At 38.9% G+C, this 57,671-nt stretch carries 52 protein-coding genes, 1 tRNA gene and 2 pseudogenes (2 of these 55 cut by a window edge); 18 read left to right on the plus strand and 37 right to left on the minus strand.

From position 1 onward, the window contains the following. The 3 genes from coaE to QAP06_RS04910 form a co-directional block, all read right to left on the minus strand. A protein-coding gene (gene coaE, locus QAP06_RS04900; protein ID WP_286465111.1) for a dephospho-CoA kinase crosses the window boundary here: on the minus strand, positions 1-568 show its 5' portion. 23 nt of this gene lie to the left of the window's left edge; only the first 568 of its 591 coding nucleotides appear in the window; it begins with the start codon at positions 566-568; its stop codon lies off the left edge, out of view. A 1-nt stretch (position 569) separates the two neighbouring features. After that, positions 570-1,358, minus strand: a complete 789-nt coding sequence (locus QAP06_RS04905; protein WP_286465112.1) for a spermidine synthase — start codon at positions 1,356-1,358, stop codon at positions 570-572. 89 nt (positions 1,359-1,447) lie between these two features. Continuing rightward, a complete protein-coding gene (locus QAP06_RS04910; protein ID WP_286465114.1) occupies positions 1,448-2,329 on the minus strand; it encodes a hypothetical protein in 882 nt (293 codons plus the stop codon). Positions 2,330-2,405: 76 nt separating this feature from the next. Here QAP06_RS04910 and der point away from each other — a divergent pair, with 76 nt between their 5' ends. The 9 genes from der to QAP06_RS04955 all read left to right on the plus strand — a co-directional run bounded on the left by der (position 2,406) and on the right by QAP06_RS04955 (position 10,852). Next, positions 2,406-3,794 carry a ribosome biogenesis GTPase Der gene (gene der, locus QAP06_RS04915; RefSeq protein ID WP_286465115.1) on the plus strand — a complete coding sequence of 463 codons (1,389 nt, stop codon included), beginning with the start codon at positions 2,406-2,408 and terminating at the stop codon, positions 3,792-3,794. Between the two features lie 140 nt (positions 3,795-3,934). Then, entirely contained in the window at positions 3,935-4,219 is a 285-nt protein-coding gene (locus tag QAP06_RS04920; RefSeq protein ID WP_001029095.1) for an HU family DNA-binding protein, read from the plus strand. Positions 4,220-4,276: 57 nt separating this feature from the next. Further along, a tRNA-Arg gene (locus QAP06_RS04925) sits at positions 4,277-4,353 on the plus strand. A 481-nt stretch (positions 4,354-4,834) separates the two neighbouring features. Beyond that, positions 4,835-5,440, plus strand: a complete 606-nt coding sequence (locus QAP06_RS04930; RefSeq protein WP_286465116.1) for an LPP20 family lipoprotein — start codon at positions 4,835-4,837, stop codon at positions 5,438-5,440. An 18-nt stretch (positions 5,441-5,458) separates the two neighbouring features. Further along, positions 5,459-6,076, plus strand: coding sequence for an HP0838 family lipoprotein (locus QAP06_RS04935; RefSeq protein WP_001268698.1), 618 nt, complete (start codon positions 5,459-5,461; stop codon positions 6,074-6,076). Next, on the plus strand, positions 6,073-7,836 hold the full coding sequence (locus QAP06_RS04940; protein ID WP_286465118.1) for an OmpP1/FadL family transporter: 1,764 nt from the start codon (positions 6,073-6,075) through the stop codon (positions 7,834-7,836). The genes QAP06_RS04935 and QAP06_RS04940 overlap by 4 nt, the downstream gene beginning before the upstream one ends. A 21-nt stretch (positions 7,837-7,857) precedes the next feature. Continuing rightward, positions 7,858-8,841, plus strand: coding sequence for a UDP-N-acetylglucosamine 4,6-dehydratase (inverting) (gene pseB / locus QAP06_RS04945; RefSeq protein WP_286467563.1), 984 nt, complete (start codon positions 7,858-7,860; stop codon positions 8,839-8,841). Beyond that, entirely contained in the window at positions 8,838-10,115 is a 1,278-nt protein-coding gene (coaBC, locus tag QAP06_RS04950; protein WP_286465121.1) for a bifunctional phosphopantothenoylcysteine decarboxylase/phosphopantothenate--cysteine ligase CoaBC, read from the plus strand. Before pseB ends, coaBC begins: the two co-directional genes overlap by 4 nt. Continuing rightward, entirely contained in the window at positions 10,115-10,852 is a 738-nt protein-coding gene (locus QAP06_RS04955) for a hypothetical protein (RefSeq protein WP_286465123.1), read from the plus strand. Before coaBC ends, QAP06_RS04955 begins: the two co-directional genes overlap by 1 nt. A 31-nt stretch (positions 10,853-10,883) precedes the next feature. Here the strand turns inward: QAP06_RS04955 and thiE are convergent, their stop codons facing one another. From thiE to QAP06_RS04985, 6 genes and pseudogenes are all read right to left on the minus strand, one after another. Next, on the minus strand, positions 10,884-11,546 hold the full coding sequence (thiE, locus tag QAP06_RS04960) for a thiamine phosphate synthase (RefSeq protein WP_286465124.1): 663 nt from the start codon (positions 11,544-11,546) through the stop codon (positions 10,884-10,886). Next, positions 11,539-12,348, minus strand: coding sequence for a bifunctional hydroxymethylpyrimidine kinase/phosphomethylpyrimidine kinase (thiD, locus tag QAP06_RS04965; RefSeq protein WP_286465126.1), 810 nt, complete (start codon positions 12,346-12,348; stop codon positions 11,539-11,541). The genes thiE and thiD overlap by 8 nt, the downstream gene beginning before the upstream one ends. Next, complete coding sequence (gene thiM, locus QAP06_RS04970) at positions 12,345-13,127, minus strand: hydroxyethylthiazole kinase (protein WP_286465128.1); 783 nt, start codon at positions 13,125-13,127, stop codon at positions 12,345-12,347. Before thiM ends, thiD begins: the two co-directional genes overlap by 4 nt. A gap of 66 nt (positions 13,128-13,193) precedes the next feature. Continuing rightward, a pseudogene (locus tag QAP06_RS04975) lies at positions 13,194-16,192 on the minus strand (HsdR family type I site-specific deoxyribonuclease). 71 nt (positions 16,193-16,263) lie between these two features. Continuing rightward, positions 16,264-17,520, minus strand: coding sequence for a restriction endonuclease subunit S (locus tag QAP06_RS04980; protein ID WP_286465130.1), 1,257 nt, complete (start codon positions 17,518-17,520; stop codon positions 16,264-16,266). A 9-nt stretch (positions 17,521-17,529) separates the two neighbouring features. Beyond that, entirely contained in the window at positions 17,530-19,107 is a 1,578-nt protein-coding gene (locus QAP06_RS04985; RefSeq protein ID WP_286465132.1) for a type I restriction-modification system subunit M, read from the minus strand. A gap of 181 nt (positions 19,108-19,288) precedes the next feature. Between QAP06_RS04985 and QAP06_RS04990 the strand changes: the two genes are divergently transcribed. From QAP06_RS04990 to QAP06_RS05000, 3 genes are all read left to right on the plus strand, one after another. Next, on the plus strand, positions 19,289-20,272 hold the full coding sequence (locus QAP06_RS04990; protein WP_286465135.1) for a DNA cytosine methyltransferase: 984 nt from the start codon (positions 19,289-19,291) through the stop codon (positions 20,270-20,272). Next, positions 20,269-21,222, plus strand: a complete 954-nt coding sequence (locus QAP06_RS04995; protein ID WP_286465138.1) for a HaeIII family restriction endonuclease — start codon at positions 20,269-20,271, stop codon at positions 21,220-21,222. Before QAP06_RS04990 ends, QAP06_RS04995 begins: the two co-directional genes overlap by 4 nt. A 78-nt stretch (positions 21,223-21,300) precedes the next feature. Further along, a complete protein-coding gene (locus QAP06_RS05000; RefSeq protein WP_286465140.1) occupies positions 21,301-21,987 on the plus strand; it encodes a phosphatase PAP2 family protein in 687 nt (228 codons plus the stop codon). Between the two features lie 23 nt (positions 21,988-22,010). Here QAP06_RS05000 and QAP06_RS05005 read toward each other — a convergent pair whose 3' ends face one another. Together QAP06_RS05005 and QAP06_RS05010 are read right to left on the minus strand one after the other, a co-directional pair. Next, positions 22,011-22,952 carry a COG2958 family protein gene (locus tag QAP06_RS05005; RefSeq protein WP_286465142.1) on the minus strand — a complete coding sequence of 314 codons (942 nt, stop codon included), beginning with the start codon at positions 22,950-22,952 and terminating at the stop codon, positions 22,011-22,013. Then, positions 22,949-24,550 (minus strand): ABC-F family ATP-binding cassette domain-containing protein, encoded by a 1,602-nt coding sequence (locus QAP06_RS05010; RefSeq protein WP_286465145.1) that lies wholly within the window; start codon positions 24,548-24,550, stop codon positions 22,949-22,951. Before QAP06_RS05010 ends, QAP06_RS05005 begins: the two co-directional genes overlap by 4 nt. Positions 24,551-24,756: 206 nt before the next feature. On the opposite strand from QAP06_RS05010, the gene guaC reads away from it, so the two are divergent. Then, complete coding sequence (gene guaC, locus QAP06_RS05015; RefSeq protein WP_286465147.1) at positions 24,757-25,734, plus strand: GMP reductase; 978 nt, start codon at positions 24,757-24,759, stop codon at positions 25,732-25,734. Positions 25,735-25,893: 159 nt separating this feature from the next. Here guaC and gmhA read toward each other — a convergent pair whose 3' ends face one another. The 15 genes and pseudogenes from gmhA to cdh form a co-directional block, all read right to left on the minus strand. Continuing rightward, positions 25,894-26,472, minus strand: coding sequence for a D-sedoheptulose 7-phosphate isomerase (gene gmhA, locus QAP06_RS05020; protein WP_286465150.1), 579 nt, complete (start codon positions 26,470-26,472; stop codon positions 25,894-25,896). Further along, positions 26,465-27,850, minus strand: a complete 1,386-nt coding sequence (gene rfaE1 / locus QAP06_RS05025; RefSeq protein ID WP_286465154.1) for a D-glycero-beta-D-manno-heptose-7-phosphate kinase — start codon at positions 27,848-27,850, stop codon at positions 26,465-26,467. The genes gmhA and rfaE1 overlap by 8 nt, the downstream gene beginning before the upstream one ends. Continuing rightward, positions 27,847-28,839 (minus strand): ADP-glyceromanno-heptose 6-epimerase, encoded by a 993-nt coding sequence (rfaD, locus tag QAP06_RS05030; protein ID WP_286465156.1) that lies wholly within the window; start codon positions 28,837-28,839, stop codon positions 27,847-27,849. The genes rfaE1 and rfaD overlap by 4 nt, the downstream gene beginning before the upstream one ends. An 8-nt stretch (positions 28,840-28,847) precedes the next feature. Further along, positions 28,848-29,369, minus strand: a complete 522-nt coding sequence (gmhB, locus tag QAP06_RS05035) for a D-glycero-beta-D-manno-heptose 1,7-bisphosphate 7-phosphatase (RefSeq protein WP_286465159.1) — start codon at positions 29,367-29,369, stop codon at positions 28,848-28,850. Then, entirely contained in the window at positions 29,359-30,099 is a 741-nt protein-coding gene (locus QAP06_RS05040) for a sulfite exporter TauE/SafE family protein (RefSeq protein WP_286465161.1), read from the minus strand. The genes gmhB and QAP06_RS05040 overlap by 11 nt, the downstream gene beginning before the upstream one ends. Beyond that, complete coding sequence (locus QAP06_RS05045) at positions 30,090-30,761, minus strand: type III pantothenate kinase (protein ID WP_286465163.1); 672 nt, start codon at positions 30,759-30,761, stop codon at positions 30,090-30,092. Before QAP06_RS05045 ends, QAP06_RS05040 begins: the two co-directional genes overlap by 10 nt. A 4-nt stretch (positions 30,762-30,765) precedes the next feature. Further along, on the minus strand, positions 30,766-32,391 hold the full coding sequence (gene pgbB, locus QAP06_RS05050; RefSeq protein ID WP_286465165.1) for a plasminogen-binding protein PgbB: 1,626 nt from the start codon (positions 32,389-32,391) through the stop codon (positions 30,766-30,768). A 4-nt stretch (positions 32,392-32,395) separates the two neighbouring features. Continuing rightward, positions 32,396-33,052: a tetratricopeptide repeat protein gene (locus QAP06_RS05055; protein ID WP_000022988.1), complete on the minus strand. Its 657-nt coding sequence runs from the start codon at positions 33,050-33,052 to the stop codon at positions 32,396-32,398. Then, positions 33,049-33,486 (minus strand): dUTP diphosphatase, encoded by a 438-nt coding sequence (gene dut, locus QAP06_RS05060; protein WP_000694164.1) that lies wholly within the window; start codon positions 33,484-33,486, stop codon positions 33,049-33,051. The genes QAP06_RS05055 and dut overlap by 4 nt, the downstream gene beginning before the upstream one ends. Next, on the minus strand, positions 33,476-33,970 hold the full coding sequence (gene greA, locus QAP06_RS05065) for a transcription elongation factor GreA (RefSeq protein ID WP_001031343.1): 495 nt from the start codon (positions 33,968-33,970) through the stop codon (positions 33,476-33,478). Before greA ends, dut begins: the two co-directional genes overlap by 11 nt. Before the next feature lie 40 nt (positions 33,971-34,010). Further along, on the minus strand, positions 34,011-35,093 hold the full coding sequence (gene lpxB, locus QAP06_RS05070; RefSeq protein ID WP_286465167.1) for a lipid-A-disaccharide synthase: 1,083 nt from the start codon (positions 35,091-35,093) through the stop codon (positions 34,011-34,013). Further along, complete coding sequence (mua, locus tag QAP06_RS05075) at positions 35,093-35,554, minus strand: nickel-binding protein Mua (protein WP_286465169.1); 462 nt, start codon at positions 35,552-35,554, stop codon at positions 35,093-35,095. The genes lpxB and mua overlap by 1 nt, the downstream gene beginning before the upstream one ends. Positions 35,555-35,560: 6 nt before the next feature. Beyond that, complete coding sequence (gene hypA / locus QAP06_RS05080) at positions 35,561-35,914, minus strand: hydrogenase/urease nickel incorporation protein HypA (protein ID WP_286465171.1); 354 nt, start codon at positions 35,912-35,914, stop codon at positions 35,561-35,563. Positions 35,915-35,972: 58 nt separating this feature from the next. Next, positions 35,973-38,129 (minus strand): flagellar hook protein FlgE, encoded by a 2,157-nt coding sequence (flgE, locus tag QAP06_RS05085; RefSeq protein ID WP_000946404.1) that lies wholly within the window; start codon positions 38,127-38,129, stop codon positions 35,973-35,975. A gap of 202 nt (positions 38,130-38,331) precedes the next feature. Next, positions 38,332-39,149, minus strand: a pseudogene (gene cdh, locus QAP06_RS05090) (CDP-diacylglycerol diphosphatase). Between the two features lie 268 nt (positions 39,150-39,417). Here cdh and QAP06_RS05095 point away from each other — a divergent pair. Further along, entirely contained in the window at positions 39,418-39,747 is a 330-nt protein-coding gene (locus QAP06_RS05095; RefSeq protein WP_140471426.1) for a zinc ribbon domain-containing protein YjdM, read from the plus strand. Positions 39,748-39,803: 56 nt separating this feature from the next. On the opposite strand, the gene QAP06_RS05100 is transcribed toward QAP06_RS05095, so the two are convergent. The 3 genes from QAP06_RS05100 to QAP06_RS05110 form a co-directional block, all read right to left on the minus strand. Beyond that, on the minus strand, positions 39,804-40,019 hold the full coding sequence (locus QAP06_RS05100; protein ID WP_001206520.1) for a hypothetical protein: 216 nt from the start codon (positions 40,017-40,019) through the stop codon (positions 39,804-39,806). Between the two features lie 84 nt (positions 40,020-40,103). Beyond that, the gene (locus QAP06_RS05105; protein WP_286465175.1) at positions 40,104-40,979 is read right to left on the minus strand and encodes a twin-arginine translocation signal domain-containing protein; all 876 of its coding nucleotides are present in this window, start codon (positions 40,977-40,979) and stop codon (positions 40,104-40,106) included. 144 nt (positions 40,980-41,123) lie between these two features. After that, positions 41,124-42,641 (minus strand): catalase, encoded by a 1,518-nt coding sequence (locus QAP06_RS05110; RefSeq protein ID WP_024421821.1) that lies wholly within the window; start codon positions 42,639-42,641, stop codon positions 41,124-41,126. A gap of 322 nt (positions 42,642-42,963) precedes the next feature. On the opposite strand from QAP06_RS05110, the gene QAP06_RS05115 reads away from it, so the two are divergent. Next, on the plus strand, positions 42,964-45,339 hold the full coding sequence (locus QAP06_RS05115; protein ID WP_286465179.1) for a TonB-dependent receptor: 2,376 nt from the start codon (positions 42,964-42,966) through the stop codon (positions 45,337-45,339). Here QAP06_RS05115 and ruvC read toward each other — a convergent pair whose 3' ends face one another. Continuing rightward, entirely contained in the window at positions 45,340-45,813 is a 474-nt protein-coding gene (gene ruvC, locus QAP06_RS05120; RefSeq protein ID WP_001221153.1) for a crossover junction endodeoxyribonuclease RuvC, read from the minus strand. 131 nt (positions 45,814-45,944) lie between these two features. On the opposite strand from ruvC, the gene QAP06_RS05125 reads away from it, so the two are divergent. Continuing rightward, a complete protein-coding gene (locus QAP06_RS05125; RefSeq protein ID WP_000646762.1) occupies positions 45,945-46,670 on the plus strand; it encodes an NYN domain-containing protein in 726 nt (241 codons plus the stop codon). 341 nt (positions 46,671-47,011) lie between these two features. Here QAP06_RS05125 and QAP06_RS05130 read toward each other — a convergent pair whose 3' ends face one another. The 3 genes from QAP06_RS05130 to QAP06_RS05140 form a co-directional block, all read right to left on the minus strand. Continuing rightward, the gene (locus QAP06_RS05130) at positions 47,012-49,846 is read right to left on the minus strand and encodes a DUF3519 domain-containing protein (RefSeq protein ID WP_434059344.1); all 2,835 of its coding nucleotides are present in this window, start codon (positions 49,844-49,846) and stop codon (positions 47,012-47,014) included. Positions 49,847-50,102: 256 nt separating this feature from the next. Next, positions 50,103-51,500 carry an outer membrane beta-barrel protein HofD gene (gene hofD, locus QAP06_RS05135; RefSeq protein WP_286465183.1) on the minus strand — a complete coding sequence of 466 codons (1,398 nt, stop codon included), beginning with the start codon at positions 51,498-51,500 and terminating at the stop codon, positions 50,103-50,105. A gap of 69 nt (positions 51,501-51,569) precedes the next feature. After that, on the minus strand, positions 51,570-53,156 hold the full coding sequence (locus QAP06_RS05140) for an outer membrane family protein (protein WP_120814563.1): 1,587 nt from the start codon (positions 53,154-53,156) through the stop codon (positions 51,570-51,572). A gap of 283 nt (positions 53,157-53,439) precedes the next feature. On the opposite strand from QAP06_RS05140, the gene QAP06_RS05145 reads away from it, so the two are divergent. Further along, positions 53,440-54,384, plus strand: coding sequence for a catalase family peroxidase (locus tag QAP06_RS05145; protein WP_286465184.1), 945 nt, complete (start codon positions 53,440-53,442; stop codon positions 54,382-54,384). A gap of 31 nt (positions 54,385-54,415) precedes the next feature. Next, complete coding sequence (locus QAP06_RS05150) at positions 54,416-54,598, plus strand: hypothetical protein (RefSeq protein WP_245014067.1); 183 nt, start codon at positions 54,416-54,418, stop codon at positions 54,596-54,598. A 19-nt stretch (positions 54,599-54,617) separates the two neighbouring features. Here the strand turns inward: QAP06_RS05150 and QAP06_RS05155 are convergent, their stop codons facing one another. From QAP06_RS05155 to QAP06_RS05170, 4 genes are all read right to left on the minus strand, one after another. Further along, positions 54,618-55,370, minus strand: a complete 753-nt coding sequence (locus QAP06_RS05155; protein ID WP_286465185.1) for a restriction endonuclease — start codon at positions 55,368-55,370, stop codon at positions 54,618-54,620. Between the two features lies 1 nt (position 55,371). Beyond that, on the minus strand, positions 55,372-56,418 hold the full coding sequence (locus tag QAP06_RS05160; RefSeq protein WP_286465187.1) for a DNA cytosine methyltransferase: 1,047 nt from the start codon (positions 56,416-56,418) through the stop codon (positions 55,372-55,374). An 89-nt stretch (positions 56,419-56,507) separates the two neighbouring features. Continuing rightward, positions 56,508-57,131, minus strand: a complete 624-nt coding sequence (locus QAP06_RS05165; RefSeq protein WP_286465189.1) for a GIY-YIG nuclease family protein — start codon at positions 57,129-57,131, stop codon at positions 56,508-56,510. A 1-nt stretch (position 57,132) separates the two neighbouring features. Next, on the minus strand, positions 57,133-57,671 hold the 3' portion of the coding sequence (locus QAP06_RS05170) for a DNA adenine methylase (RefSeq protein WP_286465190.1). The gene runs 391 nt beyond the window's last position; the window shows 539 of its 930 coding nt (coding positions 392-930); its start codon lies off the right edge, out of view; it ends in the stop codon at positions 57,133-57,135.

Consider the following 57,671-nt stretch of genomic DNA (forward strand, 5'->3'; position numbering starts at 1 on the left):
GTTCAACCTGCTTATTTAAATCTTTCAAACTGGAGCTGTTGTCTATAATGTAATCGCTCATGAGGCGTTTTTGCTCTATATCCATTTGACAAGCTAAGCGCTGCAAAATTTCAGTTTCTTTGAGTTTGTCTCGCTCTAAAAGGCGCTCAATTTGTAAGGCCTTAGGCACATAGATTAAAACCACCATACCCACAGGATAGCATTTTTTACCCCCCACTTCAAAAAACAAAGGGATATCTAAAAAATACGCTTGATGATTCTTTTCCAATTCATAGGCTTTTTGAAGCATGCATTCACGGATTAAGGGGTGTAAAAAACCCTCTAGCCATTTTAACTCATTAGCGTTTTGAAACACGATCGCGCCAAGTTTTTTACGATTCAAAATATCTTTTGCTAAAATCTCTGATCCAAAATGTTGGGCGATTTTAAACCGATGCTCTTGCAATAATTGGTGGGCGATCTTATCCGCATCTAAAATTGGATAACCTTGCGATTCTAATATTTTAATGGTGGTGCTTTTACCGGTGCCTATCCCCCCTGTCAGAGCGATAGCGTTTTTTAAAACCATTTTAAGATTTGATATTGTCTTTAAAGACTTCTTGTAAATTTTTAGGCAAAGCGAATGCGGCCCTATGAATGTCTTCGTTATAGTATCTCACGCTTTTTAGCACTTCTATTTTGGGTGCTATTAAATCTTTTAAGGGGTGGGTTTTAAAAGAAGCGTAAATATAACCCTTATTGCTCAAAATCCTTAAAGGCGCTACAAAAGGCATGGCAACAGAAAAAAACCCGCCCATGTTTTTTAGGGCGTTTTGCATGCTCACATGCTCTAATAACGGGTGTTTGGCTACCGAAATAAACACCCCATCTTCTTTAAGCATTCTTTTTAAACCATCCATTTTATGAATATCTGGCTCTTGCAAGCAAAGAATCAAATCGTATTTTTTAATGTCTAAATCTAAGAGTTGTTTAGCGTGCGTGAAATTCTTGTTGTTTTTCACTTCATGGAAATGGGGGAAAAAACTAATGAAGCTGTCTAAAATCTTTTCGTCCGCTTGCACAAAATCTATATGCGTGTCGTATTGAAAAAGCTGGTGGGCCAATTCCAAATCAAACCCATCCACAATCAAAACTTCTTTAAGCTCTTTCTTGGTGCAACCCCCTATATGAGCGAGCAACTCGCTTTCAATGTGCAAAAAATTCTTGAACAGCAATTGGCAATTCAGCATCGCAATTTCACCAAAATCCTTAGATTTAAAAATCTCTAAGATATTATGTTCGCTTCTGACATCTAATAATTTCGCTTCTATGGTGTATTCTTTACGCAAATACGGCGTGATTTCTTGGGTGATCCACATAAACGCTCCTTAGCTTACTTTTTAACAATATCCATGCCTTTGAAACGCTAACATGCTAGCTAAAAAATTTAAATTATTGTAACAAAAGCCTAGCTTTGGCATTCTAAAAAAAGTTCTATATCGCTCTTAAAGCGTTCTTTTTTAAAATCCAAATCAATACTGATGGCTTTATGCTGGCTGTCTAATTTATCGGTTGAATGCTTTTTTAACACCATTTGACACTTTGAAATCTCAATGGCGTCTAAAGCCTTATCCCCTATCATCGTATAAAGATCATCGCTCTTTTTTTCTAACAAAAAGGATTCATAAAAAGGCCTTAAACTCAAATCGCTGTTATTGGTGGTATAAACATACGAAGAAATTTTGCCCTTAAATTGCGCGATTTGCGTTTTAGTGTCATTAAAAGTGAAAGTTTGGATCTGGCGATCTTTATCGTTTTGATCTTTTAAAAAACGCTTCAAGGCTTTGGATTTGATTTCTATCAACCATTGATCCCCTTCTTTACTCATGATAATATCCCCATCCTTTAGGGGGTAGAAATTTTGTTGGGAATATTCAATGAGTTTTGGATTTTTTGTTTTTCTTTTCGGTTTGTAAAGGAACGGGTTTTTTGCATCGTTATTGGCAGTGTTGTTATGAGACTCATTTTGGTATAAGGGCGGATTTTTTGTATCGTTATCGCTTGGCTCATTCAATAAAACCACAGAAGTTTCAGGGTTAAAAGAATTATCTTCATCTTTAGTCAGTTGGGCGAAAGAATCTTTTTCCTCTATAGGCTGATACACCATGTTTTTTAAAAAAATCGTTTCGCTAAAGACTTCATAATCCGAATCCACATAGCTAGGGCGTTTAGAGCCGTCATTTTCTTGCTCTTGGGCTTTTTTTTGCAATTGGATAAACCTCTCTTGCGAGCAAGCTAAAAAGCATATTAAAATCATTATTACCACGCCTATTTTTTTGACTAAAAACAATACTAGACCCTTATTTAAGCTTTAAATAACTATAATATTGTAATCTAATTTTGATTAAATTGAAGCGATAAAAAAGATGAATACAAGCCCTAAAACTTTAAAAACCATTGCGATTTTAGGCCAGCCTAATGTGGGGAAAAGCTCACTATTTAACCGCCTGGCTAGAGAAAGGATCGCTATCACTTCAGATTTTGCAGGCACTACACGAGACATTAACAAACGAAAAATCGCACTAAATGGCCATGAAGTGGAATTGTTAGATACAGGGGGCATGGCTAAAGACGCTCTTTTGTCTAAAGAAATTAAAGCCCTTAATTTAAAAGCCGCTCAAATGAGCGATTTGATTTTATATGTTGTGGATGGCAAGTCTATCCCTAGCGATGAAGACATCAAGCTTTTTAGAGAGGTTTTTAAAACCAACCCTAACTGCTTTTTAGTGATCAATAAGATTGATAACGACAAAGAAAAAGAGCGAGCTTATGCGTTTTCTTCTTTTGGCATGCCAAAGAGTTTTAATATCTCCGTTTCGCACAATAGGGGCATTAGTGCATTAATTGATGCAATATTGAACGCGCTGAATTTAAACCAAATCATAGAGCAAGATCTGGATGCGGATATTTTAGAAAGCCTAGAAACTCCTAATAACGCTTTAGAAGAAAATAAAGAAGAAGAAATCATTCAAGTAGGCATCATTGGGAGGGTGAATGTGGGCAAAAGCTCGCTTTTAAACGCGCTCACGAAAAAAGAAAGGAGTCTTGTCTCTAGCGTGGCTGGCACGACTATTGACCCCATAGATGAAACCATTCTCATAGGCGATCAAAAAATCTGCTTTGTGGATACCGCTGGCATCAGGCATAGGGGTAAAATCTTAGGCATTGAAAAATACGCCCTAGAACGCACGCAAAAAGCCTTAGAAAAATCCCACATCGCGCTTTTAGTTTTAGATGTGAGCGCTCCTTTTGTGGAATTGGACGAAAAGATCGGCTCCTTAGCGGATAAACACTCTTTAGGCATCATTCTTATTTTAAACAAATGGGACATCCGCTACGCCCCTTATGAAGAGATCATGGCAACCTTAAAAAGGAAATTCCGTTTTTTAGAATACGCCCCCGTGATCACAACCAGCTGCTTAAAAGCGCGTCATATTGATGAAATCAAGCATAAAATCATAGAAGTCTATGAGTGTTTTTCTAAACGCATTCCCACGAGCTTGCTCAATAGCGTGATTTTTCAAGCCACCCAAAAACACCCCTTGCCAAGCGATGGAGGGAAATTAGTGAAAGTGTATTACGCCACGCAATTTGCCACTAAACCCCCTCAAATCTCTCTTATCATGAATCGCCCTAAAGCCTTGCATTTCAGCTACAAACGCTATTTGATCAACACCTTAAGGAAAGAATTTAATTTTTTAGGCACGCCTTTAATCCTTAACGCTAAAGATAAAAAAAGTGCCCAACAAAATTAAATTTTTTATGCATTAAACCCCCTTGAAAAAGCCTTTTTGCTTGATTTATCTTTAGGATTTGATTATAATTACCGCTCAATCAGTCAAGCTAAGCGAACAATCGCTTGGTTTTGGCATCTATTAGGAAAGGGGTTATCCACATGAACAAAGCGGAATTTATTGATTTGGTTAAAGAAGCGGGTAAATACAACAGCAAAAGAGAAGCCGAAGAGGCGATCACAGCCTTTACTCTAGCGGTACAAACAGCTTTGAGCAAGGGTGAAAGCGTGGAATTGGTTGGTTTTGGCAAATTTGAGACCGCAGAGCAAAAAGGCAAAGAAGGTAAAGTGCCAGGAAGCGATAAAACTTATAAAACTGAAGACAAACGAGTGCCTAAATTCAAACCCGGCAAAATCCTTAAACAAAAAGTTGAAGAAGGCAAGTAAATCTGATCCACTCAGCAAGAGGCTTATCAGTAGAAGTTTCTTGCTTTCTTATAAAATGTCCTTGTAGCTCAGCTGGATAGAGCGTATGATTCCTAATCGTAAGGTCGTGGGTTCGAATCCCGCCAAGGACACCACTCGCACTATTTTTACTATCAAACATTTAACCTTATCCTTAAAAAAGCGTTCAAAAAATTTTATTCCTCATCTTAATTTAAAAAATATTCAAAGCATTTTTTACAATTAAAAAGATCTTAAAAAAAAGCAAGCCATAACCTCTTAAAAAAACGCTCTTTAGGGGGTTTTTAGTTTAGGGTTGTAGGGAGTAATTTTTCAAAATACCCCCCTACCCCCTTAAAGAAATGAGTTTAAAAATCAAACTTCAAAAAATGAGTTTTATCATCAAATAAAATCTTAAAACGATAAGCCATTGAAATCCCCTTTTTTAAAAATTGAGTTATCCTTATTAAAAATTTAGGAAAGCCAAAAATAAATCATAATCCCCTAGACTTTAATTAAAACCCACTAGCCTTATAAGCTTAATAAGAATATCCGCATGACAAATCCATTCAAAAATGATATAATAGACTTGATAAACTCATTTTAAGGAAAATGCCCATGCGTTTGCACACTGCCTTTTTTGGTATCAATTCATTGCTTGTTGTCGCTCTTTTGATAAGTGGTTGCAGTCTCTTTAAAAAGCGTAACACTAACGCTCAGCTAATCCCCCCTTCGGCTAATGGCTTGCAAGCCCCCATTTATCCTCCAACCAATTTCACCCCAAGAAAGAGCATTCAGCCTCTCCCAAGCCCTCGCCTTGAGAATAACGATCAGCCCATCATTAGCTCTAATCCCACTAACGCTATCCCTAACACCCCCATTCTCACGCCTAATAATGTCATTGAATTGAACGCGGTGGGCATGGGTGTGGCTCCAGAATCCACCATTTCGCCTTCTCAAGCCTTGGCTTTGGCCAAGCGGGCCGCTATTGTGGATGGCTACCGCCAGTTAGGTGAAAAAATGTATGGTATTAGAGTGAACGCTCAAGACACCGTCAAAGACATGGTTTTACAAAATTCCGTGATTAAAACCAGAGTGAATGCTCTCATTCGTAACGCTGAAATCACTGAAACCATCTATAAAGACGGCTTGTGTCAAGTGAGCATGGAGCTTAAATTAGACGGCAGGATTTGGTATCGTATTTTGAGCGGATCGAGAGGATAAACCCTCTTACTCTCAATCATGCGGTATTTTAGAAGTGCTTTTTTATTATTTTTCATGACGCTTTTTTTTGCCTCTTGCTCCAAGCACCCTTTTTCTAAGCAAACCCCCAAAACTAGGGAGCAGATCAAACAAGAAGAAGCTCGTAAAAAAAGAGAAGAGACTTTGAATGCCTTGCGCCAATTTAGGCTCATTTATATTAACACGCCGGTTTTTCGCTTTTATGATTACGGCACGATTAAAACCGATAAAGACCATAATATTGAAGTAACCCTTTATAAGCTCAGCCAAAGGGTGGGCGATATTTATATGACTAAACGAAACATTTGTTTTAGCCAAAAATGTTCGGCTAAATGGATTGCTGCAAGGGATTTGTTTGGTAAGGTGAGCTATGGGGATTTGTTTGATGACATCGTTTTAGGGAGGGATATTTTTAAAGGTTTAGGAAAACGCCACTTAACCCCTGAATATGTGATCCAAAGGTTTCAAAAAAGCGGGGAAATTATCCTTTATGAAAGAAAAAATGGTCTGATTTCTTTCCAGAATTTGACGCAAAAAATTGCTATTAGGATTGAACCCTATGAGCCTTCTTTGCAAGATTTAGAAGATAATGAAAACGCTGACAGCGAGCTCCAATGAAAAACTTTTCCCCACTCTATTGTTTTAAAAAGCTCAAAAAACGCCATTTAATCGCCTTGAGCCTGCCCTTGCTTTCTTATGCGAATGGCTTTAAAATCCAAGAGCAAAGTTTGAACGGCACGGCTTTAGGCTCGGCGTATGTCGCTGGGGCTAGGGGCGCTGACGCTTCCTTTTATAACCCAGCGAATATGGGCTTTACTAACGATTGGGGTGAAAACAGAAGCGAATTTGAAATGACCACCACCGTGATTAATATTCCGGCCTTTAGCTTTAAAGTCCCTACGACTAATCAAGGCTTGTATTCGGTTACGAGCTTAGAAATTAATAAAAGCCAACAAAATATTTTAGGCATCATCAACACTATAGGGCTTGGCAATATCCTTAAAGCGCTTGGCAATACGGCCGCTACCAATGGCTTGCAACAAGCTTTCAATCGGGTTCAAGGGCTTATGAATCTAACCAATCAAAAAGTCGTAACCCTCGCTTCATCGCCTGACACTCAAATCGTGAATGGCTGGACGGGAACGACTAATTTTGTTTTACCCAAATTCTTTTATAAAACGCGCACGCATAACGGCTTCACTTTTGGGGGGAGTTTTACCGCTCCTAGCGGGTTGGGCATGAAATGGAATGGTAAAGGGGGGGAATTTTTGCATGATGTGTTTATCATGATGGTAGAGCTTGCCCCTAGCATGAGCTATACTGTTAATAAGCGCTTTTCTGTGGGCGTGGGCTTAAGGGGGCTTTATGCGACCGGGAGCTTTAATAACACCGTTTATGTGCCTTTAGAGGGCGCTTCGGTTTTGAGCGCGGAGCAAATTTTAAATTTACCCAACAATGTTTTTGCCGATCAAGTGCCAAGCAACATGATGACTTTATTAGGCAATATTGGCTACCAGCCAGCGCTTAATTGCCAAAAAGCCGGTGGGGATATGAGCGATCAGAGCTGTCAAGAGTTTTATAACGGCTTGAAAAAAATCATGGGCTATAGCGGTTTGGTGAAAGCGAGCGCGAATCTTTATGGCACGACTCAAGTCGTGCAAAAATCTAACGGGCAAGGCGTATCAGGGGGCTATAGAGTGGGTTCGAGTTTGCGTGTGTTTGATCATGGCATGTTTTCTGTAGTGTATAATTCTTCAGTTACATTCAACATGAAAGGCGGTTTAGTGGCTATCACAGAGCTTGGCCCTTCTTTAGGGAGCGTTTTGACTAAAGGCAGCTTGAATATCAATGTTTCACTCCCCCAAACCCTAAGCTTAGCCTACGCCCACCAATTTTTTAAAGACCATTTAAGAATAGAGGGGGTGTTTGAGCGCACCTTTTGGAGTCAAGGGAATAAATTTTTAGTAACCCCTGATTTTGCGAACGCCACTTACAAGGGCTTAAGTGGAACAGTGGCTTCACTAGACTCTGAAACGCTTAAAAAAATGGTAGGCTTAGCGAATTTTAAAAGCGTGATGAACATGGGGGCTGGCTGGAGAGACACCAACACCTTTAGATTAGGGGTAACTTACATGGGCAAAAGCTTGCGTCTAATGGGCGCTATTGATTATGATCAAGCTCCAAGCCCCCAAGATGCGATAGGTATCCCAGATTCTAATGGCTATACCGTGGCTTTTGGGACTAAATACAATTTTAGGGGCTTTGATTTGGGCGTAGCGGGGAGTTTCACTTTTAAAAGCAACCGCTCCAGTTTGTATCAATCCCCAAATATTGGGCAATTGAGAATCTTTAGCGCTTCCTTAGGCTATCGCTGGTAAAACATGCCAAATCATCAAAACATGCTAGATAACCAAACGATTTTAATCACCGGTGGCACTGGGAGTTTTGGCAAATGCTTTGTTCGTAAGGTTTTAGACACCACCAACGCTAAAAAAATCATCGTTTATAGCCGAGACGAATTAAAACAAAGCGAAATGGCCATGGAATTTAACGATCCTAGGATGCGTTTTTTTATCGGCGATGTGAGGGATTTAGAACGCTTGAATTACGCTTTAGAGGGCGTGGATATTTGTATCCATGCAGCCGCGCTCAAGCATGTGCCCATCGCTGAATACAACCCCCTAGAATGCATTAAAACCAATATCATGGGAGCGAGCAATGTGATTAACGCATGCTTGAAAAACGCCATAAGCCAAGTCATCGCCCTAAGCACCGATAAAGCCGCTAACCCTATTAATCTCTACGGCGCGACGAAATTGTGCAGCGACAAGCTCTTTGTGAGCGCGAATAACTTCAAAGGCTCTTCTCAAACGCAATTTAGCGTGGTGCGTTATGGTAATGTGGTGGGGAGTCGCGGGAGCGTGGTGCCGTTTTTTAAAAAATTAGTCCAAAACCAAGCGAGTGAAATCCCCATTACAGATATTCGCATGACACGATTTTGGATCACTTTAGATGAGGGGGTTTCTTTTGTGCTTAAAAGCTTGAAAAGAATGCATGGGGGTGAAATTTTTGTGCCTAAAATCCCTAGCATGAAAATGACTGATCTCGCTAAAGCCCTAGCCCCCAATACCCCTACTAAAATCATCGGCATTCGCCCGGGCGAAAAACTCCATGAAGTGATGATCCCTAAAGATGAAAGCCATTTAGCCCTAGAATTTGAAGACTTTTTCATCATTCAGCCCACTATAAGCTTCCAAACGCCTAAAGATTACACGCTCACCAGACTCCACGAAAAAGGCCAAAAAGTCGCCCCCGATTTTGAATACAGCAGCCACAATAACAACCAATGGCTAGAGCCTGATGATTTATTGAAATTATTATGAATTTTTTAGAAGATTTGTTTTACCCCTTAAGGTTATTGGAAAACAAGCGCGTTTTATTGCTCGTGAGCGGCTCTATTGCGGCGTATAAATCCCTAGAATTAGTGCGTTTGTTGTTTAAAAGCGGGGCCAGTATCCAAGTGGTGATGAGTGAGAGTGCGAAAAAATTTGTTACGCCCTTAAGTTTTGAAGCTTTGAGCCACCATAAAGTCTTGCATGATCGTAATGAAAAATGGTATTACAACCACCAAAACGCCTTGCACCATAACCACATCGCATGCGCTTCTAATGCTGATTTACTCATCTTTGCCCCTTTAAGCGCTAACAGCCTGTCTAAAATCGCTCACGCTTTAGCGGATAATATCGTAAGCGCGACTTTTTTAGCTTGCGCTTCCCCTAAAATCCTAGCCCCTAGCATGAACACCAACATGCTCAATTCCCCTATCATTCAAAGCCATTTAAAACGCTTGAAAGATTTCAATCATATTATTTTAGACACGCAAAACGGCCTTTTAGCATGCGATACTAGAGGTAATGGGGCGATGGCTGAGCCTTTAGAAATCCTTTTTAAAGCCGCTCAAACGCTCCTAAAAGACGCTTATTTTGAAAACAGAGAAGTCATAGTCATGGGCGGCGCAAGTATAGAAAAGATTGACAGCGTTAGAGTTATTAGCAATCTTTCTAGCGGGATTCAAGCGAGTGCGTTGGCTCTAGCGTTATATTTTAAGGGAGCGAAAGTTACTTTGATTGCATCAAGCTTCCCCACCCCTTTGCCTAAAGAAATCACAAGCGTTCCCGTTAGCGACACCGCTTCTTATGAAAGCGCCTTAAATAACGCCGCTAAAAACCTACAAAAGCATGCCTTAAAACCCCTGCTCTTCAATTTAGCCGCCATTAGCGATTATGTGCCTAAAACTTCTTTTAACCATAAGCTTAAAAAAAGCGAAATCGGCGAAACCCTAAACATTGAATGCGTTCAAAATAAGGATTTACTGGCTTCTGTCAATCCTAACCAATTCGTTAAAATCGGCTTTAAAGCTGAAGACGATCAACAAAACGCCATCAAAAACGCTCAAAATCTTTTAAAACCTTTTCAAGATAACGGCAAGGATTGCTCCATGGCCGCTTTGAATCTCATTAAAGATTCACGCCCTTTTGGATCATTAGAGAATGAATTGTGGCTCTTTAGCCATAAAAAAACCCAAAAAATCCCTTCTATGAATAAATTAGAAGCGAGTTTTAAAATCCTTGATTTTATCAAAGACAACGCCCTTTAATGCTAGAAGCCCTAAACGCCCTAAACCAGCTTAATGCTATTCATTCCAAAAACGCCGCGCACCATTTTAACGCTGCCTTACCCATTCTTTTAAAGGTTTTAGAAAAACAAGATAAAGATCTTTTTCTTTTGCAAGTGGGTAATAAAATTATCCCCACCAGAAGCGAACAGGAATTAAAAATCAATCAGCCTTATTTTGCGACTATGCAAAGAAATCAGTTGGGCGATATTGTGCTTAAAAATTTAGTGCCTGCCCCAAAAATTTTAGACGGATTGGACGATTTGCCCACCCTTGAAATGAATAAAATCAAAGAAATATTGAGCGCCAAAGACAATACCCCTTTAAAAGAATACAAAGAGTTTTTGAGCGAAAAATTAGTCCATGCTAAAAGCTCTCAAGAGTTTTTGAATACGGCCAACATGCTTTTAAGCTTGCAATCGCAGGTTTTAAGCTTCGTGATTGAAAACGAACGCAAAAAAGCTTTTTTGCAAGTGAAAGCTAAAAAACAAAGCGTTGATTTTTACGCTCTGTATCCTAACTTGGGCGAAATTGGCGGCGTTATTTACTTGAAAGAAAAAGAAAAACAGCTTTTTTTAAAAACCACCCTCCAAAGGACTAAAGAGGTTTTAAAAGAGGCTCAAAACACCCTTTTGGGCTTCTCTTGCGTGGAAATTGCGTGCGAAAAAACCCCCATGCTTTTTGCTTTTGAAGAGCGCTTATTAGACACACTAGGGTAGAAAAATTTTCATTGCAAAATTTTAAAATCCCTCACGCATTTTTTAAAAGTTTTCCAACCGCTAAGGCTTTATCTTTGGCTTGCGTGATCGCGCTAATGACTGCGATACCCCCATATTCGCACAATTTTGAAGCGTTATGCATCGTGATGCCCCCAATCGCTATAAGGGGTTTTTTTACCCCGCTATCGTGTATTTTTTTTAAAAGCTCTACGCCTACAACTTCTTTAGCGTCTTTTTTAGATGGTGTGGGAAAAATAGGGCCTACCCCTAAATAGGCTACGGCGTCTAAATGGTGCGCTTTTAGGGCTTGCTCTAAAGTATTGACGCTCAAACCGATAAAAAGGTGCTTTTGGCATAAAGTTACTACCTCTTCTATAGCCATGTCTTCTTGTCCCACATGCACGCCATCAGCCTTTAATTCTAGCGCGAGTTGCACCTCATCATTGACAATAAAAGGCGTGCCGTATTTTTGGCATAATTTTTGACACTCTAGGGCTAATTGTTTGATTTGAGTAGGATCTTGTAGGGCTGAATCGCCTTTTTGGCGGAATTGAAACGCTGTGATTTTAGATTGTAAAGCTAATTCTAAAGCGTCTAAAAGCGCGTTTATCCTATCGTTTTTGCCGCCCTTTATGTGGTAGAAGTCTTGCGATCCAGCCACAAACATGAGTTTCAAACAATTTGCATCAAACAAGCTTTTTAATACTCCATAAATTCAAAGGCCCATGCCCATGCCCAATGTTTAAAGGGTTTTGAATGATGATAGTTAAAAGCTCTTTAGCCTTTGAAATAGCGTTTTTTAAATCCAACCCTTGAGCGAGTAAGCCCACTATCAAGCTAGATAGAGTGCAACCTGTGCCATGCGTGTTTTTCGTATTGAACCGCTTGGCGTTTAGGATAAATTCAGCGTCTTCTAAAAACACCCAATCGTTGCTAAATTCCCCTTGAAAATGCTCTGTATGCCCCCCTTTAATCACAGCGCTTTTAACGCCTAAATCCCTTAAAATACCCATCGCTTTTGAAGCGCTTTTATTATCTCGCACTTGAACGCCTGTGAGCGCATAAACTTCAGGGAGGTTAGGGGTTAGTAAATGGGTTGTAGGTAAAAGGCGTTTTTTTAAGCTTAAAATCGCCTCTTCTTCTAAAAGCAAAGCCCCATTCTTTGCCACCATCACCGGATCTAAAACGCACAACCCAAAATCACAAGTTTCTAAAGTGTCCGCCACGCATTCAATGATTTGAGCGTTGCATAACGCTCCCATTTTGAACGCTTTGATAGAAAAATCATCTCTAATGGCTAAGATTTGCGCTTCCACGCTCTCAACGCTCAATGGATAAACCCCATGCACGCCCTGTGTGTTTTGCGCGGTGATGCAAGTGATCACGCTTGTCCCAAACACGCCCAAAGTTTGGAACGCTTTCAAATCGGCCTGTATCCCAGCACCCCCACCGCTATCGCTACCAGCAATGCTTAAAACTTGCGGATAAACTTTCACCACTCTTCCTTAATAAGGCTATTTTCTAACTTTATGGGCAAGCTTAGAGCGTCTAAAAAATAAAACAAGAACGAACCATTAGAGCCGTTATTTTCCAACACTTTTTTTTGCGCATTAAAAGCGGCTTGTTTATAGAGTGCGCAAAGTTGCGCCATAGAATCTAAGGGGTCTTTTTTCAAACTTAAAAAGCTCGCGCACGCTGCGGCGTGCAAACACCCAGCCCCAGTAATGAGCGCTAAATACTCGCTCCCTCCAGTAATACTCAAAACTTTTTTCCCATCGCTCATGTAATCTGTTTTACCCGTCATTACCGCTATCACAGAATACTTTTGAGCCACTCGTTTGATTATTTCTATAGGCGTGGCGGCATCATGAGAGTCTAGCCCCTTACTTTCGCAAGAAATACCCACTAAAGAGCCTAATTCTGCAGCATTACCCCTAAGCGCGCTAATCCCACCACTTTTTAAAAGCTCTAAGCTTGTGTCATGACGCAAAGCGCTTGCTGAACACCCCACAGGATCCAACACGATGGGTTTATTCAAAGCCTTGTAATGTTTGATCGCCTCTTTAGCGCATAAAATGGTGCGTTCATTGAGGGTGCCAATATTAATAGCGAGCGCGTCAGAAATTTTCGCTAAATCTGGCATCTCATCAATCGCATCGCTCATTAAAGGCGATGCCCCTAAAGCTAATAAACCATTAGCCACAAATTGCGCCACCACATAATTGGTGATATTATGCACTAAAGGGCGTTTTTGGCGTAATTCTTTTAACACCACAAGCCTCCTTAAATTTTCTTTTATTTTACAAAAAAATCTTTGAGTTTTAATACAAAAGCGTTCGAACTATTTTTCATTAATCTCATCTTTTTTAACCTCATTTTTCTTAAATACAGAACTAGTGAGATCACAAAAGCGGTGGAAAAAACGAGAAAGGCTTGCAGCGATTTTTTCTTTCACCTCTTGATAGCGCGAATTTTTGCCAAACATGGAGGGTTTTTCTTTAATGATTTTAGGGAATTCTGTCCCGCCAAAGCTAATTTCGCCCCCCCTAAAGGCATGCTGCATGAACGAATAGGCTTTTTCTTCATTCAAGCGGTTTTCTTCTATGATATTTTGGAATTCCTCTTCTCTTTTTTGGTGGATATAATCTTGAAAATACGCATGCACTTCTTCATCTTTGTTGTATTTGTCAATGAAATCCATGATCAAATCTTTTTTATTCCTTAACTCTATGCTGGAGTTGATGATCGGCTCTATTTTGGTTTTAACGCCTTGAATTTCCACCCCATGCTCTTTAGCAAACTTTTCAATCAAATTCAAAATATAGTCAATATTGACTTCCACTTGCTTAATGAGTTCAATTTCAAAAATCAAATCATCATTAATCTCTTCTTTATCCCTCCCTTTTTCTGGCCTCATTTCATCGTAAAAATCAAGGTATTTGCTTTGATAGTCTTGAAAATCCCTGGGGTTGATGTAATCGTCTTTGTTAAAATTTTCAAAGCTGTTTAAAATATTTTCCAATTTCAAAATCTTGCCAAAAAGCTTAATGAAATCCTTTTTCTGGCTTTCTGAAACGATCGGCTCTTTTAAAGGGAATTCAGCTAAAAGCCTTCCAATCAAACCCTCATAGCCCTCGTATTCTTTATTATTATCGGTATAGCCTTTCAAATAATCTTCATATTTCCTTAACAGCGCAATAGATTTAGCGTCCTTGTCGCCAAAAAGCATGAGAGCGTCATTTAAATCCTGCTCTAAATCCCTAAAACACACGATATTCCCATGCGTTTTCACGCTATCTAAAATGCGGTTTGCGCGTGAAAAAGCCTGAATTAGCCCATGGTATTTCAAATTTTTATCCACCCAAAGGGTGTTGAGCCTTGTAGCGTCAAACCCGGTCAAAAACATGTTCACCACCATTAAAAGATCGATTTCACGATTTTTCATTTTTTGAGAAAGATCCTTATAATAGCTTTGGAATTTTTGATCCGAAGTGTCAAAAGAAGTTCCAAACATTTCATTATAATCCATAATCGCGCCCTCTAAAAAATCCCTTGAGCTTTTGTCTAGCCGGCAAGCGCTTTCATTGTTTTCATCTTCTAGCGCGTCAAGTTCTTCATTAGCGCTATAGCTGAAAATGGTAGCGATTTTAAGGTCGTGTTTTTCTTCTTTAAAGGCTTGGTAATACTTTTTCAGCGCTTCTATACTAGAACATGCCAGAATGGAATTGAATTTTTTATTTTTAGTGGCTTGATTGAAACGCTCTAAGATGCATTTAGCGATTTCTTTGATCCTTCTAGTATCTAAAAGGGCGTTTTTTTCATCAACCGCTCTAACCTTATTGTCTTTAATATCCTCTTTAGCTTTAATGGTGTTGTGGTATTCCACCCTAAAGGGCAAAACATTTTTATCCCTGATCGCATCAATAATGGTGTATTGGTGGAGGCATGTCCCGAATTTCTGCTCTGTCGTGCCTAACGGGTTATTTTTATCGCAATTCTCTACAAAAATGGGCGTGCCGGTAAACCCAAAAAGGTGGTATTTTTTAAACGCTTTAGTGATGGCTTGGTGCATGGAGCCTAACTGACTCCTGTGGCATTCATCAAAAATCATCACAACCTCTTCATTAAAAATCGCATGCCCTTTAGAGTGTGATTTAACGAATTTGTCTAATTTTTGGATCGTGGTGATAATGATTTTAGCGCTAGAATCTTCAAGCTGCTCTTTTAAAATCTTGGCGCTTGTGTTGGAATTAGCGCAATCTTTTTGGAATTTATCGTATTCTTTCATGGTTTGATAGTCCAAATCCTTTCTATCCACCACAAACAAGACTTTTGAAATACCTTCTAATTCTTTAGCCAAAATTGCGCTTTTAAAGCTCGTTAAGGTTTTACCGCTCCCTGTCGTGTGCCAGATATAGCCTCCGCTCTGGCTTTTCCCATAAATTTTACTATTTTGCGCGGCTTTGATTTTTTCTAAAATCCTTTCTGCCGCCACGATTTGATAAGGCCGCATCACCAATAAAACCTCATCGCTTGTGAAAACGCAATAGTGCGTTAAAACGTTCAAAAGGCTGCGTTTTGCAAAAAACGACTTAGCAAAATCCATTAAATCCTCAATATTATGATTCTTGCTGTCCGCCCAATAATTCGTGAATTCAAAAGTATCGGCTTTATGGTTTTTTTCAATTTGGGCTATTCTGGTGGTGTTTGAATAGTATTTAGAACTCGTGCCGTTACTGATGACAAAAATCTGCACGAACTCAAAAAGCCCGTCTTCAGCGCTAAAACTATCCCTTTGATAGCGCTTGATTTGATTGAACGCCTCTCTGATCGCTACGCCTCTTTTTTTCAATTCCACATGCACTAAAGGCAAGCCATTCACAAGGATACTCACATCATAGCGGTTTTCATACTTCCCTTTAACGCTGTATTGGTGGATCACTTGCAAGGCGTTTTTATGGATATTTTTCTTGTCAATGATCTTAATGTTTTTGGTTTTTCCACTCTCTAGGGTTAGGTTAAAAATCGGATCTTCTTGGATTTTTCTCGTTTTAGCCTTATAGTCCTCGTTTTTATTAGCGATGAATTGAGAATAAAGAGCGTCCCATTCCTTAGGCGTGAAACAATGATCATTAAGCTTTTCTAACTGCTCTTTTAAATTGTCTTTTAATTCTTCTTCTTTATGGATTTTTTTGAATTCATAGCCTTGTTTTTCTAAAAGCGCGATAAACGCCCTTTCTAGCTCTGCTTCGCTCTCATAAGCGCTTTTTTTTCATTATCGCTATGAAATTGCGCTACTACCGTGCTTTCATTGCTTTCTGCGATAGTCTCGTAATTCATGTTATTCCTTTTAAAAAATATTTCAAATTCTTTTTACGCAAGCTCTTTTATTATTGATTGTAAAAACGCTTTTAGCATTTTTTAACTTCTTTATTTGGGGTTAGGGGTTTGAAACTCAATAGTTTTTCTCTGTAATATTCGTATTGTTTTTTCCTGGCTTCTATTTCAGCGGGGATACCGGCTAATAAATCGGTGGTTAAAATTGAAAATTGATCCAAAATCTTAACGATCTCTTGTTGGATTTCTAGGGGTGGGATGGGGATTAAAAAATTTTGTAAGTCTTTGCTATAAACATGAGGAATTCCCCCTGTGCTTTTTGTTGCATGGATCGCATCTTGTTGCGTTGTAAGATAGTGAAAAAGATATTTAGGCATTAGGGTTTTTTGTTTTGGTGAAACAGAAAAAGAGTCAGCAAGAAAAACAGGAATATCCCAATAACTAACATAGCCAGCATACACTCCAGATGAAGAAATCGCTATTGTTTCTCCGCTACGATTTGCCTCGTTGTGATAATAAGCGGGTTGTCTTCCCCCCGAAATAACGGGGACTTTTCCCAAAGTTACGGCTTTTTTTGTTATTGATTTTCCTTTTTGAAAATCACACACCTCCCCCAATTTCCTAAACTCCACCCCCTTAGGCGCTAAAGTTTGGAGTAAGGTTTTTAGATTTTTAGGATAGGTTTTTGCGCTCATTTTTGCGTCTTTGTGGTTTGAATTAATGTCATTAAAGTCTAAAAGCATGTTTTGGTAATATTGGTATTGCTTTTTTCGCACTTTTAATTCTGTGTTTAATTCTGTGAAAGCGTCCAAAATCTTAACGATCTCTTGTTGGATCTCTAGGGGTGGGATGGGGAACTTATATTTTTTAAAAGCAGTCATATCCACAGAAGCAAAACCTGAAACATTAGTATTATTTTTGCACCATTCCCCTAAAAGAAAGCATTGGTAAAAAAAGAATTTCATGTCTAAAGCAAGATCACAATTCGCTTTTTTACTTAAAAAAGTGAATCGTTGATTCGCTAACGAATCAACGATTAAAAGGGCATGCTCGCCTATCGTTGCTGTTGTGGAAATGATAATAGAATTTTTAGGGAATAATTTTTTACCCTTTAAAGCCTTTGGGGTAATGTGTTGGATAGAGTCTTTTAAAATCCTCCCATTTTCTCTAATGTCTTCCATTCTAAACCAAGGGATAGTCCCTTTTTCCCAAAATTCAGGATTTTTTTTTGATGGGGTGTAACCATTTTTAATTTCAAAAACCTCTTCAAGCGTTCTAAACTCCACCCCCTTAGGCGCTAAAGTGTGGAGTAAGGTTTCTATTTTATGCATTGTGTTTCCTTAAGATTCCAACTCTTTGATGATTGAATCAAGGCTGTTCCTTAAAGCGCTTTGCTTTTCTACGATTTGAGAAATCTCACTATTAAGCGCTTTAATATCAATGATCTCTTTAGTGTCTTCTTGCTCCACATAGCGGTTGACGGATAGGTTGTAATCGTTTTCTTTGATTTGCTCAATATCGGCTAGGGCGCAAAAGTGCTTGATTGTTTTCCTTTCAATATAGGTTTGCAAAATCTTTTCTCGGTTGCGTTCTTTGAGCTTGTTTTTCTTGCCTTCTTTGACAAACTCCTTACTCGCATCAATAAAAAGCGTGGTGTCGTCTTGTTTGTTTTTCTTAAGCACTAAAATACAAGTAGCGATACTCGTTCCAAAAAAGAGGTTGTCTGGCAAAGCGATCACGCAGTCAATGAAATTATTTTTGACTAAATACTCTCTGATTTTTGCTTCAGCGTTCCCTCTATAAAGCACCCCGGGAAATTCCACGATCGCAGCAGTGCCTTGATTGGATAAATAAGAAAGCATGTGCATGGTGAAAGCGAGATCGGCGGCGTTTTTGGGTGCTAGCACACCGGCCGGGCTGAAACGCTCATCATTGATTAAAATGGGGCTGTTATCGCCCGCCCATTTAGTGGAATAGGGAGGGTTGGAAACGATCGCATCAAAAGGCTCATCGTCTTCATGTTTTGGGTCTAAAAGCGTGTCCCCATGCGCAATGTGGAATTTAGAGTAATTGATGTCATGCAAAAACATGTTGATTCGGCAAAGGTTGTAAGTGGTCAAATTGATTTCTTGCCCAAAATACCCTTTTGAAACATTTTTATCGCCTAGCACTTTAGAAAATTGCAAGAGTAACGATCCGCTCCCACAACATGGGTCATAAACCTTATTGACGCTCTCTTGGCCGTGCAGGGCGATTTTAGCGAGCAGTTCGCTCACTTCTTGGGGGGTGAAAAATTCCCCTCCGCTTTTGCCGGCATTGCTCGCATACATGGTCATCAAATATTCATAAGCGTCTCCAAAAACATCAATCCCGCTTTTTTGGTAGTCGCCTAATTGCATGCCCCCTATGGCTTGAAGGATTTTAGTCAATTTTTCAACCCTAGTTTTATGAGAGCTCCCTAATTTATTGCTATTGACATCTAAATCCGCAAACAAGCCTTTGACATTTTCTTCTGATTGAAACCCTAGGCTGGATTTTTCTATTTCGTTAAAAATATTTTGTAAGGTTACATTGAGATCTTCATTATTACGTGCGTTTTTTAGCGCATTACAAAATAAAGCGCTTGGCGGGATGAAAAAGCCTTTTTCTTCAATAAGATTCTCTCTTGCACCCTCGGCTTCTTCATCGCTTAAATTAGCGTAATCAAAATCAGGGTCATGCTCTCGCTCTTGTTTATTGATGTAATGAGTCATGTTTTCTGAAATGTAGCGGTAAAAAAGAATGCCTAAAACATATTGCTTAAAATCCCAACCATCCACACTGCCTCTCAATTCATTAGCCACTTTCCAAATGGTGTTGTGCAATTTGTTGCGCTCTAATGAAGAAGATTTATCTGCTTGAGTGTTTTTGTTTTCCATGATAATAAGCCTTTTTTTGTGTTTTGATTGGCGTTTTTAAAAATTTAAGGTTTTATTTTAATCAAATACCGATAAATAAAAGCTTAAATAATACTAACCCATTCTTTAGGATAACCCGATTTTATTGTAAAATCCTTTCATTATAAAGTATTGAGATTTAACAGAATGATAAGGATATTTTTTGAATTTACTTTCATTATTTGCTGGAGCCGGAGGGCTAGATTTAGGCTTTGAGAAAGCAGGGTTTAAAATAGTTGTTGCAAATGAATATGATAAAAATATTACACCTACTTACAGACTAAATCATAAAAACACACAACTACTAGAAAAAGACATTAAAGATTTACAAACCAGTGAAATTAACTTTTCTGTTGATGGGATTATTGGCGGTCCGCCATGCCAGAGTTGGTCAGAGGCCGGGAATTTAAAAGGTATTGATGATGCTAGAGGGCAGTTATTTTATGAATATTTGCGCCTTTTAAGAGAGCTTAAGCCTAAATTTTTTTTAGCTGAAAATGTAAGGGGCATGCTCGCTCAACGCCACGAAACGAGTGTAAAAAATATCCTTAATGCTTTTAAAGAGTGCGGTTATGAAGTCAATACGCATTTAGTGAATGCTAAAGATTATGGAGTGGCACAAGAAAGGCTCAGGGTTTTTTATATTGGTTTTAGGAAAGATTTAAAAATCAATTATATTTTTCCTAAAGGTTCAACGCATTTAAAAAAACTCACTTTAAAAGATGTTATTTGGGATCTAAAAGATAGCGTGGTGTGCGCTTTAGCGAAAAACAAACGAAACCCTAAGGCCATTAACAATCATGAATATTTTATTGGTTCTTATTCGCCGATCTTTATGAGCAGAAATCGTGTAAAAAATTGGGACGAACAAGCCTTTACTATACAAGCATCAGGAAGGCAATGCCAACTACACCCACAAGCCCCAAAAATGGCTAAATTTGGCAAAAATGATTGCAGATTTATAGAAAATTACCAACATTTATACCGCCGTTTGAGCGTGCGGGAGTGCGCAAGGATTCAAGGTTTTGATGATGATTTTTATTTTGTTTATGAAAACCTTAACGACGCTTATAAAATGATAGGCAATGCTGTGCCTGTGAGTTTAGCTAAAGAAATTGCTGTAAGTATCTATAAGGTGTTGTATTGAGCAATAAAAGCAATAATCAAGGTAGAGCATATGAATACGCATGGTGTTTAGCTTTAGAGCAAAAATTAAGCGTTTTAAAAAAGGTTATAGTGGATAAACAAAATGGTTTTAACGCAGCTAATAGAGCTTATGAAAGTTTAGAAAAATCCCTACAAGAGCGTTATTTAGAAAGCGCTAAACAAGGCGTATTGCTTTTATTAGATTGTGAGCCATTATTAAGCGAAATCATAGGGAGTTTGCAAAATGAAATTACCCTATCGTTGCAAAAAGACAAACTTGGTGAAATAGGTGATATCCGGGATATTTTAATTTATTTTGATAGATTTTGCATAGGATTAAGCATCAAACATAACCATGAAGCAATAAAGCATTCTAGGCTTTCTAAAGACTTGGATTTTGGAGAAAAATGGCTAGGCGTTAGAGTGTCTCAAAATTACAAAGACACTATAAAACCACTCTTTGAAAGACTAGAAAACGCCAAAAAAGAAGGCATGTTATGGAGGGATTTCCCTAATAAAGAACAAGAAATTTATGCCCCATTATTACAAGCTTTTAAAAAAGAGGTTTTAAGAATTGATGAAAATAAGGAAAATAAAGTCCCTCAAAAAATGGTGGAGTATTTGCTAGGCAAATACGATTTTTACAAAGCGATTTTGTTAGAAAGAGAACAAAAAACTAAATTAGAGGCATACCATTTTAATAATACTCTTAATCGCAGCATGAAAAATAAGCCTAAAAAAATTATCCCTTTAAGCAAATTGCCTACTAGAATGATTTATTTTGATTTCAAACCCAAAAGTTTCAATACATTAGAGTTAGTTTTAAATGAAGGGTGGTCATTTTCATTACGCATCCATAATGCAAGCTCTAGGGTGGAACCAAGCTTGAAATTTGATATAAAATTGCTTTCAAAACCTGAGAGTGTTGCAGTTTTTATAGTAGGGTTTTAGGCAAACAAAAAAGCTCTATTTTTTAATCAAATAAGCTATAATCACCCTTTTAAAAGTCATTTTTTAAAAGGGGTTTGAATGGTATTTGACAGAACGATAAGCGCAAGAGAAAAAAAAGTAGCTAAAACGCTTGGGATTATTGGGATTGTCTTTTTTATTTTGTTTGGCATCGTGATAAGCGGGGTGGCTTTTCAAAAAGAGTGGGTGCAAGCGTTAGACGCATTTTTTATAGACTTGATCCGTAACCCTGCCCCCATTCAAGGGAGCGCGTGGCTTTCTTTCGTGTTTTTTAGCACATGGTTTGCGCAAAGCAAGCTCACCACTCCTATAGCCTTACTCATTGGCTTGTGGTTTGGGTTTCAAAAACGCATCGCTTTGGGGGTGTGGTTTTTCTTTAGCATCTTATTAGGTGAATTCACCTTAAAATCCCTTAAGCTTTTAGTGGCGCGCCCACGGCCTGTAACCAATGGTGAATTGGTTTTTGCGCATGGCTTTAGTTTCCCTAGCGGGCATGCTTTGGCTTCAGCACTTTTTTACGGCTCTTTGGCGTTGTTGTTATGCTATTCTAACGCAAATGCTCGCATTAAAACGATTATTGCTGTGGTTTTACTTTTTTGGATTTTTTTAATGTCGTATGATAGGGTTTATTTAGGGGTGCATTACCCTAGCGATGTTTTAGGAGGGTTTTTATTAGGGATTGCTTGGTCGTGCTGCTCTTTAGCGCTTTATTTGGGGTTTTTGAAACGCCCTTATAAAGCCGCTTAAAGCGTTTTTTAAAATCTCATTTTTTAAAAAGAAAGCGATGGGTTAGGGTATAACTCCTCTTTCTTTTTAACCTCATCAAATTCATCTTTATAGCGGTGTTGGTGGTTTGGATCATAATCCACAACGCTCTTTAAGAAACCGCTGAATTTTTCATTTTTCGCGCTAAGCTCTGAAGCCACGGTGTAATCAATCTTTTCTTTGTATTTAGCGTTCAATAAAATAGCGCTTTTATCCTCATCAGTTCTTAAATCAATCACGCCAATCCCAAAACTCGCATGCAAACGCTTCAACAAATCCATGAGTTGGGGATTGTGCGTATCAATATGACAGCCCACCAAATACCCCTCATTAGCCCACGAGCTGTTAGAAATCGCTTGAAAATAACACTCCCTGCAATTATGCACGCTGATTTCTCTTTTCAATTCAAAGCTCACCAGTTTAACGGGTAAAGTGTCAAATTTCTTAGAAAAAGCGATTAAATTTTCATTAGACAATTCAGCGTGCAAAAACCTAACCCCCACCATGTCCGGATAAAGCCACCTGTCCATGCCTTTTGGCGATTTTGAACTCTCTTCGTGAAAAATGGTTTTCGTGTAGCATTTCAAATTTTCATTGTGGCAAGCCATGTAAGTTAAAAAAGGGTGCAAATTTCTTTCATGCACGATTTTAACGCTTGGAGCGCTTGGCTTTTGAGTATTCAAAACCGGCTCTTTAGCCGCGCCTTTTAAAGCGATTAAGGTTGGTTTTTCTTGCACTTTCAAAAAAGGCAGTTTTTCGCCCTTGCTTAAGGCTGTATAAATATAAGCGCTAACGCTCTGGTGTGGGGTCTCGCCCCCATAATCAAACATGTTTGTAATCTCGCCTTTTTCAAAAAGCTCTTTGGCTTTATCATAAATCTCAGTAACCTTAATAGGCCCTGTAATTTCTAAAACGCTTTGAATGATTTCAATATCTTGCGGTTTCATTTTTTACTCGCTAAATACTCTTCATAACTGCCTTTAAAATCAATGATTGAAGCGCCTTTAGGGCTTGGGACTAATTCAATGATCCGATTAGCATACGCATCAATGAGCTCTCTGTCATGGCTTATGCAAATCAGCGCCCCATCAAATTTAAAGAGCGCTTCGCCTAGTGCGATAATCGCTTCTAAATCCAAATGGTTAGTTGGCTCATCTAAGACTAAGAAATTCCCCCCCTCTAGCATGAGCTTGGATAAAACCATTCGGTGTTTTTCGCCCCCGCTTAAAGCGTTCACGCATTTTTCTTGTTCTTCGCCATTAAAAAGCATCCTCCCTAAAGCGTTCCTAACCTCAGCGCTTTCAATCTTTTTATTGAAATTAAAAAGCCATTGATACAAGGTCTCTTCCCCGCTGATTTCTTCGCTCACATTTTGAGGGAAATAGCCTTTTGAAACGGTCGCTCCCCATTTCACTACGCCTGTATCTGGCTTTAACTCTTCTACTAAAATTTTACAAAGCGTGGATTTACCCACGCCGTTTGGCCCTATGAGGGCGATCTTGTCTTTAGGCATCACTTTCAAGCTCACTTGATTTAAAACGATTTGCCCATCATAACTTTTAGAGATGTTTTCGCATTCTAAAGCTTCATTACCGATGGTGCGTTTGGGTTTGAAAATAATGCTAGGATCCCTCCTGCTAGATACCGCTAAATTTTGAATGTCTAATTTATCCAGTTGTTTTTGGCGGCTGGTGGCTTGCTTGGCTTTAGAAGCGTTAGCGCTAAAACGAGCGATGAATTTTTCTAGCTCTTCTTTTTCTTTGAGCTTTTTATTGCGTTCGGCCTCTTGCTGTTTAATCATCAAAGTAGAAGCGATATACCAATCGTCATAATTCCCGCTAAATTCGCGCACGCTGTGAAAATCCAAATCTAAAATATGCGTGCATACCGCATTCAAAAAATGCCTGTCATGGCTGATGACTACCATCGTGCCTTCATGGCGTTTGAGGTTGTTTTCTAGCCATTCAATGGCGTTTAAATCCAGATTGTTGGTCGGCTCATCTAAAAGCAAAATATCCGGTTTAGGGAACAAAACTTGAGCGAGAAGGATTTTAAATTTATCGCTGCTTGGCAAGGTTTTCATCAAATCGTTGTGCCTAGAGCTAGGAATGCCTAAATCTTCTAGGATTTTTTCAATCACCACTTCGCATTCATACATGGGATCTTCTTCTACGCAAATGGTTTCTAACTCCCCTAATCTGGCATTCACTTTATCATCGCTCAAATCGCTTTCAATGTATAAGCGCTCTTTTTCTTTGATGGCGTCATACAAACGCTTATTGCCTATCAAAACCGCATCTTTAAGGCTCAAATCTTCAAAAGCGTATTGATCCTGCCCTAAAACCCCCATTCTCATGCCGCTTGTGATGATGACTTCCCCACTGCTACAATCAATGCTCTTGCTTAAAATCTTTAAAAAAGTGGATTTTCCTGCCCCATTAGCCCCAATCAGCCCGTAGCGCTTGTTTTTATCCAGCTTGATATTCACATTCTCAAACAATTTTTTAGTCGCATAGCGTTGCGTTAAGTTGATGGTTTGCAGCATCTTATGATTTCCTTATTTTTTGTGATCAGACTTATAGAAAGCTTATTGTAGCGTTTTCTTTACAATATTGTATCCCTTGCTTATTATGGTTATCTGTAAGATCTTTGACGATCAAATCTTGTCCGAGTTTATTTAATTTTTTCTCTTGATTTTTTATTCAAATTAAGGTAAAAATAATGTTTTAAAGCAAAAAAAGGATCGTGTCATTGAAAATATTTGATTACGAAGACATCCAGCTCATTCCTAATAAATGCATTGTGAATAGCCGTTCAGAGTGTGATACGACCGTTACCTTAGGCAAACACGCATTTAAAATGCCCGTAGTTCCAGCAAACATGCAAACAATCATCAACGACTCGATCGCAGAATTTCTAGCGGAAAATAGCTATTTCTACATCATGCACCGTTTTGATGGAGCAACAAGAATCCCGTTTGTCAAAAAAATGAAGGAACGCCAATGGATCAGCTCCATCAGCGTTGGGGTGAAAAAGGAAGAATATCTTTTTATAGAAGAGTTGGCCAAACAAAAATTAGCACCAGATTATATCACGATCGATATTGCACATGGCCATTCAAATTCTGTCATTGAAATGATCCAACACATCAAAACGCATTTGCCAGAAACTTTTGTGATTGCCGGGAATGTTGGCACACCAGAAGCAGTCCGTGAATTAGAGAACGCCGGTGCTGACGCTACAAAAGTTGGCATCGGGCCTGGAAAAGTGTGTATCACTAAAATCAAAACAGGCTTTGGCACGGGTGGTTGGCAACTAGCGGCCCTTAGATGGTGTGCTAAAGCAGCAAGAAAACCGATTATTGCAGATGGTGGCATCCGCACGCATGGCGATATTGCGAAATCAATACGCTTTGGCGCGACAATGGTCATGATTGGCTCGCTTTTTGCAGGGCATGAAGAATCATCTGGAGAAACAAAAATAGAAAATGGTATCGCATATAAAGAATATTTCGGTTCAGCTTCAGAGTTCCAAAAAGGTGAAAAGAAAAATATTGAAGGTAAGAAAATTTGGATCCAGCATAAAGGATCATTAAAAGATACGCTGATTGAAATGCATCAAGATTTGCAATCTTCAATTTCTTATGCAGGCGGAAGAGACCTTGAAGCGATTCGAAAAGTTGATTATGTTATTGTAAAAAATTCAATTTTCAACGGGGACGCAATCTAAAAAAATTGATGAAACGAAAGCAAAGGCAGAAAAAATAGTCTTCAACTTGTTTTTCAAGCGATTTGCTTTGACTTGGATTTTTGTTGTTTCTTAATCCTTTTTTTATTCTCATCTCGTAGGATCGTTTTCTTTTTAAATTCAAGCGCATAGCCTTTGAATTTAATTTTTACGAGCGAAATGCCTTTCAATGCAATCGCATAAGATGTGGATCATAAGAATGTGCATTTCTTGGATCCGTGGGGTATCATCGCTAGGGACAATCAAAGCGACATCGCTTAAAGGCTTCATTTTCCCCCCATCACGCCCCGCTAAACTAAGCGTTTTCATCCCTAAATCTTTAGCTTTTTCATAAGCTTTCAGGACATTTTTGGAATTACCGCTTGTAGAAATCCCTATCAAAACATCGTTTTTTACCCCCAACGCTTCCACTTGTCTGGCAAACACTTCTTCATAACCATAATCGTTCGCAATGGCGGTAAGAGCTGAGGTATCCGTGCTTAAACTTAAGGCGCTCAAGCCTTTCCTTTCCAATTTATAGCGCCCAGTCAATTCAGCGGCAAAATGTTGCGCATCGCTAGCGCTCCCCCCGTTACCGCAAATAAGGATTTTCCCTTGATTTTCTAAAGTTTCTATCAAAAGATGAACGCTTTGTTTTAACGCTTCTTGCAAATTCTCTAAACTTTTTTCTAACGCTTCCTTATGGGCTAAAAATTCTTTTTTAATTAAACCATCAATCATTGCATGTCCTTTTAATTTTTTCTATGATAGCGCTCGTGGAATAACCTTCTTCAAACTCCATCAAGCGGGTTTCTTTAGCAAACTCGCTCCCTACGACTTCTTGATTGAGATAGTCCGCTCCCTTGACTAAAATATCAGGCCTTAGGGCTTGAATCAATTTGATTGGTGTGTCTTCTTCAAACACCACGACATAATCCACGCAAGACAAACTCGCCAAAAGAAACGCTCTGTCTTTTTCGCTCACTATGGGGCGTTTATCCCCCTTAAGCCTTTTAATAGAAGCGTCGCTATTTAACCCCACAATGAGAATATCCCCTAAAGCTTTAGCCTTTTGCAAATAACTCGCATGCCCTTTATGGAGGAGGTCAAAACAGCCATTGGTGAAAACGATTTTTTGCTGATCTAAAGTTTCTAACAGCTTTTCTAAAGAAAGGATTTTAGGGTGCGTTTGGTTTAAAATCAAAGCGATTTCTTCTAAACTCGCTAACGCGCTCCCCATTTTACCCACCACCACCGCCGCAGCCGCATTGGCAAACTCGCAAGCATCTTTTAGGCTCTTTGATTCTAATAAAGAAAGCGTTAAAGACGCGATCACCGTATCGCCTGCCCCCGTTACATCATAAACTTCTTTAGCGATAGTGGGGCAATTGACTAACTCGCCTTTTTCTAAAAAAGCGATGCCTTGTTCGCTCAAGGTTACTAAAGGCATAGCGATTTGATAAGTTTCTTTTAAGATTTGGAGCGCTTTTGATAAATTCGCATGGCTGTCTAATTTCAAATGGAGCGCTTGCTCTAATTCAGCGCGATTAGGCGTGATCAAACTCGCATGGGAATATTTGCTATAATCCTTTCCTTTAGGGTCGCATAAAATGAGCTTGTGGTGTTTGTTGGCTAGAGCGATCATTTTTTGAGTGAGTTCAAAATCCAACACGCCCTTATTGTAATCTGAAAGGATAACGCCATCTATTTCTTTAATTTTTTCTGTGAAAAAATCTAAAAGTTTTTTTCTTAAATCAGCGTTTAAGGGGTCTTTGATTTCCTTATCCACGCGCACGATTTGCTGGTTTTGCGCGATGATGCGCGTTTTAAGCGTGGTGCAACGGGTTTTATCTATTAAGACGCCTGAAGTGTCAATCCCTCTTGTTTTTAAAGCGCTAATGAAATGCTTGCCCTCTAAATCATCGCCCACTACCCCACATAAAAAAACTTTAGCTTTTAAAGAGGTAAGGTTATTAGCCACATTGGCCGCTCCGCCTAAATTCTTGCTTTCTTTTTTGACTTCTAAAACAGGCACAGGGGCTTCAGGCGAAAGCCTTTCGCTCTTCCCCCACAGGTAATAATCAGCGATCAGATCGCCTACGACTAGGATTTTTTTCATGCGTGCTGTTCTTTAAAAACCGCATGGATATGGGGCAAATAATCTTTAATACCGCTTTCTAAATCGTATAAAGGGGTGTAATCCAAATCCAAAATAGCAGGTTCAATGTGTGCTTGGGTGTGCTTTTGGAAGAAGCAGTAAGGGTTTTTGATATAAGTTACTTTAAAATCCCCTAAATGCTCTTTTAAAATGCTAACGATTTCATTATAACTTCTGGCTTGGGAATAACCCACATTATAAACCCCGCTTTTTTGAGCCTTCATCGCTTTCACATTCGCTTGGATCACATCTTCAATATAGACAAAATCCCTTAATTGCTCGCCAAATTCAAAAAGTTTGACTTCCTTAAACGCCATTACGCCTAAGGCGAGTTGCAAGATCATAGAAGCGGTTTTCTCTTTATAAAATTCCCTAGGCCCATAGACATTAAAATACCTTAAGCCCACTTGAATATTGTCATTTGAATGGGAGAGGACCAATTCGTCCATGCAAAGCTTGGAAAAGCCATAAACGTTTTCAGGGCTTTCGTTTGAGCCTACCACATTGGGGGCTTTGGTGTTGCCATAAACGCCCGCTGAAGAAGCGTAAACCACTTTAGCCTTTTTTGAGCGAGCGATTTCTAAAAGGTTTAAAAAAGCCTGATAATTGGTTTTCATCACTAATTCTTGATCCAGCATGGTCGTATCAGAAACAGCGGCTTGGTGGAACAAATAATCAAAATGCAATTTTTCTAAACGCCTTAAATCTAAGGGGTTATTAATATCAGCTACAATCACCTCACCCTTAAAACCGATTAAATTCTTAAAATGCCCTAAAGAACTGGGGCGGTTATTATTAAAGAGCGTGTTACTGCGAAACTTATCTAAAATGATTACTTTAGCTTTAGGGTGGTTCTCTTGAAAATAAAAGGCTAAATTACTACCCACAAAGCCAGCCCCACCGGTGATTAAAATGGTTTGATTTTCTAATTCATCATCAATATAACGCATCACTATCCTTATTTAATCCAATTGATCATCTCTTTAAGATCTTTACATTGTATCCAAGAATGAGAAGTTTTTACAAAATTTGTGGCCAATAAAAGGTTTATTTTAACTTTAGCGTTCAAGCCGGCTAACATGTCACTCTCCTTATCGCCTATCATAAAAGATTGCTCCAAGCAAATTTGATGCTCTTTAGCGGCTTGCAAAATCAAAGAGGGCTTTGGCTTCCTGCAAGCGCAATTTTCTTCTGGGGCGTGCCTGCAAAAATAGATGCCATCCAAATTAAAACCTAATTCTTTGAGCAAGCTTTCTTGGAGGTATTCGGTGAGTTGTTCAAAATCTTTAAGGGTGTAATAGCCCCGGTTGATCCCAGATTGGTTGGTGATTAAAAGCAGTTTGTAGCCTAAAGATTTCGCATGGTTTAGTAATTCAAAAATCCCTTTTTGAAACTCAAAATCTTTTTTTTGACTCACATAGCCTTTATCAATATTGATAATGCCGTCTCTGTCCAAAAAAAGGGCTTTGTTAGTGTTCATGCGAATGCGTTTCCTTATGATCATGCTGAGTGGTGTTGTTTTGATGATGCATCACATGAGACATTTTGTGGTTAATGAGCATGATCCCCATATAAAGGACATAAAGCCCAAAAACCCCCATTAAACCTTTAGACAAAAGATTGAAAAATTTCCTGTAAGAAATGGAAATTTTGCTTAAAAAAACCCCCATTAAAAACAACGGCACGCTGGTGCCAAGCCCAAAAGAAAGGCCTAGCATCGCTCCCATAAACGCGCTATGACTGAGAATCACGCTCGCTAAAAACGAATACACCATCATGCAAGGTAAAAACCCGTTCAGCACGCCTAAAAAATACAGCCCTAGAATGTTTTGAGATTGCAAGGTTTTTTTCATCAAAAAAGAGATGAAAGGGATTTGAAAGCTTAATTTTTCCACTTTAGCTCCCAAGAGCGCTAAAAGGATTAAAACAACTCCCATACTCATCAATAAAACACCCCTAAAACCCATGCTCACACTAAGACTATGCCCTAAACCTGCCACTATAGCCCCTAAAAGCATGTAGGTGCTGATCCTCCCTAAATTATAAAGGGCATGGCAAGTGAGCTGGTAAGAAAAGCTCGTAACTTTAGAAAATCTTATTTGACTAAACGCGCTCACAATCCCCCCACACATGCCCACACAATGCCCTAAAGACATGCTCAAAGCGGCTAAAAACATGCCCAAAAAACTCAAATTCTGCATCATTTGCATTCTAGTATCCCTGCTTTTTTAAGAGCGATTTCCATCCCATCAAAAACCAAGCGCTCCTTGCAAACAGAATGGGGTAAAAACGCGCTCAAATACTTCGCATCGCCCCCACAAAGATAGATTTTTTGATTTTTGGCTAAATGTTGGATACAAGAGATGACGCTTAAAATCATGCCGTAATTCACAGCGTCTCTAGTGTTTTTAGGTAAAACTTCTAAAGAATCTAAGGCCTTGAAAGGTTGATCTAAGATTTTAGCGCTTTTTTTATACGCATGGGTATATTGGGCTAAACCGGGTAAAATACACCCTCCTAAATGCCTGCCCTCTTTAATTAAATCAATCGTAATCGCGCTCCCAGCATCCACCACCACGCCATTATTTACCGCTAAACACGCCATTTGCCGGTCTATCCCAAGCCCTATATAGTCGGTTTCTAAATGAAAAAATCCTGCAATATTTTTAGCGTTAGGGTAACAATCCAAAAGGGCTTTTTCATTTTCTTCATTCACGCTAATGTAAAAAATTTCCTTTTGAATACCCAAACGCTTTAAATCTTCTTTAGCGCTTGAAAAGAGCTGATAGTTTTGCACGAAATGGATGCGCGTATTGCCTATATCGCATAAAACCAGGTTTTTCAAATCTGTAAAAGATTGCCTAGCTGACATAGGCCTACTTCTTATTCATTTCTAAAGCTTTTCTTTTTTCTTCAAGCTCTTTTTCATCTCTTTCTTGCTGCTCTTTCGCTCTTTGTTCAAATTCTCTCGCTCTTTGTTCGGCTTTGGCTTTTTTCTTTTCTTCTTTCAAGCGGCGTTTTTCTTCTTTAGAATTTGGTTTTTTCTCTTCTTTAGAAGCGTTGTTCTCTTTAGGAGCGTTTTTGTTTTCTTGATTTTCTTTTACACCTTTTTGGATAGCGTTATTTTGATTGTCAATAGGCTCCATATCACGCCTTCTGGTTTTAACTTCTTCTTCTTCAAACCCGCTATTTCTTGGCTTAACTTTGTTTTCTTCTAAAGGCTTTTCTTTAACTTTATGCCTTTCTTGCAAATAAATGGGAGTGTTTCCTTTTTCGCCTTTTTGAGATTTTTTAGATGCCGGTTTTTCCACAACGGGATAAAGTTTTGGTTTAAAATCATTATAATCTAAATAGTAGCGATCATAATACACCCGATTTTTATCATAAAACACCCCTTTATCCAAACGATTAGATGAAAAAAACTTAAAACTGCCTATAGTTGGCGTTTTATAGACATTATACGAATCAAAATCATTCAAATCCACTTCTATCACATACCCACGCTTTTCTAAAGAATACAATTTATTATGGTTTAATACAATCGTATTGAGCGAAGCAAAGGGCAGTTTCACGCTGTTTAATTCCCTCAAACTCTTATCCATTTGCAAAATCTGCCCGTCTAAAGTCAGCACGTATAAAGTCCCCTTATCATAAAGCAAATCCACAATATCCCCATCATAGTTGAACTCTTGACCGCTCACGACTGAGAGTATCCTTTTCCCTGTAGAAGCGATCATGTTATTGCCATCTACGATAAGGTAAGTGATATTGTTAAAAAACTTATCGCTGCTGATAACAATGTTTCTAATAGGCGTAGGGTTTCCATGCACATAATCCACGACCAACAAGCGCCCATCTAGCATAGGGAACACCACGACCGTATCCATAAAAATAGGCATTGCCATTAAAGAATTGATCGTGGCGCTTGGGGAACCTTTCTCACTAAAAAGCAATTTTTGAGAAGTGATGTCGTATAAATTCGCTGAATTGTCCGCTAACACCACCGCTAAAAGATTCCCTTTAACGCTCGCGCTCAAGGCAAAAGTTTCCAAAGGAATAATGATGGATTTCTGGCTGGCGTTAGGGTTACTGCTAATCAATTCCACTTGATGGCAGACTTTATCTTGGACTTCTGCTTCAACGCCCTTTAATTTCAATTCCGTTTCTTCAGTCTTAGCCACCTTGCTTTTGCTTGTTTTTTTATCAATCTTGTTCAAACAATCTTGAGCAAGGATGAAAAACCCTTGACTCTCATTTAAAAAACTGCTTTCGTAATTGAAATTCTTACCGATTCTTAGCTGCGTTAAACCTTTATCGCCTATAACCGCTCCATTTTTCAAAATGGCTCCATAACGATTAGACGAAACGATGCTTTCTTGCAAATGGTTAGGGAAATACGCTTCGCCTTTAATTTGGTGTTTAGCGGGTTTGAAGTATTTTCTCATGTTACAGCCGCTAAAGACAATTAGGGCTATGAGTAAGATTAAAAATGGTTTGTTCATCAAATCAATGCGTTCCTTGAATGGTTTCTTTTTTTAGATTAGTTGGTTTGGAAGGGTTTTGTTGAATATCTTCTAACATTCCATAATGTTTTAAAACAGAGATTATAGCATAGAGTGAAGAACTTAGAGGGATAGTGGATAAACTTTGATGCGCTTTTTTGATCGCGTCTTTAGAATTTTCTTCATACAACAAGTTCACTTCTTGTAAAGCGCTCATTTCTTTAAGAATGGGGCTTTTTTCAAGCAAGTTTTTATCTCTAGAGAGCGATGCGTAAGAATATTTGGCAAACGCTTTAACGACTTCATTAGAAGATTGCGAAAGCCTTTTAAACTCGTTTGCATCGTTTCTCTCACTCGCTCTGGCGAACTGATACAAGTCATACAACTCTGGGGCGACTTCTTTCAATCTTTTTTGCAAAGCTATATTATTAGGACTCTCTAGCACTTCATTATAAATTTGAGTGATCCGCTCTCTAGTTTGCTCATGCTTATAATCTTGTAATTTTGTATCCCCTAAATAAGCGATGAAAGCCACCACGATAAACAACAACACCCACTTGTAGCGTTTGAAAAACTTTTCTAATCTAAACGCTCCTTCTAAAAGCTTTTCATCGCTTTTAAATTCGTTTTTAACTTGCTCTAAATTTTCCTTAATACTCATGCCTTACTCACTCCTGTGCTGCCAAAGCCCCCACTACCCCTTGAAGTTTCATCTAATTGTTCGCATTCTATAAATTCGGCTTTATAAGTTTTTTGAACCACCCCTTGAGCGATCCTATCCCCTACTTGAACTTTAAAATCTTTATCGCTCAAATTCGCTAAAATGACCTTAATTTCGCCCCTATAATCATTATCCACCGTGCCAGGAGAATTTAACACCATCACCTGATGATTCAAAGCCAAGCCGCTACGGGTGCGCACTTGCAATTCATACCCCACTTCTAAAGACAAACAAATCCCTATTTTCACCAAGCCCACGCTATGAGATTTGATCATTACTTCTTCTACAGCATGCAAATCAAAGCCTGAAGAACCCTCGGTTTGGTATTTAGGGATAAGGGCGTTTGGGTGGATTTTTTGGATTTTAATTTTCATCAAAACAAATCTCTTTATAATAAATGTCTAAAATTTCAAAATCGCTCTCGCCATTAGGCAATTGAATGCTCACCGCATCGCCCTTGCTCTTACCTATCAAACTCTTAGCGATCGGCGAACCAAAAGAGATTAACCCTTTAGCTGGATCGCTCTCCACGCTCCCTACTATCGTGTAAGAAAACTCTTTATCGTTATCCAAATTAAGGATTTTAATCGTGCTGCCAAAACTCACTTTATTATGGGCTAAAACGCTCGGATCAATCACTTGAGCGTTGGCGACAATTTCGCTTAAATCCACGATCCTCGCTTCAATGAAGCGTTGTTTTTCTTTAGCGGCATGGTATTCAGCGTTTTCTTTCAAATCCCCATGCCCCCTAGCAATATCAATTTCTTTCACAATATTAGGCCGTTCCACCTCTTTTAATTGCTTCAATTCCGCGCAAATTTTATTGTATCCATGCATACTCATAGGTTCTTTATTCATTTAATCTCCTAAGCTTATTCAGTAGAGATTATAGTAAAAATTAAGTTAAATTCAGCAAAAAAGCCATTTCATTAGCGACTTTTCTCGCGCTCCCACTGGCTAAATATTCCCTTAATCTCAAACTTTCTTTAAAATAGCGCTCTCTGTCCATTTCTTTATACGCTTTTAACAAACCCTCTACGCTCAAAAAATGCTGGATCAATTCCGGGTGTAATTGGCTCTCCCCAAGCCCTGGAGTTTCATTATTTAAGGCGTTATAAAAGATATTCGCTAAACCTATATAATGCAAATTGACAAGCATTCTAGCGATCAAAAAATCCATCGTTTTAGCCCTATACGCTAACACAAAAGGCGTGCCAATCAAAGCGGCCTCTAAAGTCGCTGTGCCGCTGCAAATGAACGCAAATTCCGCTTCAAATAAACTTTTATGCGCATCATAAGAAATTTCAAACAATTCAATGTCTTCTCCATAAAGGGCTTTCAAATCCAACCCCTTAAAGAAACTCGGCACGACCAGCACACGCCTTTTAAACCCTTCGTTTTGTTCTAAAATTTGAGCCGCTTTGACAAACAAAGGGAACATTTTAACGATTTCGCTTTTTCGGCTTCCTGGCATAAACACTAAAGTTTCGCCCTTAATATCTTTTTTATAGTATTTAATTTCATCTAATAAAGGGTGTCCTACATATTGAGCCTTTTTTTGGTAATAGCCCACTTCAAAAGGCAAAATCGCTCCCAAAAAATCGCAGTATTTTTCAAGGCTTTTAGCGCGCCATTTTTTCCATGCCCAAACTTGCGGTAAAATATAATACATGATTTTTTTATGCGGATCTTGTTTTTTGATTTTTTTGGCTAGAGGGATATTGAAAGAAGAAGAATCCATTAAAAGCACCATATCCGCTTGTTTGGCTAATTGAACCATTTCTTTATGGGCTTTGAGTAAAAACCCCAAACGGCCTATCACATCTCTAAAACCCATGATAGAAAATTCCCTAGGGCTATAGAGTGCGTCTTTGCCTTCAAACACGCCAATAAAACGATAATCTTTAGGCAAATTGCGGCGTAATTCCTCTAAATGCGCATTAGAACTCGCTTCTAAAGCGCTCACTAAAATCGTGGGCATTATTTGTCTTTCAAAAGGTTTTGGACTTGATAGAGCTTGATTTCTTTATGCAAATCCCTTAATTCAATTTTGAGCAACGAATTTTCAAAATCTTTTTTAGAGAGATGGTTTTTTAAAAGCCTGTTTTCGCGCAAAACGCTGCGGTATTGCAAATAAAGCCCTTCATCAAACACGCGCTTGCTTGGTTTTGCCATTATAACCTGATTGTCATTAGTGTGAACCTCCACTTCTTCAAGGGCTTTAGGGAAAATCACATCCTCTTCTGTATTTTGCGTTTCTTTGTTTAAGCGGAAGTTTTCTTTTTCTAATTTTTTTTGATAGATTTCTTGCTTCAAACCTTTTAAAGCGCTCTTTTTCTTACGCAAGATTTCTTGGACTTGCTTCAATTCCAAACGGGTTTTTTTTAAAACTTCTCTGGTGTCTTTAATTTCTTGCTGGTAAGCGTTCAATTCTTCTTGCATCGGTTTTTATTCCGCTAACATTTCTAAAGACAACAAACGCATTTCATTGCCTTGAGTGATAATGACATTCTTGCTGTGGCATTTCTCACACACCCCATAATCTAGCGCGTTAGGCTTAAAAACATACGAACAATCCTTGCATTCTAATTCAACCTTTTCATCTACAATGTCTAAAACAGCGTCTTTACACACCAAAGATTCTTCTCTAAAAGTCTCAAACGCGCTCACAAACAAGCTCTTATCCATAGCGCTTCTTTCACCAATACCGACCACAACTCTTTCAATCTTATGGGCTTGATTTTTCTTCGCATGCTCTTCGCAAAGAGCGATTAAAGAAGAAACGACCGAGTATTCATGCATGCTAAACCTTAATCTTTAAATTAGCCCCTATTATATTGTATTAGAGTAATCTTTTAGTTTATTGCTTAAGATTCAATAGGGTGTTAAGGATTTGATCGGATGTGGTTACCGCTTTAGAGTTCGCTTGAAACCCCCTTTGAACCACAATCAAATTCGTTAAGCTCCGGCTCAAATCCACATTACTAGACTCTAGTTTAGATCCTGAAATCGAACCCCTACGCCCCGTATTAGCCGCGCCGATTAAGGCTTGCCCTGAGTTTCCGGTTTGAGAAAAGACATTCCCGCCTAAAGCCTGTAAGCCCGCATCGTTAGCGAAATTCGCTAAAGCCACTTGAGCGAGCGCTAAAGTCCTGCCATTACTGAACGCTCCTAAAAGCACCCCGTCTGAATCAAAGCGGACATCCATCAAATCGCCCGCTTGATAGCCGTTTTGCTCAATCGCATAAGTTTCAGAAATCTTATCCACGCTCGTTAGCCCATCAAAACTCCCTGAGGAACCAAAGGCCAAATTGATGCGTTGGGGGGCATCAGCGCCATTTTTAGGATCAAATTGCAAAAGAGGCGGGTTCATGCCTGCAAGCGATCCGTCGTTATTGAAGCGCAAACGGCCTCCCTCAAACACATTAGGCCTAGCCGCTGACCCCCCTACTAATTCCCCAGGCTCAGGCACGATCACCCTAAAATTCCATTCCGCTCCCCCACTCCTATAAAACTCAATGCGCATGGCGTGTTTAGTGCCTAAGCTGTCTATCACATCAATGCTTGTCGCATGCGTAGCGTGGGTGAATTTAGAACTGCTCGCTGACGCTCCCCCTTCAATCAAAGAAGCGGTATTAAGCCCTTTCATCGCGTTTTTAAACAAAACATTGTTCGTTACGCTGTCTGAAGAATACCCGCTCACAAAGATATTAAGATTTTCTTTAATGACATTTTTATTGTCTTTATTATTGATTTCAAACATGCCGTATTGATTGATTGTAACCCCTATAGAAGCGGCTGAGTCCTGGTAATTGTCCGCTAAACTAGGATCTTTAACGATATTAGCGTCGTGCTGGATTAAGGCGCGCAAGTCTTCAGTGGTCCTAAACTGCCCAATATCCGCATTAGGGCTAATAGAATGCGTGTAGCTGTATTTGAAAGCCGTTACATCTTTATCGCCGTCTAAAAAGTTAGCGAACGCTCCGGTCCCAGCTTGAGTAACCACAATGTTTTTAAGCTTTTCATCGCCGTCTAATTCATTAGTGTTTTCCAAACGCAATTGCTTGCCGTCCAAATAAGCTTCAATGCCTGTTTGGCTTTTGACCGCATTGATCGCATTTTTGGCTGCCACTAAGCTTGAAGTCCTACTCACCGCTGAATCGTTCGTGAAAGAAATCTTAACCCCATTCAACTCAAGCGTGCTGTTTTCTGCAGAAGGGAGGATGTCTTTAACCATTTTCGCGCTCTTATAGCTCACCCAGATCCCTTGGTTTTCATTCAATAAAAGAGCGTCGCCATCTTCATTGTATAAAGAGCCCATGTCTTCGGCGACTTGAGCAAGATTCGTGCCTGAATCATACACCGGATTAATGCCATCTGAAGGGGTTTTAGCTGAAGAATCCAAAGCAAATATCGCCGCTGTTTGATCGGCATGCCTTCCAGCGTTTAAATTCGCCCTCATAGAAATGCGGTTACTCGCTCTAGCTGGCATCACCATTCCTGGATCAATTCTAATGTTTTCTAAAGGACCGGTATTATCCACTTTTAAAGCGTCCGTATCGCTCCCTTTATTGCCGGTATCGCTCCCGTTTCTCACCCACCCTTGCACCACAAGCCCGCCGGTGGTAACCAAACTCCCTTGCGAGTCAAAAAGGAACTCCCCATCTCTAGTGAAATTGCGCGTGATCCCCCTATCAGGGCTAATGATGAAAAAGCCATCGCCTTGAATCGCTAGATCGGTTTTGACATCTGTGTTTTGGATATTGCCTTGTGAAAAGATTTTAGTCGTCGCATCCACGCCTACCCCAAGCCCCACAGAAAAGTCATTCTGCCCTGCTAACCCGTTTTTATAGGGTGCGGTAGCGATGAGTTTGACTTGAGAGAGCATATCCACAAAAGAAGCCCTAGAATATTTAAACCCAGTGGTATTCACATTCGCAATATTATTACTCTCAATATCCAAAGCGATTTGGTGGGCTTGCATCCCATTGACACCAGACCATAAAGACCTAAGCATGGTTATCCTTTAATGTAAAGAAATTCAATCTATGCCAAATAAAGCAAAAGTTGTTCCTAAATAGCTTTTTAGAATGATTGATTGCGGATTTTAAATTTTGTTAATCAAAAAGATCAGTCAAATTCATAAAAAAATAGGGGGTTTTGTAACACTACCCCCATAACGCTTTTTAAAGGTTGTCGCTCAAATTTAAGAATCTACCTTAACGCAAAATCGCGCATTCATGATCTTGAATCTCTTCGGCTGAAGCGCGATTGGAAGTTAATGGGTTAAATCGTGTCGCTAACAAGACAAAGGAGTTATCGCTTTGTTGCACCACCGCCACGCCATAGTCTCCCATGCGTTTACGCGCGTTAGGCATATCTTTGGCAAGCATGATAAAGGGGCTTTTTTGCGCCAATTCGCTTTCTGTTACCCGACGCACCAAATATTTATGCCCGTTCAAGCCACCTGATAATGGCGACCAACGGCTGTTGATTTTTTTTAGATTATTATCCAGCTGTTTGCGTGCTTCAAGGCTAATACAAGAGATATGGATATGAAAATGGTTTTGCGATCGCCCCTTATGAGAGTTAATCGTCAAAGAAATCGCACTATCAGGAATGGGTTTGCCGTATTTTTTACCCATAAAGTCCCGCGCTTGCCAGGATAAATAAAAAAAGTTAGGCGTTGAAAGGTCAAGCAACAAAGGGCTTTCAATACCGCTAATGTGAGTTGTTGGCATCAACAAATATTGCAACGGGCCGTTAATATCTTTTAAAACCACATAGCCGGCATCGGGTTTGACTTCTATGCATGGCGAAGGATTCTGATTTTTTTCATAATTGGGCAAACATTTCTCAAAAACAATCTTACGCAACACATTTGGATCTTTAGCGTTTAAACTCATAACAGCGATAGCTACCACCGCTAAAAAAAGAAAGCCCGCTTTTTTCATCTTTTTTGCTCCTTGTTTTTAATGAGAGTTTTTACAAACCCTCTTGCTATTTTTCTATAATAGTGGTCAAAAGCTTTAATCATTATGATTATTTTAACGAATTTTAATTTATTAATAACTTTTAGTAACCTATTTTTAAAAAGAGCTTTTTGAACACTAACCAGAAAAAACTTAAATTGATGGCATTAAAAATGCTAAAAGAATTTTTTAAAATATTAAATAGCTTGCGCTAAGCAGGTGATAATTTTTCGTCATGCGATTTTATGGGGTTGATACTTATCACAATAAAGCGTTTTATAACCTTGATTTAGGTAATATCATCATCCTAATACCACAATAAGGACAACTATCATGCAAGATTTACCCCCATGCCCTAAATGCAGCGACGCCTACACCTACCATGATGGCGTGCAATTGGTTTGCTCTAGCTGTTTGTATGAATGGAATGAAAATGAAGCTAATGATGAAGAATTGATCGTTAAAGATTGCCACAATAATCTTTTACAAAATGGGGACTCGGTCATTCTCATTAAGGATTTAAAGGTTAAAGGCTCATCTTTAGTGCTTAAAAAAGGCACCAAAATCAAAAATATCAAGCTTGTCAATGGCGATCACAATGTGGATTGTAAAATAGAAGGGCAGAGCTTGTCTTTAAAGTCTGAATTCCTCAAAAAAGCTTAGGAAAATACAAAAGCTTAAGAGTGAGAAAAGCTTAGTGGCTTTTTGAGCTTGTAAAGTCATTTTTTAGAAAAAATCAACTTATCTAGCTTGAAAAAAATCACCGCTCCAATGGTTTGCCCCAAGAAAAGATTGAGCCACAACGGAAAATTGAAATAATAGAAAATCTCCATAAAAGGCAGCATCACCAATGCGCTCAACATCCACCTAAGCCAATAAACCAAAAACAGCTTAGAAGCGTATTCTGTGCCAAGTTTCTTAAAAAATTCTCGCATAAAGACAACCCTTTAAACCCTTTTTGCAAACTCTCCCTAAAAAGGAAAGCCCGCTACCAAGGAATATTTCTAAATTTCATGCCTTTAGACAATCGTATAGGACACTCTTTTTTCAAAAAGTTTGCTCTCGTAATTGCCTAAATCCCTACCATCCACAAGGGCGAAAGCATCGCCAAAAGTCGCCAACAAAGCAGAATCTAACTGCATGTCTTTATGGCGATTCAATGGGATAAAAACTTCCTTGTGATTATTTTGAAAATCAAACGCTAGAAATGAATCTTTCAAATACACTTCTACCCTAGGAGCGTTTTTCACTACGCTGTTTTGACCCAGTTTCAAGCCTTGCACTTCAGCGCTTTTAATCCCACACGCATGGCATAAGGACACAAACATGCTCTCTTGTGAAATGGTTGCAAACCAAGGCAAACTCTCACGCTTAGGCAAATTTTCTTTACCCTCTAAAGCCTTCTGTCTCTTAGGCATCTCATGCTTGATAAACGCATAAAAATTACGAACGCTTTCTTTAGGGGTTGTTCCCTTGAGCTGGTTGGCAATGTTAGCCACGCTCGCATCGTCTCTTTCATAACGCCCCATTGCTACAAAATCGCTCGTTTCAAACAAACGCTCATTCAATTGATAGCTAGCGATCTCATAAGACAAATGGACTTGCTTTTTTTGAGCGCTTTTTAAAAAATCCACTTGCAAATAAGGCACCCCAAAATTGAGCATGCTTTTATAGCTGGCATGATTGCCTTGTAAATGCACATTGCTCGCTACAACACTTGGCATGGGAATGAAAAGCGAAGTGTGTTCTGCAGAATCAAAATCAATGCTGTATTGAGCTTCTATTTTATATTTTGCAGCACTCCCTTTGCTTTCTTCTGCCTGCAAAATCTGCACTCCTAAAACAGCACCTGTAGCGCCTAAAGCAGTCGTTTTAATAAAATCCCTTCGTTTCATAACTATAACTCTTTATTGTAATTTTTAAATTCGTTGAATGAATGAAAAAGTAGGACACACCACCAAAGGATTGATGAGTATCCAAAAACCTAAATTTTGAAAGACAAAGCACTCCTAAAAAATAAGAACGCTTAAAGAAAAGGGTTACTTTTTCTTTTTTGTGTGGTGCATGTCTTTTCCATGCATGTCTTTCATCATTTTTTGGTGTTTTTCAAGAGCTTTTTTAACTCCCTCAGCGTATTTGGGGTCAGCTTTCTTGAAATGCTCCAATTGCTTATCCACAATTTCCTTATGGGTAACATGAGCTAAAGACTCTCCAATAGTGTCATGCAACCTTTCTTTTTCATCAGCTGGCAATGAGCGGTAGTAATCACCTGGTTGGGTGTAGTAATCGCTATCATCAGCTCTATAATCCCAATTCCACACTTCAAACTCTTTCTCAATATGAGCTAAGTTGAACTTAGGATCCCTCGCGCTCTTATCTTCTTTATAGCCAGGCAATGAGCTAGGCGTATAGTTTTGTAAAGAGCCGTAATACCCGTTTTGCATGTAACCATCTCTGCTAGAAGAGTGGAACGGGCATCTTGGTTTGTTAACCGGTATCTGAGGATAATTAACCCCTAAGCGGTAGCGGTGTGTGTCTCCATAAGAGAACAAGCGTCCTTGTAACATCCTATCAGGGCTATAGCCAATTCCAGGAACGACATTAGCCGGAGTGAATGCCGCTTGCTCCACTTCTGCGAAATAGTTTTCAGGATTTTTATTCAACTCTACAATGCCCACTTCCATCAATGGATAATCTTGGAGATACCAAATTTTAGTCACATCAAACGGATGGAATCGATACTTTTTAGCATCTTCTTCTGGCATCACTTGAATGCTCAATTTCCATTTTGGGAAATCCCCTCTAGCGATCGCATCGAATAAATCCCTTTGATTGGAATCAGGATCATGCTTTCTGATTTCTGCGGCTTCTTCATTAGTCAAGTGCTTAACGCCTTGCATGGTGTGAAAGTGGAATTTCACCCAAAAGCGTTCGCCTTTCGCGTTGATGAGACTGAAAGTGTGGCTGCCAAAACCATCCATGTGGCGGAAAGATTTAGGAATCCCCCTATCGCTCATAACCCATGTTACTTGGTATAAGCTTTCAGGAACATTGCTCCAAAAATCCCATACCATGTCAGGATTAGGCAAATTGGTTTGAGGATCTCGTTTTTGAGTGTGGATGAAATCAGGGAATTTGATCGCATCACGGATAAAGAAAACAGGCGTGTTGTTCCCTACTAAATCCCAGTTACCTTCTTCAGTGTAATACTTCATCGCAAAACCTCTAGGGTCTCTCACTGCATCCGCACTGCCTCTTTCGCCAGCCACAGTAGAAAATCTGAAAAAGCATTCTGTTTTTTTGCCCACTTTAGAGAAAATTTTCGCTTTAGTGTATTTAGTGATGTCTTTAGTCACGGTGAAAGTGCCATAAGCTCCGCTTCCTTTAGCATGCACCACCCTTTCAGGGATCCTTTCTCTGTCAAACGCCGCTAATTTTTCCAAAAACCAAGTGCTTTGTAATAAAACAGGACCTCTAGGGCCAGCCGTAATCACATTATTGTCATCCCAAACGGGAGCGCCAAAAGCAGTGGTTTGTTTCACATCTTTATTAACCATCTTTTTTCCTTTATTTGATTTTAAATCTTCGTAATCTGACACCAAGCCGATTACTTGTGGTGATTATCACATAATTTGTTATACAAAGACTAACAAGATTCAATTTCCTTAAAAAATCCTTTTTTTAAGAATAAAAAAACCCCTTAAGTATTTCTATTTGTAACAATTAATGAAAATAAGAAAGATTAAAAACAAAATTTTATTTTTAATCTGGTTTTAATAATAATTATTATACTATTCTATCTCAATGTTTTAGTGGATTTTGTTTTTTTTTTTTTTTGATTTTTATTTTTTGAATTTTTAGATTAAGGAGAGTTGTTGGATGTTTTTAAGATCATACCCAAAGCTTAGATACGCTTTGTGTTTCCCCCTACTCGCTGAGACTTGCTATAGCGAGGAGCGCACTTTAAATAAGGTTACCACCCAAGCTAAAAGGATTTTCACTTACAACAATGAGTTTAAAGTAACTTCTAAAGAATTGGATCAGCGCCAAAGCAATGAAGTCAAAGACTTGTTTAGGACTAACCCTGATGTGAATGTGGGCGGAGGGAGTGTGATGGGGCAGAAAATCTATGTGAGAGGCATTGAAGACAGGCTTTTAAGGGTTACAGTGGATGGGGCTGTGCAAAATGGCAATATCTACCACCACCAAGGCAACACCGTGATTGACCCTGGCATGCTCAAAAGCGTGGAAGTTACCAAAGGCGCGGCTAATGCGAGCGCGGGGCCAGGAGCGATTGCGGGAGTGATTAAAATGGAGACTAAAGGAGCGGCTGATTTTATCCCTAGGGGGAAAAATTATGCTGCTAGTGGGGCGGTGAGTTTTTATACCAATTTTGGCGATCGAGAGACTTTCAGATCGGCTTATCAAAACACGCATTTTGATATTATCGCTTACTATACGCACCAAAACATCTTCTATTATAGAAGCGGCGCTACAGCGACAAAAAACCTTTTCAAACCCACACAAGCCGATAAAGAGCCAGGAACTCCTAGCGAGCAAAACAACGCTTTGATTAAAATGAATGGTTATTTGAGCGACAGAGACACGCTCACTTTCAGCTGGAACATGACACGAGATAACGCTACACGCCCTTTAAGGAGTAACGCTATAGGGTTAGCCTATCCTTGTGAAGCCCCTTTTAGCCCTGATAGTTCTCAAGGGTGTCCTAATGTGTTAGATAGTTTCACAAGGTATTTGTATCACTCTATTAATAGCGCTAACAATCTTTCCTTACAATACAAAAGGGAAGCGGGAAATTCTTTTGGCGACCCACGATTGGATTTTACCCTTTATACAAGCATTAGAAACGCTCAGTTTGATCCTCTATTTGATCCTAATGGCGTTTATGCTAGATTCCCCACTTCTTTAGCGAGTGCATGGGAAAAAGAAAATTACCCATGCGTGGAAGGCGGGTATTGCACCCCAAGCTTTTCAGATGTGGATAAACCAAGCTCACAACCTAGGGATTTGTTTTTGAACAACACCGGCTTAAACCTTAAAGTTGCGCATGTGATTGATCAAGCCACAGACAGCCTTTTTGAATACGGATTCAACTACCAAAATTTAAGCGTTTTTGACGCTCGCATCCCTAAATCAGAATTATACAGGCCTAATCAAGTTTATACTGACGATAAAGGGCAAAAACAAACCGCTTGCTCTCTTGTGGATAATAACCCCAATGACCCTACTTTATGCCAAAGAGGGAAAGCGAACGGGAATATTTATGGAGGCTATGTGCAAGCGAACTACTCGCCTCATAAAATCATCACTTTTGGAGCCGGGGTAAGGTGGGATGCATACACGCTTTATGATAAAGATTGGAACCACCGCTACACTCAAGGCTTTAGCCCTAGCGCGGCTCTTGTGTTAAGCCCCATTGAGCCACTATCTTTAAAAATCACTTATTCTCAAGTTACAAGGGGGGTTATGCCAGGAGATGGCGTGTATATGCGCCAAAACGATTTGCGATACGCTAAAAATATCAAGCCTGAAGTGGGCTCTAACGCTGAATTTAATATTGATTATTCAAGCCAGTATTTTAGCGGGAGGGCTGCGGCGTTTTATCAAGCTTTGGATAATTTCATCTCACAATACGCGCAAAATTTGATTGTAACCAATTTAAATCAAGCGATTAGGATTTATGGCTATGAAGTGGGTGGGACTTTCAGATACAAGGGCGTGAGTTTGAATGTAGGGATCTCGCGCACTTGGCCCACCACCATGGGGTATTTAATGGCGGATAGCTATGAGCTTGCCGCAAGCACCGGTAATGTTTTTATCATCAAATTGGATTACACCATTCCAAAAACAGGGATCAATCTTGCATGGCTTAGCCGCTTTGTTACCGGTTTAGATTATTGCGGGTTTGATATTTACTTGCCTGATTATGGGACGGCTGAAAAACCCAAAACCCCTACCGATTTAGCCAAATGCGGATCTAAATTAGGGTTAGTGCATATGCATAAACCGGGCTATGGCGTGAGTAATTTTTATATCAATTGGAGTCCTAAAACCAAAAGCCGCTGGAAAGGTTTGCTGCTTTCTGCTGTGTTTAATAATGTTTTCAACAAATTCTATGTGGATCAAACAAGCCCTTATGTCATGAGCCCGGATATGCCAGGCACTGACGCTGTTAAAAGAGCGATCGCAGAGCCTGGTTTTAACGCGCGTTTTGAAGTGGCTTACAAATGGTAGTTAATGGAGCTTTAAGCGTTGCGCATGCGTGATAGCAACGGCTATCGCATCGCTAATATCCAAAGGCTTGATTTCGCTTGTGATATTAAGCAAGCGTTTGACCATAAAGGCCACTTGCTCTTTAGCGGCTTTCCCGTTACCGGTCAGGGCTTTTTTGACTTGTAAGGGCGTGTATTCGCTGAAATTACCAATCCTTTCTAAAATCTTTAAAGACAACGCCCCCCTAAATTGCGCGAGCTTGATCACGCTTTTAGGGTTATACCCAAAAAAAATATCTTCAATCGCTACTTCATTGACTTCGTAACGATCCAATAAGCAATCTAAGGCTTCTATCAAATCTAAGATTTGTTCTTGCAAGCGTGTCGTGGTGATATTAATGAACCCGGCCGTGATTAAAGAAAGCTTGTTAGAAGCGTGAGAAATGATAGCATACCCGCATTTCCTACTGCCTGGGTCTATTCCTAAAATACGCATCAATCATTCCTATTATTTAATTGCAAGGTTTAAAAAACGCTATTATTATATCCATGTTTCTTGTTAGAATAAAATACAAGATTGCATTAAGAACTTTTAAAAAATTTAGCGTATAAATAAGGGAGCAATAAATGAAAGCAAACACAATCATATTGGTGGATTGGGAGAATTTCAGGCGCGATATTAAACAAACAAAATGCGTTAATTATAATATCGCTTTAGATGTGATCGTTACTATTAGGGCTTTTTTACTAGATGATGAGAGGATCAGTCGTATTTACTTTTATACCACCCCACCCTTTGATTTTGAACATGCGTTATGGGATAAGAGGAACGACACTCTCCAAAATGAAAAAAATCCGGGAACAGAAATGAAAATCTTCACCAGCAGCGACATTGAAGAGATTTTACAAAGCAGTGAAGCGACTAAATGGGAGAAGATTTATAGCGATGTGGAAAATTTCCAACACGATCTGGCTTCATTGGATCAAGTGGAATTGAGGTTAGGGAGAACTAAGTTAAACGCAATAAGAGTGGAGTTTGATGGGAGTTATAGAGCGTTATTGGAACAAAAGCAGGTGGATATGCTCATGGGTCTTGACATTCAAAGAATAGCCTTTAAAAAAATAGCTGACAGGATTCTTATATTTTCAAAAGATACGGATCTGATCCCCGCGCTCAAATTAGCCAGAGATGAGGGGTTAAGGGTGGATATTGCTGATTTGTCTAACAGGTTGTCTCTTCTTAGCCAGGACTTGAAATACAATTCGGATAAAGTGAGGAAATTGAGCAGCAACGAAGTCAAAGACAAGCTTTTTTCAATCAGAGAAAATCTCACTAAAACCAACTGGGCTTAAACTAAAAACCAACGGAGTTCTAGTAACGATGCAAACAGAGTAACCAAAATTTCTTTTTTAAAAAATTAAAAGGCTTTAACCAAAGCGCTAACCCGTTAACGATCCTATTCCTTAGGTTATGGAAGTTTAAAATGAAGGGTCTTACTGCCCTTATCGGTTTGGATTTTAATCTCCATGAGATTCTTGCAATCGTGTTCTATTGTCAGAGATTCTCCGAATTTAAGCGTGAACATAGTGGTTTTTTTGACTGGGTGGCTCCGGCTTTCTTTTCATCTTCTTCTTACTCCTTGACTTATTAAAATTTTTGTTTTATATTTTAAATGCAAGCCCACTCCTTCGGCTTATTCTTTAAGCGTTCTTGCCTGCGGAATGAAAGAGTGGATAATGTCCGCCTTGTCAATCTCTGCTTTAATGTAACTTGGTTTAACTTTCAATCCTGTAATAAGCTTACTATCATTATCCTGTGTGACTAAAAAATAATAAATCGTTTTAGGATCGCCTTGGAAGGCTTTGATATGCTCTTTTTTAACTTCCTTACCTTGATTTTTAAAAATAAGCGTAATATCGGGTTCTTTTAAGGTAGGTTCTACTAAATGCAAATAAGCTAATCGGTGCTTAGCATCAGGCTTGCTTTGTAAATGTTTAATGAAATTTTCTTTATTTTCAATCCCATTAAAAGCGTTTAAAAAGCTATCAATCTCTCTCGGTAATTGCATGGGTTTTATAGCGTTCAAATCTTTCAAAAACGCTTCTTTGTCTTCTATGACTTTAAAGGCTCGTTCTTTAATTGCTTTCTCTGTTTCCTCTGTGCTTGTTTTGCTTACTGCTTCTTTAATCCCTTTCTTGCTTTCTTTTTGCATGTCTTGAACGGCTTCTATCAAGCGCTTTAAAGTAGGGTTGTTTTCGTTCGGCTCTCTATTCACCATTAAAAGGTAATGCGTGAAGTCGTAAATATCAATATCCTTAAATTCCTTACTATCAGGGTTAAACATGTCTTTAGCTTCATCTGCGATCTTAAATTCTTTCAAACCTTTTTTAATGTTATCGCTTCTTAAAGCTTCAAATAACGCTTTACTTGGATCATCAAACCTCGCAAATCGTGCGATCGCGCTTCCTAAAATCTCGCTGATATCGCTTGTGCTTTGATCGCTCTTTTCAAACATCTCTAACGAACTCGTTTTATAGAATTTTTCGCTCAAATCTTTCAGGCTCTCGCTTGTTGTTTGATAATTCTTTAAATTCGCAAAACTGCGATCCATAATATTGCTTAAATAAGCGTTTAGGCTTACATTAGGAAAGCTCATGTCGTGGATGAGATTGTGAAAACTCCCTGCGTTATCTACAAACATTTTTTTTACTTTTTCATAGCTTTTAATATCATTTGAAAATTCTTTCTGCCAGCGGTTTAATAGTTCTATCCCTTGCGTTTTAGTGCGTGGCATGTTAAACATTAACAACGCTAAATTACTATCGCCTACATTAGGATGAGTAGCCTTATCAAAATTAAGGTTTTTGGCCACAATGTTTTTTAATGAATAAATGCTATCAGCGTTTAACTTGGTTTCTAATTCTTTTAATTTAGGTTCATAGTGGCTTAAAACCGCTATCGCATGATCGCTCTCACTGTTAAAGCGTCCTTGATTGCTAGAAGCCGCTAAATTGTTGATCTCGGTATTGTTTAGTCGGTTGTGTGGCACTCGCACTAACAGCTCGTCCGGTTTCAAGTCTATGTGATAGTATTCCTTGACCGCTTTCTCGTAAGCAAAACGGCTTTTAGGCGTGAAATTCAGCATGCCTTGGATTCTGTGGTTTCCTGCGATCACTTGCCCGTCGTTTAAAATGATCGGTAAATCTTCAAAACCTCCGCTCCCAAATATCTTCTTAGGGTCAAAATTCTCAGCAATGCTTTTAATCTGTTTTTCGTTCATGTCGGTGCGTTTTTGCGTTCCGCCTGTGGTAAAGCTCGGTTTCAAGTCTTTGGCTTTCACGATCGCATAGTCTAAATCGTAAATCTCTCGTTCGTTCAATCTCACTCGGCTTTTAGGTAGTTGCGTTTGCGTATTCGCTGGTATATCTTCTCCTACTTCTATTTTAGTCTGACTTTCAATATTGCCCGCATTGCCTCGCTCGTGTTCTAATTTCTTTTTTAAAGCCTCTTTTCGCTTTGTTTCTTGCTCTTTAGCTTTTAAAAATTCTTGTTCGCTTTCTAATCTTTCGCTTTCTAGTTTCGCAAGCTTTTCGACGTTGGCTTGTTCAAACGGGCTTAAGGGTGTAGGCTTTTGTGTGGTTTCGTTTAAATCTTTGCTTGTTTTTGATAAATCCTCTTGATCTATTAGCGGTTTTTGTGTAAGATTAGGTTCATGGGGATGGTTTCCAGAGTGTAGACTGGCATCCCTAAAATCTATAAAATTCCTATCGCTATAAAAATCAAAAATCTTATTTCCATTGTTTAAATCATCTACGACTAACCTAAGCTTTACGCCGTTATTATCCCATTCGTAAGCATATCTAAATCCGTTTTTAATCCTTTCAAAACTCTCTAATAACACGCTTCCGTTTTTGATTACTTCGCTCATGTTAAATAGTTCATCGTTAGTTAGTCCGCCTGTGTTCTCTTCTCCGTAATGCTTTCTTAGTATTTTTCTAGCTCCCGCATTCCTTGATCCTTGTTCTAAAAGATAAAGGTCGTTTAAATCTATTCCTTTAACCTCTGTTTGATCCAACTCGCCGTTAAACACTTTTAAAACTTGTTGCTGTTCTTTAGTAAGCTTGCTTTCATCAATCTTTTGTAATTCTTTTAAGGCTTGTTCGTATTTAGTGGCTTTCTCTTTGATTTCTTCGCTCGCGCTTTTGACGCCGTTAGTAAGCTCTTCAATGATTTTAAGCGTGTTGTTGCTAAATTTAGCGTTTTGCGCGCTTAGTTCTAAATTCTTACTAAACTCGCTTATTGTGTGGCTTCTTTCTAACGCTCTTTTAATGTGATACTTTAACGCTGCGCCTGCGGTGGCTTCGTTTAAAGCTTTAGGTAATTTCACTCCTAAAATACGATCGGGAGCGTTACGGTATAAAGTCCCTAGCGTGAATTTAGTCCATTGATACTTTAACGCTCCGCTTAGAGTGGTCGCTAAACCTTGGCTTAAGTTCTTGGTGGTGGCTGGCTTTAGGCTCTCTGCGATCTTAGCGTCGTTTTTAAAAAGCTTATGAAAACCGCTCGCTATGTCAATGTATTCTTTAGCCTTTGGTGTGGTAAAAACATCATCTTTAAACTCGTTTAGCTTGTTTAAGAAATGCGTAGGTGTGGTGTTTTGTTCTAGTATATTAAATATTGAATAATAAAGTTAAATAAGGCTTTTTGAGTATTGATATTTGATTGGAGCAGAGCCTTTCAATATTTTAAAAAGGCTAATCAAAAATACCCATTAAGGATAAATACTAGTAAATCCTAAAACCATAAGTGATGTTAAACATGATATGGCTTCGGTCAGAATACACATTGTGTGTTAAAGGTTGCGTGCCAGGCCCGTTAGGATCGACTGGAACATACATGCCACAATACCCAATACAATAGCCTTTTTTGGTGATATTGCCATAATATTCTAGTTTTAAATCCATTCTAATATTATACCTATTAGAAAAATAACTCAAAAAGAGTGCAAGACTCCTTTCATCAGCCCTTGGGCTATCCGTCCAACGGCCTAAAATTTTCCAGCTAAACCCTCTATATTGTGAGCCTACATACAAAAACCCGTTGATAACATCAGCACCAACAATATTGTTAATTTCTGCGTCATAAATACTATTCGTCCAGATATTATACCCCAAAGGATCCCCATAAATACCTATATCACCATTAGCGTTACCGATATTTTTATAGACACTGCCCCCAAATTGCCACTTGTTATAGTAAAAACGAGTGCGGAAGAAATAAGTTTGCCCGCTCTTGCCTAGCGGCACTTGTTGGAATAGAATAATATCATTTTGATTAGCCGGAGTGGCAAAAATGGGGAAAAACCCCACGAAAGTGCCTACAAAACGAAAGCCTTTATTGTTGAAATTAGGGTTGGTGTCGTAAGTGATATTAATGCCTGGTGCATACATTCTTTGAAAGATCGCATAAAAATAAGGGTTGATTTTTAGGTTGTCTTTTTCATATTTCAAATCCGCTATCATTAGAGCCTTACCGCTTGTATAGTAACGCCCAAAATACCAAAACCAGTCGCTTGACGCTGAAGCCCTAGCGTCTGAATACATCACTCTGAATCTGGTGTCTTTGTATTTGACAAAGCCTTCAACCCCTTGAGTGTAAGAAGTGAACCAATCATACTCTTCAGCATCATAGCGCCCCCCTTTCACACCAAAACTGAATTTGTCTTTTTTGTAGTTGTAGCTCAAAAAAGCGTTATGCACCATGGCTAAACGAGGTTTTTGCACATTTAAACCGCTATGTCCCGCATACCAACCAATGTATTGCCAAAAGATACCCGCCCCAAAAGGATCAGTCCTAGAGCCAGGCTGGCCATTAGGGATATTGTTGCCTTGATAAGCGGTAGAGTCATAGGGGAGCGCTGCCATCATCGCCCCCACTTCCGCTCTCAAACCCTTGTATAAACCCATGCTCAAATTCAATTCACCGAGTAAAGAAGTGTAGCTACCTGTAGGATAAATGTCTTTAGAAGGCTGGTATCTTTGGTTATTAAAGCCAAACTTGGTATAGCTGCTCACCTTTCCAACAATGCTCATGTTGAATTCATAAGCTTGAAGTTTGGATAAAAAAAGACTAGAAAAAAGCAAAAAAAATAGAGAGTAAGAAAAATACTTCTTAACTTCCAAAACCCTAACTCCCAAAGATATTAAAATAAAAATACAAAAAAGGCATACCTAAGAGATAGGGGAACTCTCTTAGAAACTATAACTGATGTGTGTCATCAAATGGCTTCTATCTTGGGTAATACTTTTTGCGATACCGCCCATGTTTTGAGGACCTTGCGCGAACGCAGAAGATTCAAACAAACCATTATTCAAGTTAAGTGGCTGACCGTTTGGCCCAAGGAAACCGGTTCCAGGGTTGTAACCCGCACGAATTTGGAACTCTAACCACACAAGTTTGAGACCCGCTTTAACATGCTTGCTAAACTGATAGTCTAGATACATACCGATACCATATTCCAAAGCCCTTGGTGCGGTGGTGAAGCGCTGATAAACGCTCCAACTGAACTTACCATGCTTACCTCCACCTTTAACATACTCGGTGAACGCGTCAGCATCGGTAATGTTGTCAATCCCCGCAAACCCTAAGCTGTAGATGCCACCGACCCATTGTTCGATACCATCAAGAGCCACAGGGTTACCCCAAGTACCTAAGTTCATGTTAGGGTTACCAATGTTGAGATAAGCACCACCAACCACAAAGTAGTTGTTAATGTCTATATGGTGGTGCAAATAGAGTGTCGCACCACCAGGACCTTGCAAGCCACGCCACTTACCATTATCCAAGAACGGATCCCAAGTGTTATAACGAGCGGGTGCGTAACGACCGTATTCAGCGTTATTCCAACGATAGTCATACAACACATAGAGAGTCGTTTTATTTCTAATGCCTATCCCTCTGAACTCAGGGTTGGTATCATACTCTACTTTAACACCGGGCAATGTGCCTACTTGTGGGATAAGATACACATAAGGGTGGATCAATAAATTCTTTGTAGGGCGATAAATAATACCGGCTTTATGAATACCCCAAGGCTTTTCACGATAGATAGGGAACAACCATTGACCATCAGCGATACCACGACCCCAAGAGCTAAAGAGCAAGAATTTCATCTTATTCGTAAGCTTGAAAGTCCCATAAAAACCTTGGAACAATTGGTAAATCCAATCCATTTGCTCCTGCTCCGTAACATCAAAACGCCCCATTACCATATGGACTCTGTCGCTATCATAGGTAAGATTCGCTTTATAAACTTCATAGCGCCTTGAATGCCCAGGCAAGTAGGCGTTAGCCGGATAGTAGTTAGGGAACAAGCCGTTCCACTCACCCATATACATATAGCCAATACCTCTAGGGTCAATAATACCGCCTGGTCCTTGCTGTTCCCACATTTTAGTGGCATTCATACAAAGGCTCAAAGAATCAGTGCCGCAAGAAGTTTTATCCCAATAGCTTGGGGGGGTAAAATCCTTTGCCCACCTATCATACCTAGTGTTATCATAAACTTGTCCTCCCAAAACACCGCCTAAATTCACGGTCCATCCCCTACCTAAATGCACAGACCCCTCTAGCTTACCCGTAAGGTTAACAAAAGTTTCTGTGGGATAGATACCTTTAACAGGGTTAATAGGCGAACGGTTAAAACCCACTTTGGAGAAGTTGATAAAATCCCCATGCACTTCATAAGTAACCGCCCCTAATGAACCCGTAGTGAACAATAGTGGCAAGGTAAAACGCTTTAGCAATGTAGCCGCAACTTTTCGTTTCTTTAATTTCATTCCTCTTCCTTACTTTACCTGAGAATAGATAAATTACTCTGTAGAAATAATTGTAGCATAAAAGAATATAGATTTAGTTTAAAATCAAGCTAATTTTTCTTAAAAATCACAAAATTTAAAACACAAGTTTATCCTTAAAAGCTTGCTGATGAGCATGCAAATGGATAGGATAATTTTTTAAGACCTAATAAGATACTAAAAAAGGCTTTTTTAAGGCCAAATAGGGAATTTACTGATACAATAAAAGGCATTGTTTATATAAATTAATAATAAAGGATCAAGAATGAAAAAAATTGGTTTGAGCTTGTGTTTGGTTTTTAGCTTGGGTTTTTTAAAAGCCCATGAAGTGAGCACTGAAGAGATTGCGGATATTTTCTACAAACTCAACGCCAAAGAGCCTAAAATGAAAATCAACCACACTAAGGGGTTTTGCGCTAAAGGCGTGTTCCTCCCTAACCCGCAAGCAAAAGAGGATTTAGATGTGCCATTACTCAATGAAAAAGAAATCCCTGCATCTGTAAGGTATTCTTTAGGAGGCGTGGCGATGGATGATAAAAGCAAAGTTAGGGGAATGGCGTTAAAATTAGAAAATCAAAACGCTAGCTGGACAATGGTGATGCTCAATACAGAAATCAATTTTGCCAAAAACCCTAACGAATTCGCCCAATTTTTTGAGATGAGAATCCCTAAAAATGGCAAGGTGGATGAAGCAAGAATCAAAAAGCTTTATGAAGAAGTCCCCTCTTATAGGAATTTTGCCGCTTACACCAAAACGATAGGGATTAGCTCAAGCGTGGCTAACACGCCTTATTATAGCGTTCATGCGTTCAAGTTTAAAGATAAGAAAGAAAAATTATTGCCTGCGAGATGGAAATTTGTGCCTAAAGACGGCATCAAGTATCTTAACCCCCAAGAATTAAAGCAAAAAGATTCAAATTATCTGCTTTCTTCATTCCAACAACACCTTAAAACTAAACCCATAGAGTACCAAATGTATCTGGTGTTTGCGAATAAAAATGATGCCACCAACGACACGACCGCACTTTGGAAAGGCAAACACAAAGAATTGTTGGTAGGGACATTGAAAGTTGAAAAATACGAAGGAATGGGTTGCAATAAAGACGTGTATTTCCCAGCCGATCTCCCTAAAGGCGTAGAAGCCCCTACTGATCCCTTATTCCAAATCAGGAATGAAGTTTATGGGATCACTTTTAATAGAAGGCAATAAAAAGGCTAAGGCAAATCAATGTATAAGTTGATTGAAAAAATGCATTTTTATGAGTTTGGGGGAGTGGGATTTTTGTTTAAAGCTTTTGAATGTGCCCACTAAACACTCGCTCCCTCATTTGAGGGACACGCTCACGCTGAATGTTGGGCAAAAAAATAACGAACATTCAATCCACCTACCACATTTTAATGCCATTATCTTGTATTTTATTTAGGCCGTTATACTATTGGTTTTTATGAAAGCGGCTTACTAGGTATTTCTGTAATTTTGTAATCAAAAAAGTTTTGCGAAATATTAAAAACGCTCTGCCCTTCCATTTGTTGGCGGGTTATCCAATTCAAATCATTGTCTTTGATTTTAGAAATTTCTACGCACGCTACTTGCCCGTTAAACAGATCAAAATGCACCACAATAGTAGGGATTTTATCCGTTATCAAACGCCTTTTAGCTTCTATAACTTTATGTTCTTTAATATCATTGATCCCTTGAAACCCGCTTTGAACTTCTAGCAGTAAATGATTGTCTAACAAAAAATCGGCTTTAGGACTTCTTTTAAAGCTTTCTATGCTCTCAAAATTATCACCACCAAAAAATTTAATGGTTTCTTTTTGTGCGCCAAAAAGACAAGCGATAAAATTCTTAAAAAACTCCGCTACTAAAAACCCACGCATCCAAGAAAAACACACTTCTTCAGGTCTTCTGCCTTGATTATTCAGCTTATAAATAATATAAGTATCCACTATCTTTGAAAACACTTGCTCTATGGAGTTTTTAAAAAAGCATTCCAATTCATACTCATTATATTTAAAACAATAAATACTATTGATAGCGCTAAAAATTTCAATAAGCCTTTTTTTGAGTGCGTTTAAATAACTGAAATCAACGCAAGGTTGTATGTCTTTAGTGCCTAAAAATTCCTTAAACGCATTTTGCGAACCAAAACCCAGTAATTTTCTGTAATCCTTAAAGTCATTATTGTTAAACATCTTACCCCTTTAAAAAGTCAAAAACCGCCTGTGCGAGCGCTACACTCAATAAAGGCGGAACGGCATTGCCAATTTGCAATCTTTTAGCGCTAGTGCTCCCATAAAATTTATAATTATCAGGAAAGCTTTGCAATCTTGCCCCCTCTCTAATGCTTAACGCTCTAGAGTCTCTTGGATGGATACACCTAGAACTGCTTGGGGTAGAAAAATTTCTTGTAATGGTGGGGGCTGGTTTTTCCCACCACATTTTGGCATAGGTATTAGTATAACCACTTTTGGGGCGTAAATTTTCTGGCAAATCGTCTTTACTCTGTCCGTCTTTTAGCGTTTGCATGATTTTTATAAGTTTTTCATTGTTTTTAGGACTGCTATGTTCGCTTAATTCTTTAGAATTTCGCACAAATTCCAAAAAAACATTATCCGCATTTTTAAGATAACCTAAAGCATCACCATTTTCACCGCCTTGAATGGGTGGTAAATCCCCTAAAGCGTCTTTTAGAGAAAAATGCGTTTTTATGGGTTTGGGGAAGTGGAATTTTTGTTTAAAGCTTTTGAGCACGCCCACTAAAATCACTCGCTCTCTTATTTGAGGCACACCATAATCTAGGGCGTTTAAAATGGCATGCTCTAAAATATAACCTCTCTCTTTAAAAGCGTTACAAATTTGTTTGAATAATTGCCCTTTTTGCATAGACATTAAACCCACCACATTTTCAAAAACAAACATTTTTGGTTTTACTAAATCCAAGAGCCGCAAATATTCTTTAAACAGATTCGCTTTTTCATCCATTTTTCTTTTGCCAAGGGTAGAATAGCTCTGGCATGGTGGTCCGCCTAGTAGAATATCAATTGAAACGCATGGTAAGTTGTGGCAATTAAGTTGCATAATATCGCATAAAATGGTTTGCGTTTCTTTATGATTGGCTTGATAGCTTAAAATAGCGTCCTTGTCTATATCATTAGCCCATATTAATTCAAAATAAGGGTGCATAGAAAAGCCATAGCTCAATCCTCCAGCACCACAAAAAATATCTGCTACCTTATACAAGTTTTATTTTTTCCTTTCATCTAAACCCACACTTTTTAAATGGAGTAAAAACTTAAAGTTCTTTTTTGAGACTGGGTTAAGACTATTTCTTAATCTTTTAAAATTCCGCTAGGTTTGTCAATCGCTTTTCTATGGACGGCCTTTTCTCTGTTTTGAGCTTTTTGAGTGATATTGGCATGCTCATCTTTAATATCGTTTGGCCAATCTTTACCTTGCTCTTGCACATTCCATTCGGGTAATGCATCATTGTTATTGTTTCTATAATCCGTCAAGCAAGCTTGCTCTAAAAGTTTATAGCTGATGCTTGCGTCTTTGATTGCATGAAAACCAAACAAGCCTTTCACTTGAGTTTCAAAATTAGGCTGATAAATCATGTAAAATTCTATTTTAGCCCCTGTGAGTATTGTGTGATAAAGAAAATACCACACACCAAAACTTCTAATACTAGGCCTCCCTTTGACTCCCCCATCTTTATAAATATTGAGTGTGCTTTTAATCCCGCCATCTGCTTGAGAGCCACCGATTTTTTTAATCTCACCATCCACTACAATTAAATACACTCTAGCCACATTTTGAGTTAAAATATTTTGAGATAAAGATTGATTGTTTTCATCTTTTAAATCCTTAAGATAGTTGAAATTTAACTTTGTGCTGTCTTTCACGTATTCTACATCAGCGATTTTAAAGGCAGTTTTGACTTCGCTAATATGCATTTTACTCCTTGATAATCAATAACTCATGAGATTGTTTGACATGGTTATTATCGCCTCTTTCTAAGCGATTTTTACCCATTCTGATCTCGCCTTGTCCCATAGTGTATTGCCAAGATGGCTCTAAAATTTTAAAATCTTTATAAGCATTCCTTACAAATTCGCAGTCATTATAACTTAAAATAAATGGCCCTCTATGCCTTTTTAACATGCGAGCTAAGACTTCATGTTTAAAACCATTATGGTGGATAGGAAAATTACGCATAGGATAAATCCCTTTAAACATTTTAGAATTTTCTAACACATAAGGGGGGTCAAGATAGAAAAAATCATTAGGATAAGCGAGCAACACTTCTTCAAAACTAGAGCATTCCACCTTTAAACTAGGGGCGTTAAAATCTTTAATTTTTAAAAGGGCGTTTAGATAGCGTTGTTTGTCAGTGTAAATTTTACTCATCCACCCTAAAAATCCCGGCCCGTAGCTTAAATTAAAGTTAAAGTAATAATCTCTAGCCAAAATTAAAGGGTCTAAAACGCATTCTT

Source organism: Helicobacter pylori (assembly GCF_030323545.1).
In the GTDB taxonomy this organism is placed as follows: domain Bacteria; phylum Campylobacterota; class Campylobacteria; order Campylobacterales; family Helicobacteraceae; genus Helicobacter; species Helicobacter pylori_CO.

Bases quoted from the DNA above. Each gene is read 5' to 3' on its own strand.
- QAP06_RS04905 (WP_286465112.1), bottom strand. From the start codon at position 1,358: ATGTGGATCACCCAAGAAATCACGCCGTATTTGCGTAAAGAATACACC.
- der (WP_286465115.1), top strand. From the start codon at position 2,406: ATGAATACAAGCCCTAAAACTTTAAAAACCATTGCGATTTTAGGCCAG.
- QAP06_RS04920 (WP_001029095.1), top strand. From the start codon at position 3,935: ATGAACAAAGCGGAATTTATTGATTTGGTTAAAGAAGCGGGTAAATAC.
- QAP06_RS04930 (WP_286465116.1), top strand. From the start codon at position 4,835: ATGCGTTTGCACACTGCCTTTTTTGGTATCAATTCATTGCTTGTTGTC.
- QAP06_RS04935 (WP_001268698.1), top strand. From the start codon at position 5,459: ATGCGGTATTTTAGAAGTGCTTTTTTATTATTTTTCATGACGCTTTTT.
- QAP06_RS04940 (WP_286465118.1), top strand. From the start codon at position 6,073: ATGAAAAACTTTTCCCCACTCTATTGTTTTAAAAAGCTCAAAAAACGC.
- pseB (WP_286467563.1), top strand. From the start codon at position 7,858: ATGCTAGATAACCAAACGATTTTAATCACCGGTGGCACTGGGAGTTTT.
- coaBC (WP_286465121.1), top strand. From the start codon at position 8,838: ATGAATTTTTTAGAAGATTTGTTTTACCCCTTAAGGTTATTGGAAAAC.
- QAP06_RS04955 (WP_286465123.1), top strand. From the start codon at position 10,115: ATGCTAGAAGCCCTAAACGCCCTAAACCAGCTTAATGCTATTCATTCC.
- QAP06_RS04980 (WP_286465130.1), bottom strand. From the start codon at position 17,520: ATGCATAAAATAGAAACCTTACTCCACACTTTAGCGCCTAAGGGGGTG.
- QAP06_RS04985 (WP_286465132.1), bottom strand. From the start codon at position 19,107: ATGGAAAACAAAAACACTCAAGCAGATAAATCTTCTTCATTAGAGCGC.
- QAP06_RS05000 (WP_286465140.1), top strand. From the start codon at position 21,301: ATGGTATTTGACAGAACGATAAGCGCAAGAGAAAAAAAAGTAGCTAAA.
- QAP06_RS05005 (WP_286465142.1), bottom strand. From the start codon at position 22,952: ATGAAACCGCAAGATATTGAAATCATTCAAAGCGTTTTAGAAATTACA.
- QAP06_RS05010 (WP_286465145.1), bottom strand. From the start codon at position 24,550: ATGCTGCAAACCATCAACTTAACGCAACGCTATGCGACTAAAAAATTG.
- gmhA (WP_286465150.1), bottom strand. From the start codon at position 26,472: ATGATTGATGGTTTAATTAAAAAAGAATTTTTAGCCCATAAGGAAGCG.
- rfaE1 (WP_286465154.1), bottom strand. From the start codon at position 27,850: ATGAAAAAAATCCTAGTCGTAGGCGATCTGATCGCTGATTATTACCTG.
- rfaD (WP_286465156.1), bottom strand. From the start codon at position 28,839: ATGCGTTATATTGATGATGAATTAGAAAATCAAACCATTTTAATCACC.
- gmhB (WP_286465159.1), bottom strand. From the start codon at position 29,369: ATGAACACTAACAAAGCCCTTTTTTTGGACAGAGACGGCATTATCAAT.
- QAP06_RS05040 (WP_286465161.1), bottom strand. From the start codon at position 30,099: ATGCAAATGATGCAGAATTTGAGTTTTTTGGGCATGTTTTTAGCCGCT.
- QAP06_RS05045 (WP_286465163.1), bottom strand. From the start codon at position 30,761: ATGTCAGCTAGGCAATCTTTTACAGATTTGAAAAACCTGGTTTTATGC.
- pgbB (WP_286465165.1), bottom strand. From the start codon at position 32,391: ATGAACAAACCATTTTTAATCTTACTCATAGCCCTAATTGTCTTTAGC.
- QAP06_RS05055 (WP_000022988.1), bottom strand. From the start codon at position 33,052: ATGAGTATTAAGGAAAATTTAGAGCAAGTTAAAAACGAATTTAAAAGC.
- dut (WP_000694164.1), bottom strand. From the start codon at position 33,486: ATGAAAATTAAAATCCAAAAAATCCACCCAAACGCCCTTATCCCTAAA.
- greA (WP_001031343.1), bottom strand. From the start codon at position 33,970: ATGAATAAAGAACCTATGAGTATGCATGGATACAATAAAATTTGCGCG.
- lpxB (WP_286465167.1), bottom strand. From the start codon at position 35,093: ATGCCCACGATTTTAGTGAGCGCTTTAGAAGCGAGTTCTAATGCGCAT.
- mua (WP_286465169.1), bottom strand. From the start codon at position 35,554: ATGCAAGAAGAATTGAACGCTTACCAGCAAGAAATTAAAGACACCAGA.
- hypA (WP_286465171.1), bottom strand. From the start codon at position 35,914: ATGCATGAATACTCGGTCGTTTCTTCTTTAATCGCTCTTTGCGAAGAG.
- flgE (WP_000946404.1), bottom strand. From the start codon at position 38,129: ATGCTTAGGTCTTTATGGTCTGGTGTCAATGGGATGCAAGCCCACCAA.
- QAP06_RS05095 (WP_140471426.1), top strand. From the start codon at position 39,418: ATGCAAGATTTACCCCCATGCCCTAAATGCAGCGACGCCTACACCTAC.
- QAP06_RS05100 (WP_001206520.1), bottom strand. From the start codon at position 40,019: ATGCGAGAATTTTTTAAGAAACTTGGCACAGAATACGCTTCTAAGCTG.
- QAP06_RS05105 (WP_286465175.1), bottom strand. From the start codon at position 40,979: ATGAAACGAAGGGATTTTATTAAAACGACTGCTTTAGGCGCTACAGGT.
- QAP06_RS05110 (WP_024421821.1), bottom strand. From the start codon at position 42,641: ATGGTTAATAAAGATGTGAAACAAACCACTGCTTTTGGCGCTCCCGTT.
- QAP06_RS05115 (WP_286465179.1), top strand. From the start codon at position 42,964: ATGTTTTTAAGATCATACCCAAAGCTTAGATACGCTTTGTGTTTCCCC.
- ruvC (WP_001221153.1), bottom strand. From the start codon at position 45,813: ATGCGTATTTTAGGAATAGACCCAGGCAGTAGGAAATGCGGGTATGCT.
- QAP06_RS05125 (WP_000646762.1), top strand. From the start codon at position 45,945: ATGAAAGCAAACACAATCATATTGGTGGATTGGGAGAATTTCAGGCGC.
- QAP06_RS05140 (WP_120814563.1), bottom strand. From the start codon at position 53,156: ATGAAATTAAAGAAACGAAAAGTTGCGGCTACATTGCTAAAGCGTTTT.
- QAP06_RS05145 (WP_286465184.1), top strand. From the start codon at position 53,440: ATGAAAAAAATTGGTTTGAGCTTGTGTTTGGTTTTTAGCTTGGGTTTT.
- QAP06_RS05155 (WP_286465185.1), bottom strand. From the start codon at position 55,370: ATGTTTAACAATAATGACTTTAAGGATTACAGAAAATTACTGGGTTTT.
- QAP06_RS05165 (WP_286465189.1), bottom strand. From the start codon at position 57,131: ATGCATATTAGCGAAGTCAAAACTGCCTTTAAAATCGCTGATGTAGAA.